The sequence below is a fragment of the Paenibacillus sp. BK720 genome (assembly GCF_011761545.1).
Lineage (GTDB): Bacteria > Bacillota > Bacilli > Paenibacillales > Paenibacillaceae > Pristimantibacillus.
On sequence record NZ_JAASRQ010000002.1, the window covers coordinates 922,285 to 979,399 of the forward strand.

The following is a 57,115-nucleotide window of genomic DNA, read 5'->3' on the forward strand; positions in this document are numbered from 1 at the left end:
AGTCGTTCCCGGGCCGGGTGTTTCCCGCGTACGGCTATCATCCCGAACAGCCGGTTCCTTCGGAACGCGAACAAGATGAACTGTTTGCCTGGATAAGATCCAGACATGGGAACGAAGAAGCGTTCGCCATTGGCGAAGTTGGTTTGCCTTATTATTCCCGAACCTCCGCGGAAGCGGAAGGGCAGCCTTTTGACGAGGCGCCTTATCTCGATATACTGGACCGGTTTGCCGCGCTTGCAGCGGAATTGGGCCGTCCCATTATTTTGCATGCGGTATATGAAGATGGAGCCAAGGCTTGCCGGATCATGGAGCGGCATCGGGTAAAGAAGGTCCATTTCCATTGGTTTAAGGGAGATGAGGCGACGATCGGCCGCATGATCTCCCTGGGCTATATGATTTCGGTGACGCCGGACGTGGCCTACGAGCAAGAGATCAGGCGGCTGGTGGAGCAATATCCTTTGGAGCAAATGATGGTGGAAACCGACGGGCCGTGGCCATTTGAAGGGCCTTACGAAGGCCGTGCGACCGTGCCTCAGATGGTTCATGATGTTTGCGCGCATATCGCCGCGATCAAGCAGCTTCCGGAGCGGGATACGCGGGAGCGGCTGCTATTGAATACGCGCGAATTTTACAACTTGTAAGCAGAGGAACTCCGTTAGTCCCGAAGATGGGCGTAACGGAGTTTTTTTGTTGTCGCATGACAGGCACCGTTACGAACCGGATCGGAACCCCATACATTAGGGAGGAGCTTGTATGATTTCTGGACAGGAAAGGAGGAAATTAGGATGGCGACTCTTACAAGATCGCAATTTATTGCGGCGCTTGTCCCGACCGTGCTTCAGGTCAGACGCGAAGGATCAACGATGTTTCCTTCCGTGCGGCTTGCGCAGTGTATGCTGGAAACTGGCGGAGTGATTCATCCTTGGTACAACCTCGGAGGGATTAAAGTAGGCTCGGGCACTCCCAATGCTTATTGGCATGGCGAAGCGGTAGTGAAGGGAACATGGGAAGTGGTTGACGGAACATTGATCAGCATGAACTCCTCATTCCGCGCTTATACCAGCGTGTATCATTTCATGAAGGATCAGGATCTGCTGTTTGCAACGCCGCGCTATGTCCGGGTCCGAGCCGCCGTAACGCCGGAGCAGCAGGCTTCCATGCTGTATGTAAGCGGTTATGCGACCGATCCCGCTTATCCCGGTAAGCTGGTAGCGCTTATTAACCAATATTCCTTGAAGCAGTACGATACGGCTTTCGCCTCCGCGCCTTCGACGACGATGTTCCGTTCCGCGCAGACGGTTCCCATTCTGGCAGACGGTCTTGTTATCGCGGTCGGATACTTAGACGGAGGAACAACCTGGGTTGCAGCCCGGGTGCTTGGAGAATCGCTGGGAGCAGCCATTGGCTGGACGGGAGGTAAGGTAACGGTTAATGGCCAACCGCTTGATTCCCGGCTCGATATTTCCACCGGCTATGTAACGGTAAGAGACCTCGCGGCGTCATTAAACCGGAAGGCTGTTTGGGACCAGGCAACCCAGACGGTCACTTTGAAAGCGGCAGTTCTCCCTTAAGAGACTGCCGCTTTTCCCTGCTATTAGGGGCGGATCGTGACCCGGGTTCCAACCGGTACTAGAGCGGATAAAGCAAGCACGTCCTCGTTGTACATCCGGATGCAGCCATGCGAGACCATTCTTCCGATCGAGGAAGGGTCGTTCGTACCGTGGATGCCGTAATGAGGCTTGGACAATCCCATCCACAAGACGCCAAACGGCCCGCCCGGATTTTCCTGTTTATTGATTATCTTGTATTCTCCCGAAGGAGTCTGCGTAACCATCTTGCCTATGCCAACGGGATAAGAGTTCACGACAACATTTCCATCAAGCAGATGAAGCATCCGGTCCGACAAATCGACGATTATGCGGTAAACGGCCATGTTGCAATCCCCTCGTCATCAATTTTATTGCATATGCCATGATATTCCTGACAAGCCGCGAGGTTACGAATACGGGAAAATGAAAAAGCGTTCCCTAAGGAACGCTGAATGCCGCATTGAAATGATAAGCTAGGATAACGCCGTTTTCTCGTCGCTCTTGCGAAGGATAAACGTATAGTAGCCTATATAATAAGCGACAAGCAGGAAGAATGTTGCCGCGGTAAGCGGATCATTCGTATACTGCTGCATCTGGGCCGTTTCGTTGTTTAACGCCGGATTCATGGCCGTAACGCCTCCTGTGCCGAACATCTCGATGATTCGGAAGGCGATTCTTCCGATGAACAGCAGGACGACCAGGGTCTCGATGCCGACATGCGTCCGGTAATACAACGTATCCTCGCGCTGTTCGAAACGGCTGTGCTTGATGGCGTAATAAGCGATTACAGCGCCGCAGGCGACACCGAGGGCATCGGAGATGTAGATGGCGGGATGCGGGAAGCCGGAGGCCAGCAGCAAAATGCCAATGACGCCGAAGATGCCTATGCGCATTCTCAGCCTTCTCGGCTTGAAAGGCTGAAAGCCTACCGAACGCTTCAAGCGCCGATACACGACAAATAGAATAATGAGCAGGGGAATGATATAGCTGCCGATCTGATTCATAGGGACATAAACCTCCCGTCTATTAAAAGTGGTACTGTAACTATATACCAAATGGACTGGAATTAGCAGTGGGGAAATAGCTTGTTTACAAAAAAATCGGACGCTCATTTCTGAGCGTCCTTTCATGGGAGATGTGAAGAACGCCTAATTTTTGGTTATAGCGTTTCACGAGATTCCTTGTTTTATGCGGGATTTGACGAAAAGCGTTATAGCCTGTTTTGGTGATTTTATAGGCGGGTTTTCAAAAACGGTACCCAATCGGTACCCAACGCCGTACCCAATTTTTCAATTCGCTTCTTTGCGCTTGAAGGGTACCACGATGTCATCAAATGCGGCCGCTGCTGCCTTGTCTACGGATTCGAATATGTGCCCGTATATTTCCATCATCTTTGTATTTGAATGGCCCACGCGCCGTGCTATGGCTTCAGAGTGAACCTTCTTGAATATCAGCCAGGAAACAGACGTATGACGCAAGTCATGCAGCCGGATCGGCTTCAAGCCATGCCGCCTGTGAAACTCTATCCAGCGCTTTGTCAGCCGTTGCGGGTCATCGGGCTTGCCGTCAAGCTTGCAGAACAAAAATTCATGTTCACCGCCTTGCCAGCGGTCTTCAACCTGAAGGCGCAGCTTTCGCCATTCCTTTCGGTATTCTTGCAGCTCATGAACCAGGTTAGGGGATAGGGCAATTTTTCTGACTGACTTCTTATTCTTTGGCCCTTTGATGACCGGCACGCCGTCCTTAAACTTCGGGATGGTCTGTTTCACTTCTAACGTTCCGTTTTCCAGGTCAATATGTTTCCATTCCAGGCCGGCCAGTTCCCCCCGTCTTAAGCCGGTAATGACGGCAATCATGATCAGGACGCGCAAATGCTGTGGTTCGCCTTCCAGCCCTTCAAATAACCGCGCAATCTCTTTTTCGTCATATACCTCCATTTCCTTCTTGTCGTCTTCCCTGGGCTTGCTGACGCCCTCCATAGGGTTGTCCTTGATAACCTTCCATTCACGCGCTTTGCTGAAGATGCTTTTCAAAACCCGATAGTTATAAACGAGCGTTGCGGAGCCAAGCGGCTGCTTCTTGCCGTCATTACGTGCAGCAGGGCTTCGCAGATATTCGAAATAGTCCTGAACGTGAAGCGTCTTAATTTGTTCCATGTGCATATGGCCGAAATACGGAACAATACGGCGCTCCGTATGATAAACATAATTGTCCTGGGTCTTTTCTTCGAGATCCACTCTAACGAACTTGTTAATCCATTGTTCAACGAAGGCGGCAAACGTCATCCGTTCGGGCTTCATGTAGCTGCCGGCTTCAATCTCAAACTGAAACTTCTTTAGTTCGTCTTGTAGATGCTTTTTAAGCCGCCCAGGCGCCCGCAGAATCGTTTCATCTTCAATCCTGACCGTTTTCTTCTCCTGGATGCGCTTGCCTTGTGCATCGTATCCCAGCTCGACAGTAAGCCGCCAGGAGTTGGCGCCGCGCTTCTGTATGCTGCCCATAGGATTTATTCACCGTCCTTCACGCGCTTTTCCCATTCGCCACCTTTGACGAACTTCAAGATTCGAAGAATAGCTTCTTCTGAAGGCCCGTCCACTTCCACGCCATCCCGAACCCATGCTATTTTGACAATCTGCAATTCCGGTTGCTTCTTCCTCATTGGCTGCCACCGCGCGGAGGATTGAATTTCCCGATGTCCTTCGGATCGCTGTAACTAGAGAATAAAACGTCAAGAAAGGCCTTAATTACCGCGCGTTCCTTTTCTGTAACCGTATGCGTTCCCCATACAACTTTGTCGGAATGAAGAACGGCGCCCAAATCAGCGAATGCCGTATCGGGGTCTGCTTCGGGGTCTGAAATCCAATCCCAATAACCAGCTTCCTGCATTAAAAGCGAATACTCAACGCCAAGAGCTGCACCAAGTTTCTTCAGCAATTCAGGGGAAGGCATCTTTTTCTTCCTGCCGTTTTCAATTTGCGAGAGATACGGGTTTGAATAACCGGTAAGTTCGCCAAGTTCATCAAGCGTTAGATTCTTCTGAATGCGTTTGGATTTTAAGTATTGGCCTAGTTCATAAACGTTCATTAAGGTGAAACGCTCCCTTCTCGCGCTATATGTAGATATTCTACACTTTCTTGATAACAGCAAGCAAGAAATAAAATAGTACTTGCAATTAGCAAGAACAGCTGATATTCTTACTAACAGCAAGCAACATTATTTGCTAATAGCAAGGGAGGTGGGAACATGACAATTAAGGTAAAAGACCTTAGCAGCCTTAATAAATTGATCATTATGAAAGGCTACAGCAAAACGGATTTCAGCAAGGAAATTGGAATGTCGCAGCCGGTGACAATTCAAATAACAAAAGGGCAGCGCAATCCTTCGCCTAAAACAGCAAAGCGCATTAGTGAAGTCCTGGAATGCGGATGGGAAGAAATTTTTGAAATTGTGGAGGGCTAGAACGTGAGATTCTTCGGAGGAAAACGGATCGGTCGCAAACTGTTCGTTCGGACGGCTGGCGGCAACTATATCGAACTTTCATTACTCGTATAAGGGGATAGGACAGATGAAAACACAAGCAGCACCGGCGTCATTGTTGGCAAGCGTAGAAGCATTACTTGAACAGGCGCTTCAGCTTCTTGAAATCCAACGCGCAGCACAACAAGCACCGCAGCCGGACAACGGCCCACAATCGAATGAATTGATGGATGTTAAGCAAACGATGGCTTACACCGGTTTGACGGATTGGAGCATTAGGAACGCCGTTCGGCAGAAGAAAATACCTCATGTGCGGGTTGCTTCACGAATCTTCTTCAGGAAGCGGGAGCTTGACGCCTGGATAGCGCGGGAAATGAACGGCGGCGGGTGAATGGCTTCAGAGGGCATAAAAAAAAGCGCGTATCGGGCGCGCCTGGTGCCGGATACTAAATCAATTGCGGCATATTTGATATGAAATTCAAGACGTTGCTTCATCCACGCTGAATTGTTCGATGGCTTGAACCATCGGAGGTTAGATAAATTGTACACGATTAACATATTTCAAGTAAACACATTATTTCAGGCGGCAGGCGGGTGACGGTATGGCAGGACAAGCAAAAAAGAATACCGGATTCGGCCAGGTGCCGCATGAAGCAATGCAGAGATTCATGGAACTTAATTTAAACGGCACTCAAGGCCGAATTGTGATGATGGTTTGGAAATATACCTTTGGATTCGCAGACAAGACGTCCAGCAGCGGGCGCCGTGAATGGGCTGAACTATCTCATTCATTTATTGCAAATGGATTGGGATTAGAAGGTGACAGCGCGAGGAAATTGATTAGTAAGGAAATTAAGAATTTGATTGGAAAGGGTGCTTTGAGGGTCTTAGATGGTTCGAATAGATCGAGTAAGAAATATTCTTTCGTCTACCAATCAGTAGACGAAAGTGTTCAAGATGATGAATCGAAAGAAGAAGATTGTCTACCAATCAGTTCCCCTTTCATCTACCAATCAGTAGACGACTCGTCTACCAATCAGTACCCCAAGAAAGAAAGAGAAGAAATAAAGAGAGAAATAATAAAAGATATAAACCCTAGGAGTCTGTTTGAAGAATTCTATTCAATCTATCCTAATCAAAAAAATAAAACAGCGGCATTAAACGCCTGGAACAAGTTATTTAAGGAACCGGACTTTGATCCTAAAGATGTTATTCGCAGAACAAGAAACTACGCTGAAACATGTGAATTGATCGGAACGGATGAAGAATACCTTATTCACCCTCATAACTTCCTACGAGATAAGAGATACGAGGATTACGATACCGTAGACCCTGAAGGATTAAGAATAGGCGGCGGCAACGAAATGGCCGTATTGGGGAAATTCCACGATGAAGGCGCAGCAAAGGAAGCGGCAGCCGCGGCAGAAGCCAAGCCATACACCGTCAACGGCAAAGGGAAGCCGGTATTGCCAATTGCCCAACCTGAAGACCCGCCGGAACCTACGGAAGAGAGGAAAGCGGAGATACGCCGGAATTTAAAGCTTGACGGCAAAGAACCGGCATAAGACATAAAACTTAAAAGAAAGGGGCCGACAATGAGTAAACCTCAAAACAGCATATCAGCTTCAGCAGCCTGGCATTCATTGAGCCAGGACGCAAAGAACCTGCTTGTTGGGCTTTATACGCGATCTACAAGCGGCCTGGTTGAATTCCCGCAAAGATTGTCAGGCATGAACACATGGCGCTTTAACAAGGCGCGTAAGCAGCTATATGAGCATGGATTCATTGAGCTACACGCCCAGCCAAGCGGCGGGCCGAACGTATACCGGTTTATAGACAAGTGGCAGAGCTACGGAATGGACGGGCCTATTCTGCCGAATTGCAACGAATATCCATTTTTTGTTGAACATCCAGGCAATTATGAGATTCAATAGCGTTCTGGCGCTCAGCGCCACGCTGAGACGTTTAATTTATAAAATTGAATAATACCAAGGGGGAAGAGTTGAATGAGCTTAAAACACGCTTTAAATGCGTATTTCGACAAGTACCGACTTTTCAAAACGCTTATTGATATAGGTGACGATGAGAACCAGGCGCGGCGGGAGCTTGTGGAGAAGATAGATAGCATTGTGGGCATGTTGCCGATAGCTGAACAAAACATAATCCGTGAAAGATACTTGCATCCTGAAGCTGACTATCGGCACGACTACGAGGTTTACACAAGCCTAGACATCAGCAGGGGGCTGTATGTGACGCGCAGGGACAAGGCATTTACCTTCATAGCCGTTCATCTTGCAATTGGAGGTGAAGCGGTATAAAAGCGGCAACAGAGCACGAGAAGATCCAAATTGAAATACGTATCACGGCCACGCCTGAACAGCTGGCAAAGATCATGCAGCAGCTCAATCAGGCTGGCATGATGAACCAGGAAACGAGCCTGACCGATTACGTAAGTGCATCCATCGGATAAACCACAAAGGGAGCGATAACCATGACGACAGAACAACGGCATGACAATTCAGACCATCATTTCGTAACTACGGTAATTGAGTTCACAAGAGCAATGGGGCGCTTCGCCGGTACAACTTTTGACCTTCTGAACGAGATTGACGAGACGTTAGATATACGAGAGCGGCCGTTGAACCTGATGGAAGGTGTGACTCTACTAAGACGATATAAGGGGCAATTACATGCGGCAGGCATTGTTTTAGAGGTTGACGACGAAAGGATCACGCTGACTGAATATCTGAATCAGAAGCAATTAAAGGCTGAGCCGGTCATTGTTTACCGGTTCGCCAATGGCAAGTTTAAGCCTGAACTGCTTCAGGGCTATGAATCAGACGGTGAAGATTGGCTTCAGCTATTCCTACTTAGTCAAGGCTATCTGAGCAATGCAGCAATCACATACAAGCAGGGCTATGGGGATGTAATGCTAAGCATATACGAGGGCATTGATGGGCCGTCTGATTACTTTGTTGTACTTAATCCAGGCCAGCCAATGGAGCGCTATGACCTGGTAGATAGAGAGGACATCACTGAGTATCTAGTCAAGATCAAGAACAAAGAGTTGTTCTCGTTCGGGATTAAGAAGCAATAAATATATATTTTTTATAATTTAAAACTATAAGTGATAAGTATTTTATAGTTTTGGATTATAAATCGGGCGAAAAGTGGTATAATCAAATTCACGAGGACACCCCCCCAATGGCAACCAAAGGAAGGCTTTTCCTAATACCGTGCGTCCTATTCAAAAAATACACAGGCTATTTTCTATAGGGGGGGGGTCCCCCAAACCGACAAAGCGGATGCTGAAGCGGCGGTTTTTTTAATATCAAACACCAAACGGCAATGGCGCTGCTGACTGGACAGCTGGCAACGAATCAAGGTGCAGGATTGCCCCGAATTGCCTTATATACGGATAAATAGCGCTAATTATACGAGTATCGGAGGATATAACCGAATGGAACACGATTACAGAAGCTTCACCGGATTTGAAGCCAGGGCTGCAGCTGAAGGCAGCCAAGAGCTTTGGGCTGACGGCTATGCGGCCAAGTTTAACAGCCCGACAGTGCTTTATGAGCGCGGCGGCGTTGAATACAAGGAAGTCATTGCACCAGGCGCATTCGATGGCGCTGATATGTCGGACGTGATTTTCAATTACGACCACAAAGGCAAAGTGATGGCACGGACGCGGAATAAGACGCTGATGCTTTCCATTGATTCTACGGGCCTGAAGGTTAACGCACGGCTTGACGGTACGGACGAGGGGCGCAAGCTGCACCAGGAGATTCGCGGCGGGTATGTTGACAAGATGTCCTTCCGCTTCAAGGTAGCGCCTGGCGGCGATAAATACGATGCAGGCAGCCGGACAAGAACCATCACGAAAATTCAAAAGGTGTATGACGTATCTGCCGTTGATATTCCGGCCTACGATGACACCAACATTTCAGCCCGCAGCTACTTTGAAGCAGCAGCTGAGCAGGAAGAAAGAACGGCGTTCCTGGGCAAGCTTGCACCACAGGCCGATGACTTCCCAAGCGTGGCAGATGTAAAGGCAGAAGCGCGGGCGATGATCGAAAAGGGCGGCAAGGTTGATTATGCTGTATTTACTCAGCGAATCGAGGAAGAACGCGCCTGGAACCAAAAACGAATTGAACAAAGAGCAGCCGTGCTGAACGGCTTCCCAAATAGCGAATATAGAACACTCATACAACCGGAGGTAATCGAAATGACAAACTTTGAGACAATGAAACCATATGAAGTGCGCAACACTGAAGAATACCGCAGCGCATTCTTCAAATCGCTACAAGGCCAAGAGCTGAACGAACAAGAGCAACGCGCCTTCACGTTCGGACAAGAGCAACGTTCCTTTACAACGGACGGTAACAGCGCAGGCGCGGTTATCCCGACAACAACATACGGGCAGGTTCTGAAGAAGCTGGAACAAGTATCGGCCCTGTATCCGCATATCAATGCTTCTAATATCCCAGGAAACGTTGTGATTCCGGTTGAAATCGGTGAATCCGGCGCGGTATGGGTTGAAGAACTGGAAGACCTGGACGAAGGCGGCAATCCGCTCGGATCGGTTAAGCTTGGCGGCTACACCCTGGCGAAACTCATTCCGATTTCCATTGCAGCACAAAGCATGAGCGCACCGGCGTTCGAAAGCTACCTGGTTGATATCATCGTTTCTAAATTGGGCGTAGGTATCGAGAAGGCGATTGTTGCCGGTACAGGCGTAGGGCAGGCAACAGGCATCATGACCGGTGTCACATGGAGCGCAAACAACAGCTTCACGTATACAACGGCAATCAAGTATGATGACCTTCTGAAGCCGCTGGCCGGCCTGGGTTCGGAATACCGTATGAACGCGGCATGGGTAATGAACAGCGTCACCCTATACCAGCAAATCGCTAAAGTAACCGGCGAGGATGGTCGTTTGATCTTCGTGCCTGACGCGGTGAATGGCTTTGCAGGTTACATCATGGGTAAGCCGGTGATTGTATCGGAATACATGCCGGATGGACAAATGCTATTCGGTGACCTGAAGTATTACTTCATGAACTTCTCGCAGCCTATCTTGTTCGAAAAATCCCGTGAGAGTGGCTTCAGACGCGCTGCAGTTGATTATCGCGGCGTGGCCGTGGTTGACGGCAAACCGGCACAGTCGGAAGCATTCACTAAGCTGACAGCGGCAACGAACTAAGCAATCATACCATGGGCGGCCTTCGGGCCGTCTTTTTCATTTACCAGGACGACAGAATAAGCTATGTGAGGTATAATTAGATTCAAGACGTTCATGAAATTGCCTGCCGGCTGTTCACCGGTGGGCTATTTTTGTGCCCTGGAACAGAGATACCGACAAAAATGGCGATATTTCAAAGGGCAGCAGCAGACAAAGGGGGTCATTAGTAATGACCCCCTTTATGCTATCCATACCACGGATACCCTTCAGGCAATCCCTCTGTTTAACAGACCCCTTCTATGATTTGGTTTCAACCCAACCCATCAGGCAGCTTACCCCTATTAATGCTATTTATTAAATAGATACCATCACGCAGCCGACAACGAGAGCAACAGGCCAGGGCGCCGCAACAGGCGGTAATACGGTCATCCCCCTGGTTTGGGGGATGATGATAGAAACAACAGAGCAACAAACTCATAGTTGAGTTGGTCATAATCCAAAGATGGATTTTGAGATGAACGGCATGTATTCTCCACCAGTTGGAGAAAGTCAGAACTCAGGTTTGAGTTTTGATAAATCCTGAGAACGCAATTGTGCGTTTTCAGAAATCCAACCAGCGCAATTTTGCGCCGGTTGACGCCACAAATCCGTGGAGCCGGACAAGGCCGGACAGCCGGCGCCAGGTGAGCACGAAACCGTGCTGACGCCGCAAAATTGCGGACACCTAAAAATTCAGGAGCCGATAACAGACATATAATGTAGGAATCAGAATTAATGATTCTTTGACGGTTTAGGGGATTTGGTACCCAATTGGTACCCAATATATGATTTTACGAATGAAGAGAAGCGGGAAAATCCCGCCAATACGCAAAAAAATCGGGGCCCTATTGCTAAGGCCCCTTTCATGGGAGAGGAGAAACCGGACGAAGAGCTTATGGGGAAACGTAAGTCTTCTCCGCGGTTGTCTACGGCATCTTCCGACGCCGATGATTTTATCTTGTCCGGTTTGTGGGCGATTATACATTTTACGCCAAAAAAAATATTTCGGATCTTCTTCATCTATTTCAGGTGCCTTTATAATCCAAGGGAAAGTGTGGTACTATAGGCATCGACAGTAGACGAAGGGAGCAATAAGCAGTGAGAGTCATTGCGGGAGCGGCAAAAGGCCGCACGCTGAAGGCGGTTCCAGGAATGAATACTCGCCCGACGACCGATAAGGTGAAGGAAGCGATATTCAGCATGATTGGGCCGTTTTTCGACGGTGGACTGGCACTCGATTTATTCGCGGGCACCGGCGGACTCGGTATAGAAGCTTGGAGCAGAGGCATCGAGCGGACGATCTTTATCGACCGGGAAAAGATAAGCATTGATATCATTAAATTAAATACCGAAGCGGCAGGGATGGGCCGGCATGCGGAAATTTACCGCAACGACGCGGAGCGCGCGCTGAAGCTGCTGGAGAAGCGGGGAATCGCGTTCTCGATCGTCTTCCTCGACCCGCCTTACCGCTTGACCCATATGGACGAGCTGATGGCCGATCTGGCTCAGCGGTCGCTGCTTGCCGACGGGGCGACCATTGTGGTTGAGCATGATGCCGGGCATGAGTATCCGGACGAAATGGAACATTTTATTTTACTGAGAAAACAAAAATATGGCGATACGGCGGTAACAATCTACCGCTATTCGCCCGGCAGCACAGATGGAGGAACAAGCGATGCAGATGAATGAGAACGGAAGAGTAGCGGTTTATCCAGGGAGCTTCGACCCTCCGACACTGGGCCATCTCGATATTATCCGCCGTTCGGCCAAGCAATTCGACCACGTCATTGTGGCGGTGCTGAACAATACAAGCAAAAGTCCGATGTTTACGCTTGACGAGCGGAAGGAGATGCTTCGCGAAATAACGGCCGATATTCCGAACGTGTCGATCGACAGCTTCCGCGACCTGCTCGTACGGTTCATGAAATCGCGCCGGGCCAGCGTTATTGTCCGCGGCATCCGATCGGTGACGGACTTCGAATACGAGCTGACGCTTGCCTCGACGAATCAATTGCTCGATGAAGAGATCGAGACGATCTTTATGATGACGAACCCGAAATATTCGTATCTCAGCTCCAGCATAGTGAAGGAAATCGCGATGTTTGGCGGACCGGTTCATGAGCTTGTTCCGGCTCCCGTCGAGACTCGCCTCGATGAAAAATATAAAGCGAGGCAGTCGAGCGGACAATAAACGCTCCTACAGGTTGGGGGTACGGGGTGCGGCTGCCCGCATCAACAGCAGCGCAATAGCAAGAACGGCGACGGCCGTCAGCGCATACGGCCACAGCGACGGGAGGCCAAGTGCGGTGACGGCCTCGTATGCGTTGGAAGGGCGCTGCCAGTCGGCGCCGTTCTGCAGCATGGCTGCCGTTGCGCCGGTTAAACGGCTTGGCAGCAGCGCAAGAACAGCCTGCGCCGGCTTCCACAGCAGCAAGGCTAACGCAGCGGCATGCAGCGCATGCAGTAATCTCACGCCGATCAGCGGCAGCAGCTTCAAATCCGTGCCGGTAATGGCATAGCCTGACTGCAGCAGCGCGCTTAAGCCGCTCCAGGCAAGGATGGCCGCAACAGCGGCGGCGCTTATCGCTGTAGTGATGCCGGGACCCTGCCATACGGCAGCTCCGTAGGCGCCGATATGGCTCTCGAGCAAGGCCGGCAGCAGCAATTCGGCAATACCGCTTGGCAGCGCGAATTGGATGAGCGGTAACGCCAGCCGGGCTGCTACGGCCACGAAAATCATGAACCCGCCAACGACAAGCAGCTTTTGAACGCCTGAAGAGACCGCATCGCCAAGCACCTTGCCAAAGCTGCGGCCGTCACGGTCGCGGCTTGTGGTGATCGCATTTGCCACATTCTCCATCAATCCTCTGGATGCAACCGCTGCATGAGGGGGGATCGGCTGATGCGAAGGGGACCTCCGCCGGCTGAACAACGAGATCCATCCCGCCGTACAAAGCGCGGATAGCCAGACCATTAGGGCGATAAATAAGCCAAGCTCAGGCCGATGCAGGAAGCCGGCACCTATGACGACCAGCATAAAAAGCGGGTTGGGCATATGGGACAAGGCCAGCAGTCTTTGTCCTTCGCGTCTGCTGACCAGCTGATCCCGGCGGAGAGCAGCCGTTGCTTCGGCGCCTGCCTGATGCCCCGACAGCCACCCAAAAAGCAATGGCAGCGCAGCTTCGCCGGGCAGCTTGAACAAGCCTCGCATCAGTGGACGGAGAAGCGCGCCAATTCCGTGAATTAGCCCAAAGGCGGCTATGAGCTCAAACAAGACGAGGAAGGGCAGCAGACCGGGGAATACGATATTCCACCAGATGGTCAACCCCTGAAGGGAAGCTTGGAACGCTTCATCCGGCTGGCGTATGATAGCGGCAACCATCAGGATCGAGATTGCTGCGTACAGAATCGTTCGTGCCATATCTAGTCAACTCCATTGAAAATAGGATTATCGATTAAGCAAGAGGCCGGACGAACCGGGGTCTGTTCCATTGTACGCTCGACTCGGGCGGGATAGACCAAGCCCTTGCGAAGGGAGGGAGTTCAATGAGCAAGCTTAGGCTGAGCGGCAGGGCCAGGCAGGCGGCGGGGATTTTTTTGATAGCCGTAATGCTGTGGGTCATTGTGTATGCTCCGACACCGCTTGTTGTCTATGAGCCGGGTCTTGCGTTCGAGACTGCGCCGTTCGTGCAGGATGGCAGCGGCAGCTCAGGAATCCGGCAGACCACTTCGGAAGCGGGCAATCGGGGCGCTTTTTTGGTCACAACCGTTAAATTGACGGACGCGAAGTATTGGCAGGCTATCCAATCGGTCTGGAACAAGGACTTCCAAGTAGTTAGCAGAGACTCGGTCATGAAGGGGTTGTCGCAGAAGGATTATCTGGCTCGGATGTCCAAGGACATGCTTGCTTCGCAGAGCAGCGCGGTTGAGGCTGCCTATCGCTATGCGGGCATACCGTACAAATTATCGCCTGCGGGGCTTCAGCCGGACGATGACAGCAAGAAAATCATGATCGCAGCAAACGATGTCGGAGGACCGTCTGCCGGTCTGATGTTTGCGCTGCAGTCTCTTAATCTCCTATTGAATGAGGATTTTACCCGGGGGTTAAGAATTGCGGGAACGGGAACGATCGACAAAGACGGGAAGGTCGGGTCAATCGGCGCAATCTCGTTAAAAGTGGTTACGGCGGAGCAGGCGGGGGCAGAGCTGTTCCTTGCTCCAACAGATAACTATAAAGAGGCTGCGGCGAAAGCGAAGGAGCTTCGCAGCGAGATGAAGGTGGTTCCCGTCACCTCGCTGGGCTCGGCGATTGCGGCCATACAGGATGAAGCCGGTTTTACCCGATAATAACCGGTCTGTCCGTAAAATCGCGGTACAACGCTGCCGCCGATTCATGCCCGGGCTGGGCCAGCATATAGACCGCCGAAGCTTGGGTATCAAGCTCGAGGTATCTGGACTCGATTGGAGCTCTGGCGGCGCTTAGCAGAACGGGGAGCTTAGCTTCCTTCTTCATGCGGCGCAGAAGCTGCCGTCCTTTGCTTGTGAATCCAAGCACCCGGATATATTGAACGCCGGAAGCCAGTTTCTCGGGAGTGAAATCTTCTTTTTTATGGTGGAGCAGAATAGAAAGCAGGGAGCGCTGCAGCTTGGTTCTCGTGTAACGCTTTGTCTTCAGAGCATCCAGCAGCGGCTCAAATCCCGTATGGTCCAGGTTCGGCAGAGCTTGAAGAAGCCGGTATTCGAGCCCTTCCGTCATTTCCCGGTATCCGGCGAGCTGTTCCGGCGTACGGGTGACAACGGCATGCAGCAGCTGATGGACGAAGTTGGCCCAGCTGACGGGGCTTCTCCCGGAGGACCATTCCCTCTGCATCACTTCAAAAGTTCCGGCAGGCACCAGCGGCCTGCTTGCTTCAAGCTCACCGCCTTCGATCAGCAGCTTGCGGATCGCGGTGGCGCTGGCAATAGCGCTGTCGGTAACCGTCGTTTGACCGTATTCGGATTTCTCCCGCCGAATCGTGTAGGGCAGCATCCGCCCGCCGATCCGTTCCAGCGCGATTAAATAATGAAGACCAAGCGTATGGTTCGGCTGGGCGAAAGGGAAGACAGCCGCATCCGCCTTGCCGACCGATTCAAGGTAGGAGGCGATCGCAGAGCTATAAGCGCTTGGATAGCTGCTTCCGTTCTCCATTGCTTCCCGAAGCAGTTGCTGAAAGGCTGGCGGCTCGTGGGCAACAAGCTTGGCCGCTTCGTGCAGCGCCTGAAGCTCTCCGCTCTCCGTACCGAAGCAGAAGGCGTCTACGACACCGGTCGCCTCCAGGGTGGCGACCGCTCCGTAAGCGAACCATTCCGCCGCTTGCGTAGCGTAGGCGACCGGCAGCTCCAGGACGAGATCGCAGCCGCCGCGAAGCGCGGCTTCCGTCCTGGCCCATTTATCCATGACGGCCGGCTCTCCGCGCTGCAGGAAATTTCCGCTCATGACGGCGACAACGGCATCGGCTTCTGCTATTTTGACCGATTCGCGCAAATGATATTGATGACCGTTGTGAAATGGGTTATACTCAACAATTAGTCCTACCGTTCGCAAGCTGACATCTCCTTGTCTCAGATGGATATATGTCCCATCATAGCACAAGGCCATCGTTATATTCACGAAATAACGGGGCAAAAGATGAAAAACAGTGTGAAAATGTTGACAAAACCGCTCGAAGATAGATATAATAATTTTTGTTTGTTTGGGGTGATCACATGCAGTTTCATGTACAAGAAACGATGTCCAAAGGCATTAAGGCAAAGATTGATGAGAATCTCGATGTGTCCGCTTTATTCAAAGACAGATCGGATGTCATTAGTACCGGTCCGCTCCATGTGTCGCTTCAGGTAACAGGCAATGAAGGCTCGATTGCGGTCGAAGGCGAATTGACCATTGATTGGGAGCTCGCTTGCTCGCGTTGTCTTGACCCGGTGAAGCTTCATACGGTAATCCCCGTGTCCGACCAGTTCAAGCCGGCATCCGACAAGGATGAGGAAGAATCGGAAGAGGATGAGGATGACGACGTTATTGCCGTAACGGGGGACAGGCTGGATTTGAAGCCTTATGTGGAAGAAGTGCTTCAGCTGTTCATGCCGTTCGCGCCGTTATGCAGTAAGGATTGCAAAGGACTGTGCCAAAATTGCGGACAGAACTTAAATGAACAAAAATGCGGCTGCTCTACCGAGAGAATTGACCCTCGCATGGCAGTGCTCAAGGATTTATTCAAAGACGAACAATAAAACGTGATTCATTGATTCTGTGAAGGAGGTGGGAAACATGGCAGTACCTCAAAGAAGAACATCCAAAACTCGCCGCGACAAACGTCGCACGCATTTCAAACTGGCGGTACCAGGTATGGTAAAATGCGAGCAATGTGGAGAGCTGAAACTTGGCCACCACGTATGCAAAGTGTGCGGATATTACAAAACGAAAGAGATTATTTCCCAATAATCTCGGGGTTTCCCACAATAGCACTTCATTACGATGAGGTGCTATTTTTTTGTGTCCGTTGCTTACATACTCTTTTTTTTATATACTTATTTAGTACCAGGTTATAATATCAGCCATTATTCGAGTAAAATCAGACAAGGGTCACAATACTGTTAAGGTGGTGCCGAAGATCGAACGAATGCCTAAGCGACAGCGGCATCAGCTGCTCGCGCAATTAATTGACGAAAATCCGTTTATGACGGACCGGGAGCTGACGAGACATTTGAAAGTCAGCATTCAGACCATAAGGCTTGACCGGATGGAACTGGGCATTCCCGAACTGCGCGAGCGGATGAAGCTGATGGCTGAGCGTTCTTACGATTCCGTTCAGTCCTTGCCGCTGCACGAAGTGATTGGTGACATCGTAGACCTGCAGCTGGACAAAAGCGGGATCTCGATATTCGAAATTCGAGAAGAGCATGTTTTCTCTCGTACGGGGATTGCCCGGGGCCATCACGTATTTGCCCAGGCGAACTCGCTGGCTGTAGCTGTAATTGAAGAAAAAATCGCTCTGACGGTTACGGCGGACATCCGCTTTATCCGGCCTGTTAAGCTGGGCGAAAAGTGCATTGCAAAAGCTTATGTACGTTCGATATCCGGCGAGCGCCACAAGTCGAAGGTGGAGCTCTTTACCTATGTCGGGGATGAGATGGTGTTCCAGGGGAACTTCGTCATTTACCGGTCGGCTGGTGAAGGAGAGAGCGAGGCATAGGCTTTTATGTTAGCGCTTTGCCTGTCTTATAGGGCAGAGCTTCTGGGAGGTAGTAAACATGCGGATCGCCATAGATGCGATGGGAGGCGACCATGCGCCCGGGCTTATCGTTCAGGGCGTGCTGGAAGCTGCGGCGGAGTGGCCGGATACGGAGTTGGTTCTTGTTGGCGATACGGCGGCAGTCGAGCCGCTCCTCAAAGGACAAAAGCCGGCCAACGTGACGTTATGCCATACGGATGAGGTGATCGGTCCGGATGAAGAACCGGTCAAAGCGGTTCGCCGAAAAAAAGGCTCGTCCATGGTCGTTGCGGGACAGCTGGTTCGGGAAAAACGTGCCGACGCCATGATTTCCGCGGGCAACACCGGAGCTTTGATGACCACCGGTTTGCTTGTTGTTGGCAGACTGGACGGTATCGAGCGCCCCGCGCTTGCTCCAATGCTGCCGACAATGGACGATATAGGGGTTCTTGCGCTTGACCTTGGCGCCAATATGGATGCCAAGCCCGAGCATTTGCTCCAATACGCAATCATGGGCAGTATTTACCGTGCAAAGGTGCATGGGTTTGACAACCCGCGCGTTGGCCTCCTGAATGTCGGTACCGAAGAGCGCAAAGGCAACGAGCTGACCAAAGCGGCCTATGATCTGCTTGAGCAGGCGCCGATCCATTTTATAGGCAACGTTGAAGCGCGCGACTTGCTTAATCGCAGCTGCGACATCCTCATTTGCGATGGTTTCGCGGGGAATATTATGCTTAAAGCGATGGAGGGGACGGCGGGATCGCTGATGACCTTCTTGAAAGAGGCTTTTGGCGAGACGATGATGACGAAGCTTGCCGCAGCGATAATGATGCCAAGACTTCGCGCATTGCGGAAAAAGATGGATTACAAAGAACATGGGAGCGCTCCGCTGCTTGGCTTGAACGGACTGGTGATGAAATGTCACGGTTCGTCGGATGCTACGGCTGTGAAAAACGCGATCCGGCAGGCCCGGACGGCTATTAAAGCCCAGCTTACGGAATCCATCGCGGCGGAAATAGGCGGGAGGTCATGATGAATCTACATCCTGTTGGCATTATTGGTACGGGCAAATACGTTCCCGACCGGATTTTATCCAATAAAGAACTTGAACAAATGGTGGAAACCAACGACGAGTGGATCGTAACGCGCACGGGTATCCGCGAACGCCGTTTGGCGGCAGCGGAGCAGGCGACTTCCGATCTGGCTTATCAAGCCTCTCTGAAAGCAATCGAAGCGGCGGGCATCACCATTGAAGACCTTGATCTGATTATCGTATCGACCATTACGCCGGACACGTTCTTCCCTTCGACGGCATGCCTCCTGCAAGAAAAGCTCGGAGCAAAAAAAGCCGCTGCATTTGATTTGTCGGCCGCTTGCTCCGGATTTATCTACGGGCTCGCAACCGCTTCGAACATGATTGCTACGGGCATGTATAAGCATGTCCTGGTTGTAGGGGCCGAGACATTGTCACGCATTACGGATTATACCGACCGCAATACATGCATCTTGTTTGGCGACGGCGCTGGCGCCGTTGTGCTTGGACAGGTAGAGGAAGGACGCGGCTTCAAGTCGTTCGAGCTTGGCGCGGACGGGGGCGGCGGCGAACTTCTTAAAGTGAGCGGCGGCGGTTCGCGTATGCCTTCAACGGCAGAAAGCGTCGCGTCGAAGCAGCACTACATTCATATGGCCGGCAATGAAGTGTTCAAATTTGCCGTGCGGATCATGGGCAACGCGGCGGAGGAAGCTCTCCGCAAAGCAGGCATGAGCAAAGAGGATATTAATCTGCTCGTTCCTCACCAAGCGAATGTCCGTATCATTCAATCGGCACTTAACCGTCTGGATCTGTCGGAACAGAAATGCATGATCAATCTGGACAAGTACGGCAATATGTCAGCCGCATCGATTCCTGTTGCGCTGGCCGAAGCCGTAGAGCAAGGAAAAGTAAACGATGGAGACTGCCTCGTGTTTGTTGGCTTCGGAGGAGGCCTGACCTGGGGCGCTTCCGTATTGATCTGGTAACGGAGGGAATTCATTTGAGCAAAACAGCATTTGTATTTCCCGGCCAAGGCGCACAAGCCGTCGGCATGGGCAAAGACGCTTATGAAGCATTCGAAAGCTCCCGCTCTGTATTCGAGCAAGCGGACGAAGCGCTGGGCTTCAAGCTGAGCGATATAATTTTTAACGGTCCGGACGATGCGCTGAAGCAAACGGCGAATACCCAGCCAGCGCTTCTGACCGTAAGCGTTGCGCTGCTGAAGGCGCTCGAGGGCCGGGGACTCAAGGCCGATTACGCGGCTGGCCATAGCCTTGGCGAGTACAGCGCGCTGGTTGCGGCGGGCGTACTTGGCTTTGAGGATGCGGTCCGCACGGTTCGTGCGCGCGGCGAATTCATGGAGCAGGCTGTTCCGGGCGGACAAGGCGCAATGGCCGCCGTGCTTGGAGCGGAACGCGGCGTTCTGGCCGAATTATGTTCGAAGATCACGGAAGAAGGAAATACGGTTGAGCTGGCGAATGTTAACTGTCCGGGTCAAATCGTGGTTTCCGGTTCGGCAGCCGGCGTTCAAGCGGTTGTTGAGCGGGGCAAAGAAGAAGCCGGCGCGAAGCGAGTCATTCCGCTGGAAGTAAGCGGTCCGTTCCATTCCTCGCTGATGAAGCCTGCGGCTGAGAAGCTATCCGGCGTATTGTCGGAAGTAGCGATGAACGATGCGGCTATTCCGGTAGTGGCGAACGTAACCGCTGCTCCGGTGACGGAAGCGGCAGCGATCCGCAATCTTCTGGTCGAGCAGGTTTATTCACCTGTTCTATGGGAAGACAGCATTCGTTATCTCGCCGAACAAGGCGTAGACACGTTTGTTGAGATCGGCTCGGGAACCGTGCTTGCCGGCCTGATCAAGAAAATCGACAAAAATCTGCGCGTCATCTCTGTGAACAGCATTGCTGCTTTGGAAACACTGTAGTATCGTGCTCATGCAAAACTTGGAGGAGGCATACCATGTTTGCTAGTCTTGAAGGCAAAAAAGCGCTTGTAACGGGCGCATCCCGCGGTATCGGCCGCGCCATCGCCGTCGCGCTTGCGGAAGCTGGCGCCGATGTAGCGATCAACTACTCCGGAAGCGAGGCTTCCGCGGCGGAGACGGCCAAAGCGGTTGAAGCGTTTGGCCGCCGCGCTATTATTCTGAAGGCGAACGTTGGCAAATCCGTTGAATTCGAAGCCATGGTCAAGGAAGTTGTTGATCAATTCGGTTCAATCGACATTTTAGTGAATAACGCAGGCATTACAAGAGATAATTTAATTATGCGTATGAAAGAAGAGGAATTTGACCAAGTTATTGAGACGAACTTGAAGGGCGTCTTTAACGGAATCAAAGCGGTTACGCGGCCTATGATGAAGCAGCGTTCCGGACGCATTATTAATATCTCTTCAGTAGTTGGCGTGCTCGGAAATCCGGGTCAAGCGAACTATGTGGCGGCGAAAGCCGGCGTAATCGGCCTTACGAAGTCCAGCGCGCGCGAGCTTGCCTCCCGCGGCATTACCGTAAACTGCATTGCTCCCGGCTTTATTCAAACGGATATGACGGACAAGCTGTCCTCCGAGATGAAGGAATCGCTTTCGTCGCAAATCCCTCTTGCGCGCCTTGGCGCGTCTGAGGATATTGCGGCAGCGGTACGCTTCCTCGCATCCGATGCTGCTTCTTATATGACCGGCCAAACCGTCCATATTGACGGCGGCATGTACATGTAAGATAGCATCACGCCGCAATGACCGGAAATGCAACGGTTACGTATGGCGTTTTGTCTTAAATTCTCGTATAATACCCTAGGAGGAGGTGAATCGGATGTCCGAAGTAGTAGAACGTGTAAAGCGTATCGTCGTCGACAGACTTGGCGTAGACGAAGCGGAAGTCACGCTGGAAGCTTCCTTCAAAGATGACCTCGGCGCTGACTCTCTTGATGTCGTTGAGTTGGTCATGGAACTGGAAGACGAGTTTGATATGGAGATCTCTGATGAAGATGCAGAGACCATCACCACGGTGGGAGAAGTAGTCAATTACATACAATCTCATACGTAAGGAAACAAGGGTCCCGTTGTAATAAACGGGACTTCTCTCCATCTGAAGCACGGAATCATCATGATATTATGAATGAGCTTGTACGCTTTTTACTATAGAAGATGTGATGCACGCATCTAAATTGCAGTCCACTTTGAGGTGAATCTTACAATGAAACAAAGAGTTGTCGTTACCGGCATGGGGGTTATTACCTCGCTCGGTGCAGACCTGGAACAGTTTTGGGGTAATTTGATGGAAGGGAAATCGGGCGTATCGCGCATCGAAGCGTTTGACGTATCCGAATATCCGACTCAAATCGCCGCTGAAGTAAAAAACTTCAATCCGGAAGATTACAATCTTGATAAAAAAGAAGCGCGCCGCATGGACCGTTTCGTTCAATTCGCATCCGTAGCCAGCTTAAGCGCGGTCAAAGACGCGGGTCTTGAGATCGGTTCCAATGTCGATCCCGAGCGCGTTGGCGTCATCGTGGGCTCCGGCATCGGCGGTCTCGGGACCTGGGAGGACCAGCATAACATCCTGCTCGAGAAAGGTCCAAAGCGCGTAAGCCCGTTCTTCATTCCGATGATGATCGCGAACATGGCTTCCGGACAAGTCTCGATGCTGACCGGCGCGAAAGGTCCGAACAGCACGGCGGTTACGGCTTGCGCAACGGGCACGCACTCGATCGGCGATTCGTTCAAGATGATTCAACGCGGCGATGCCGACGTCATGATCTGCGGCGGCGCGGAAGCGACAATCCGTCCAACGGGTCTTGCCGGCTTCTGCTCGATGCGCGCGATGTCCGTTCGAAACGACGAGCCGGAGAAAGCAAGTCGTCCGTTTGATATCGGCCGCGACGGTTTCGTCATGGGCGAAGGCGCAGGCGTTCTGATCCTGGAATCGCTGGAGCATGCGCAAAAGCGCGGCGCTCGCATCTACGCGGAAGTCATTGGCTACGGCATGAGCGGTGACGCTCACCATATGACGGAGCCGGACCCGGACGGAGCGGCACGCTGCATGACGAAAGCGCTGCGCGACGCGGGAATCGAACCAGAGGCGATTGATTATATCAACGCTCACGGTACTTCGACGCCGGTGGGCGACCGTTCCGAAACCAGCGCGATCAAAAAAGCGTTTGGCGAGCATGCTTATAAGCTGGCCGTAAGCTCCACCAAATCGATGACAGGCCACTTGCTTGGCGCTGCCGGCGGCGTGGAGGCCGTTATTTTGGGCCTTACGCTCAAGAACGGCGTTATTGCTCCTACCATTAACCTGGAGAATCAAGATCCCGAGCTTGACCTGGATTACGTGCCGAATACGCCGCGTAAGGCGGATGTCAGAACGGCATTGTCCAATTCGTTCGGCTTCGGCGGTCATAACGCGACGATCGTGATGAAAGTCTATGAAGCGTGATTCCATTAACGAGCTGCAGACCCGTCTGCAGCTTCGCTTCAAACAGCTCAAGCTGCTGAAGCAGGCTTTTACGCATACTTCCTATGTCAATGAGCATAAACACGGGACGATCGAGCATAATGAACGCCTGGAATTTCTGGGCGATGCCGTATTGCAGCTCCTCGTATCGGAATATTTGTTTGCGGCTTATCCGAACCGTCCGGAAGGAGAGCTGACCCGTATGCGCGCATCCGTCGTTTGCGAGCCGTCATTGGCTCAATTCGCGGAGCGGCTGGAGCTTGGCGCCCATATTCAGCTTGGAAGAGGCGAAGAGCAGCTTGGAGGCAGACAGCGTCCCGCGCTGCTTGCCGATTTGTTTGAAGCTTTTGTCGGAGCCATCTTCCTTGATGCCGGCATAGAACGGACAAGAGCTTTTCTTGAGACGCATATGTTCCCGTACATTGAATCCAATGACTACGGCCTGCTGGTGAAGGACTTCAAGTCCAAGCTGCAAGAGCGCGCCCAGCACAAGGGGCTTGGCGCCGTAGAATACCGGATTATGGAAGAGCGTGGGCCTGCCCATGACCGTGAATTTGTCGTCGAGGTTTGCATCGGCGACATTCCTTACGGCAACGGCAGCGGAAGAACGAAGAAGGAAGCGGAGCAGCGTGCTGCGGCAGTTGCTTGGCAATCGCTAACGGAATAATGGAATAAGCCTGTTGCGGACTCAAGTCAGGGATCTGCGGCAGGCTTTTTTCTTTTTCATTTCTTCGGTACCTAGTCTGATTTTACAGCGGGTAAAAGGTTAACGAGCCGCGTTAAGTTGTGTTACAATAGGCGATGAGGTGAAAGCCAGGTTATGTTCCTGAAACGGATAGAATTATCGGGATTTAAATCGTTTGCCGACAAGACGGAAATGGAATTCGTCACCGGCATTACGGCTGTCGTTGGACCTAACGGCAGCGGTAAAAGCAATATATCGGACGGCATCCGCTGGGTGCTGGGCGAGCAGAGCGCCAAGAGCCTTCGCGGCGGCAAGATGGAGGATATTATCTTTGCCGGAAGCGACGCGCGCAAGGCCGTTAACTATGGAGAAGTATCGCTTACGCTTGATAACGGCGATGGGGCGCTGCCGCTTGAATACAATGAAGTGACGGTTACCCGCCGCGTCCACCGGAGCGGCGATAGCGAATATATGATTAACAAGCAGTCTTGCCGGTTAAAGGATATTACCGAGCTGTTTATGGATACGGGTATCGGCAAGGAGGCCTATTCCATTATCGGACAAGGCCGTATTGAGGAAATATTAAGTACCCGTTCGGAAGACCGCAGGGGTATTTTTGAAGAAGCGTCAGGCATTGTCAAATATAAATCGCGTAAACGCGAAGCCCAGCGCAAGCTGGAGGATACGGAGAATAATCTGCTCCGGATCCATGACCTTGTGACAGAACTGGAGGACCAGGTCGAGCCGCTCCGCGTTCAATCGGAGAAAGCCATCCACTTCAAGCAGCTTAAAGAGCAGTTGAAGACGCAGGAGATCTCGATGTACGTACATAACATTGAAAACGTGTACGGCTCTTGGTCGGAATCCAATGCCAAGCTGGAGCGTTTGAAGCGTGAACAGCTGGAGCTGTCTACCGTTGTCAGCAAGCATGATGCCCATCTGGAGAAGGACCGTCAGGCGCTCCGCGAGCTGGAGGAAGCGCTCGACCGTCTTCACGAGGACATGCTTCACTACAGCGAAGAGTACGAGAAATGCGAAGGCTACGGCGAGGTTCTGAAGGAACGGAAGAAGAACCTGGAGCAAAACAAAAAGCAGCTTGAAGAAACGATTTCCGCACAAGACGAGAGAATCGCGGCGCTGACCAGCGAAGAAGCGGAATTCCGCAATCGCGCCGCGGTATTGGAGCTGCAGCTGGCGGAGCTCAAGCATAAGCTGGCCGTTGAGGAAGATCATTTGATTGGCGTAACCGGCGGTACGGCGGCGGATGCCGAAGAAATGCTGAAGGGCGAGTTGCTTGAGGTTCTCAGCACAATGGCTCAGCTGCGCAACGAAATCCGTTACGCTGCCCAGCAGCAGGAAGCGGTTCAGCGCCGCATGGAGCGCCTCAGCGACGAGGAAGCAAAGTGGGCGGAGCAGCAGCGTAAGCTCAATGCCCGCAGAGCAGAGCTCGAGAAGCAGCTTGAAGCTACGCTTGACGCCATCGGCAAGGCGCGCACCAAGTATATCGACCAAGCGGAGAAGGCCAAGGAGCTAGGTCAAATCGCGGAGGACGCTACGGCCGCGCTGCGCAAATGGGAGCAGAAACTCGATGCGCAAGTCTCGCGGCGCGATACGATGAAGGAAATGCAGGACGCATTGGACGGCTTTATGCATGGCGTCAGGGAAGTGCTTAAAGCTTCCCGCAGATCTTCCGGATCCGGAGGAATCAGCGGCGTGCACGGCGCCGTAGCCGAGCTTGTCCGAGTGCCCGAGAGAATAGAGACCGCTGTGGAAACCGCGTTAGGCGGAGCCCTGCAGCATATCGTTATGGAAGACGAGAAATCGGCTCGAAGCGCAATTTCCTTCCTGAAGCAACGCCAGCTTGGCCGTGCGACGTTCCTGCCGCTTGACGTTATCCGGGGCCGTCATGTTCCCGAGCACGAAAAGCGGATGGCCGAGTCGGTTGACGGCTTTGTCGGGGTTGCGGCGGATTTGGTATCCTGCGAACCGCGTTACGAAGCGATTATTCAAAATTTGCTCGGTAACGTGCTATTAGCCGAAACGCTAGAGCAAGCCAACCGTATTGCATCCAAATGCCAATACCGATACCGCGTCGTCACGCTGGAAGGCGATGTCGTGAATGCCGGCGGTTCGATGACGGGCGGCAGCCTCCAGAAGAAGGGGGCAAGCTTGCTTGGCCGTCAGCGCCAGATTGAAGCATTGGATAAAGAGATCGCCGAGGGCGAGAAAACAATCGCCCAGCTGCGCGACAAGTTAAGCGATATCCGCAAGGAGCAGTCCATCCTCTCGCAAAACATGGAGGAGCTTCGATCGCAGGCCGAGCAGTTCCGGATTGACGAGCAGCAGGTCCGCGCCGAGCTGCAGCAGCTGAACAATGAAGCCAAGAACCTTAGCGAACAAGAGCAGCTGTTCACCGCAGACCGCACGAATCATACAGCGGAGCAGCAGTCGATGCAGAATATGGCGGCTGAAGCCGAGGTTCGGCTTGAGCAATTGACTGCGGACGAAGCACGTCTGCAGGAAGCGATCAGGCTGGCTGAAGAGCGCCGCAAGGCAAGCGAGACGGCGAAGGAGGAGCTGCAGGTCCAGTTGACGGATTTGAAAATTTCCGTCGCGAAGACCGATCAGGAGAAGCAATCCTTCGAGGATCAGGCGGCTCGCGTCCGCGCCGATATTCAGCGCGCCAAGCAGGAACTCGCCAACTACCGCAATCTGTATAGCCAGCAGGCTGCGGAAGCGGAGCGTCACAGCGAGGAGACGGTCGCCCAAATCGAGCAGCTGAACCATCTGCGCCTGAAGAAGCAGGAATGCGCGGAACAGACGGACCTGAAGCGTTCGGCCCGTGCCGACCGGGTGAAGGAGCTGGAGCAGGGCGAGAGCGATACGAAGGAACAGCGCGGACAGCTTCGTCAGGTGGAAGAGCAGATGCGCCAGACCGAGATCGCGGCTAACCGCCTCGATGTCGAGTTGGACAACCTGCTCCGCAAGCTGAGCGAGGAATACGAGCTTAGCTTTGAACTAGCGAAGGAGCAGTATCCGGTGCCCGAGGATATCGTAGGCACGCAAAACGCCGTCCGCGATATCAAGCGCCAGATTACGGCGCTTGGCGACGTCAACCTGGGCGCCATCGAAGAGTATGAACGCGTAAGGGAGCGTTTCGAATTCCTTACCGAGCAGAAGGACGATCTTGTTGAAGCCAAAACCACCTTGTATCAGGTTATCCGCGAGATGGACGAAGAGATGTCCAAGCGCTTCCGGTCAACCTTCGAGCAGATCCGCAGGCATTTCGTGGTCGTATTCGCGAAGTTGTTTGGCGGAGGCCGGGCCGACCTGGTATTGGTTGATCCGGAGAGGGTCCTGGATACGGGGATTGATATCGTGGCTCAGCCTCCGGGCAAAAAGCTGCAAAACCTGCAGCTGCTATCCGGCGGTGAGCGGGCGCTTACGGCTATCGCCTTATTGTTTGCCATCTTGCAGGTGAAGCCGGTGCCGTTCTGCGTGCTGGACGAAGTAGAAGCGGCTCTCGACGAAGCGAACGTTGCCCGTTTCGCCCAATATTTGCGCGAGTTCTCCGGACTTACCCAATTTATTGTCGTAACGCACCGCAAAGGCACGATGGAGGAAGCCGATGTCCTGTACGGCGTAACGATGGAGGAAGGCGGCGTATCGAAGCTGGTATCCGTGCGCCTGGAAGAAGACGCGGAAGAGCAGGAATCCGCATAAATAGCGGCCTAATAGGATGGAGGACTTGAACCCGAATGAGTTTTTTCAAAAAGCTGAAGGAAAGCATCGCTTCGAAAACCGAAGCGGTAACGACGATATTCAAGGAAGGTCTGACCAAGACGCGCGTTGCCCTTGTCGAGAAGGTAGAAGAGCTGATAACGCGCCGCAAAAAAATCGATGAGGAGTTCTACGAGGAGCTCGAGGAAATTCTCATCGGTGCCGATGTCGGCGTCAATACGGTTATGACCTTGATTGACGAGCTTCGCGCCGAAGTGAAGAAGCGGAAAATCGAGCAGGCAGCCGAGCTGCAGCCAATCCTGTCGGAAAAGCTGATCGGTCTGCTGAAGGGGGAGCAGAACCCCGGTCTTCAAATGGCGAAAAGCGGCATTACCGTTATCTTGTTCGTTGGCGTTAACGGCGTCGGCAAGACAACAACGATCGGCAAGCTCGCCCATAAATTCAAAAGCGAAGGCAAAAGCGTGCTTCTGGCGGCGGGCGACACATTCCGCGCGGCGGCTATTGAGCAGCTCGAAGTATGGGGGCAGCGCGTTGGCGTTGACGTGATCAAGCAGCAATCCGGTTCCGATCCGGCCGCGGTTATGTTTGACGCGGTTCAAGCGGCAAAGCAGCGCGGCGTTGATATCCTTCTCTGCGATACGGCCGGCCGTCTCCAAAACAAGACTAACCTGATGGAGGAGCTGAACAAGATTTTCCGCGTTATCCAGCGCGAAATTCCGGATGCTCCGCATGAAGTGCTGCTGGTGCTAGATGCGACAACGGGCCAGAACGCCCTCAGCCAAGCGAAGCTCTTCGGCGAAAAGAGCGGGGTTACCGGGCTTGTTCTGACCAAGCTCGACGGTACGGCAAAAGGCGGCATTGTTATCGCCATCCGCAATGAACTAAACCTGCCGGTGAAGCTTGTTGGTCTTGGCGAGAAGATGACGGACCTTCAGGAATTCGACTCCGAGCAGTTCGTTCATGCCTTGTTTGCTGGGCTGATCCAGCGTGAAGAAGAACAGTCCGAAACAAATTAAATAAGTGACAAGGACAAAAGCTTGACAGTGCCAACGGCGATCGTGTAAGATAAGAGACGTTGTGACACTGTCAAGGCTTTTTGCTTGACGGATGATGTGGAAAGGGGCTTAGAGCGGATGACCATACATGAACCCGATGCCCTAGCCAAGACAACACGCATCAACTTATTATTTGATTTCTATGAGCCGCTGCTCACGGAGAAACAGCGGACCTTCTTAAAATATTATTTTCACGACGATTACTCGCTTGGCGAGATCGCAGCCGAATCCGGCATCAGCCGGCAGGCCGTTTACGAGCATGTGAAGCGGGCGGAGCAGGTGCTTGAGGGCTATGAAGCCAAGCTTCATCTGCTGGCTAAGCATGAAACCATGCAGCAGCTTGCCTCAGGGCTGGAACGGAAGGTTGCCGAGCTGCCAATCGATCCTACTTATAAGCAAAATCTTCTAAAAGACATAGAGCAATTGACGAAGACCGAAATTATGATGTGACGGAGGTGACGAATCATGGCGGCATTTGAGAGCTTAACGAACCGATTGCAAAATGTGTTCAGCAAGCTGAGAGGCAAAGGCAAAGTAACGGAAGAGGACTTGAACGAGGCGATGCGCGAGGTACGTCTTGCGCTGCTCGAAGCTGACGTTAACTTTAAGGTCGTCAAAGATTTTATCGCCAAAGTGAAAGAGAAGGCGCTTGGCCTGGATGTTTCCAAGAGCTTTACGCCAGGCATGGTCGTCATCGACATCGTTAACAAAGAGTTAACGGAATTGATGGGCGGCACGCAAAGCAAGCTTGCAAAAGCGAACAAGCCTCCTACCGTTATTATGATGGTTGGTTTGCAGGGTGCGGGTAAGACGACGACTACAGCCAAGCTGGCCAAATTGCTTCAAAAAGGCAATAGCAAGCCGCTGCTCGTAGCGTGCGACATTTACCGTCCCGCGGCGATCAAGCAGCTGCAAGTGCTTGGCGAGCAGATTAACGCCCCGGTATTCTCGCTTGGCGACCAGACTTCACCGGTTGAGATTGCAAAAGCGGGCCTGGCGCATGCGAAAGAAAACCACAACGATTACGTCATCTTCGATACCGCGGGCAGGCTGCATATCGATGAAGCGCTGATGGAAGAGCTGAAGCAAATTCATCAGAACGTGAAGCCCGATGAAGTCTTGCTCGTCGTTGACGCGATGACCGGTCAAGACGCGGTAAACGTTGCGCAGAGCTTCCATGACCAGCTAGAGCTAACGGGTGTCGTTCTGACGAAGCTTGACGGCGATACGCGCGGCGGAGCGGCTTTGTCCGTCAAAGCGGTAACCGGCAAGCCGATCAAGTTCGCTGCAATGGGCGAGAAGATCGATGCGCTTGAGCCGTTCCATCCGGACCGGATGGCTTCCCGGATTCTCGGGATGGGAGATATGCTGTCCCTGATCGAGAAAGCGCAAGCGAACATTGATGCCGATAAAGCGGCCGAGATGGAACGCAAGATGCGGACCGCCGAATTTACGTTCGACGACTTCCTCGAGCAAATGGCTCAAATTCGCAATCTCGGACCATTGGATCAATTGATGGATATGCTGCCCGGCATGAACAAGATGAAGGGCAACATGAAGGATCTGAAGGTGGACGAGAAGCAGATCAACCGCGTTGAAGCGATTGTCCGCTCAATGACGAAGGCGGAGAAACAAAAGCCTGAGCTACTGAACCACAGCCGCCGCAAACGCGTAGCAGCGGGCAGCGGCACGTCGATTACGGAAGTCAATCGGCTTATCAAGCAATTCGAAGACATGCGCAAGATGATGAAGCAGTTCTCGTCCATGATGGGACCTAAAGGTCCAAAAGGCGGAATGAAAGGTCTGAAGGGCATGCTTGGCAAAGGCGGAAAAGGGTTTAAGTTCCCGTTCTAACCGATATAAAGGGCAGTTGATTAACCGAAGGAGGTGAATTTCCATGGCAGTACGTATTCGTCTGAAACGTATGGGTGCTCACAAGGCTCCATTCTACCGCGTTGTCGTTTCTAACTCCCGTTCCCCACGTGACGGTCGCTTTATCGAAGAAATCGGTACTTACAACCCGGTTGCTCAACCGGCTCAAGTGTCGATCGACGAAGAGAAAGCTTTGAAATGGCTGCAAACAGGTGCTCAAGCATCTGATACCGTTCGCGACTTGCTTTCCAAAGCAGGTGTCCTGAAAAAGTTCCATGAGCTTAAGCAACAGAAATAACTGTTGAACAGCGGAGGGCCTTGAAATGAAAGAATTGATTCTTGTCATCGCAAAGGCGTTAGTGGATCATCCAGAGGACGTGCGCGTGAATGAGCGAGAGGATGACCGAGGTACGGTGTACGAGCTGTCGGTTCACGCCGATGATATCGGCAAGGTAATCGGCAAGCAGGGACGGATTGCGAAAGCAATTCGCGCCGTCGTTACGTCAGCGGCCATCAAATCCCAGAAGCGCGTTATCGTAGACATCATATCGTAAAAACATACGATGCAGGGTTAGGATAATTATCCTAGCCCTTTTTCGTACAAATAGAGACGGGTGGTTACATACGATGAGCAAAAAATATTATAATGTCGGCAAGCTTGTGAATACGCATGGCCTGCGCGGCGAAGTTAAAGTATTGCCCCAGACGGATTTCGCCGAAACCCGGTTTGCGAGCGGAAGCAAGCTGTCCCTGCAGCACCCTGACAGCGGACAAAAGCTCGAAGTGGAGGTAACCGGCGCCAGGGAGCATAAAGGGATGTTTATCCTGAAGCTGAAGGGCTTTAACGACATTAACGAGGCTGAGAAATACAAGGGCTGGACGCTGAAAATCGCCGAGGAAGAATTGGACAAGCTGGAAGATGGCGAATACTATTACCATGAAATCATGGGCTGCCGGGTATTAACGGAAGACGGCGAAGAGCTTGGCACAATCTCGGATATTCTCCGCCCCGGCGCGAATGATGTATGGGTCGTGGATATGCCAAAGAAAAAGCAGCTGCTCCTGCCGGTTATTGACGATGTCCTGCTGAAGGTCGACGTGGCAAACAAAACGGTAACCGTACGGTTGCTGGAAGGGCTGATCTCATGATGCGTATCGATGTGCTGACGCTGTTCCCGGAGATGTTCGACGGCGTATTTGGCGCGAGCATCCTGGGCAAAGCTAAAGAAAAAGGAATTGTATCGCTTGAAGCGATTAATTTCCGCGAGTACTCCAATAACAAGCATAACACGGTTGACGATTATCCGTACGGAGGGGGAGGCGGAATGGTCCTCAAACCCGAACCCGTATTTGCCGCTGTAGAGGATTTGATGGCCAAGAAGGAGAGCGGAGCTCGTCCCCGGGTTATTTTGATGTGCCCGCAAGGCGAATCCTTCACGCAAAAGAAAGCCGAAGAGCTGGCAAAGGAAGAGCATCTTGTGCTGATCTGCGGTCATTACGAGGGCTACGACGAACGTATTCGGGAGCACTTGGTAACCGATGAGCTGTCGATTGGCGACTATGTGCTGACAGGCGGAGAAATCCCGGCGATGGCCGTTATCGACAGCGTCGTAAGGCTGCTTCCCGGCGTGCTAGGCAACGAGACTTCCGCAGTCACGGATTCCTATAGCACGGGTCTGCTGGAATATCCGCATTACACGCGACCGCCCGTATTTAGGGATTGGGGAGTCCCCGATGTGCTTGTTTCCGGCAATCATGCCAAGATTGACGCCTGGAGACGCGAGCAGTCGCTGCTCCGGACGCTTGAGCGCCGTCCGGATCTGCTGGATAAGGCAGAGCTGACGGATAAGGAACGCAAGTGGCTGAACCTTCAGCAGAAAAATCAATCGACATAAAAAAGAACCGTCGCACAGCCTATAAGGCCGAGCAGGCGGTTTTTTTGCCCTATTTAGATGCAGCTTGTACCAGATGGTTCGCTGCAATGCTCCGGATGTTGCTCGAAATGGCATGGAAAGCCGATTTCAGGATCCCTTTTTTTCGCCTTATTTTCAGGCGCGGAATGAACCGGCTTGCAAACGCATTTGACCGTTTTAACGGGTTTGCAGCATTTGACAGGCTTGCAGCATTTGACAGGTTTGCAGCATTTAACGGATTTACAGCCGTAACCGCTTTTCTTTTTGGAGCTGCTTTTCTTCTTGCAGAAGCCGTATCCGGTTTTTTTGGCGTAAGAACGGCAGCCGTAACCCAAAGTTTTTACTTCTTGTTCTCTATTACTCATCGTCCGTAACCTCCCCCTTAACGAATTCTTTTTCCTTTGAAACGAGTGGAGCCTCCCTTTAAAATGAAGCCGCCGGAGACATGGGATGAAGCGGATAACTTGACTTTGTCTCCCTTGCGGAGTCTTTTGACGGCAGCCGCCGTAATAATCTCGCGGTCCGAATGAATGACTTTGCTGCCGGCAAAAACAACGATATCGTTGACGGTAAGAAGAAGCTGTACCTCGTCCGGCTCCTGCGAGCCTCTGCGGTAAAGGATGCTGCCGAATAGAGAGTAGACGCCGTCATGCTTTGGCATAAACGTGGAAGTGACGGGGTTATATTCGTTTGCCGCATCAAAGATAACTTTGCCATACTTTACCGTAACGCCAAACTCCGGTCTGCCGATGGATTGATTTTTTGCAGAGACGGCTTTGAAAGCGGACTTAAACGACCGTGGACGGCATGTCCCTTTTTTTACTTTGCGGATCGACATCAAGACATGACCTCCTTTCCTGAGAAATCATTGCTGTCACAGCAATACTTCAAGGTATGCATATTGAAATGTGATAGAAACGGCAGATGTAGCGAATCTATTAAATAGGCGCGCGTAAAAAGAACTCCCTGTCCGAAGAGGTCGTAACAATTCCGCGGCCTGCGCTCAAGGTCTGAACGAAGGGCAATTGCGAATTATGCGGCAGAAACGGCATATAACTCGGAAGTCCATGAAATAGGCTATATATAATGGATTAAACGTGTATATTGCTTATCTTTTGGATATACTGAAGAAATAATAGAATTTTTGCGGGCAATACGGAATATTAGGTTGAAAAATGTTCTACGCTGTGATAAAATTTCAAATGTTGTTCGTATTAATCGGGCGGTCCGCTAATAGTGATGACGCTGCTCATAGGAGCAGAAAGAGCTATTAAGAACGTCTATGGTGGAAGGAGTGAAACTACAATGAATCTTTTACAAACGATTGCTCAGGAACAGCTTCGTCAAGACCTTCCTAGCTTCCGTCCTGGTGACACGCTGAAAGTACACGTTAAAGTTATCGAGGGCTCGCGCGAGCGTATTCAGTTGTTCGAAGGCGTTGTAATCAAACGTCGCGGCGGCGGAATCAGCGAAACTTTCACAGTTCGCAAAATTTCGTACGGTGTCGGTGTGGAAAGAACTTTCCCGCTGCATTCGCCAAAACTCGAGAAAATTGAAGTTGCTCGTCGCGGTAAAGTGCGTCGCGCGAAACTGTACTATCTTCGCGAACTGCGCGGTAAAGCTGCAAGAATTAAAGAAATTCGTTAAGATCAAACGACAAGAGGGGCTTGCTCAAACAAGCTCCTTTTCGTTATTTTGACATGACTTGCTATGTACGAATAGGGACACTATAGAATGGAAAGAAGGCGTACTGGTGAATTCACAACAACATAATGAAGATTCGAATCAGCAATCAGAAGCAATCGATGGATCTGTACTGAATACATCAGGACCCGCTGACGCTAAAAAAGGCGGACGAGCTTACAAGGAAATTGTAGATTGGATTAAAGCGCTCGCAATCGCGGTCATTCTCGTGTTTATTATCCGTACGTTTCTGTTCTCGCCATTTATCGTTGAAGGACCTTCCATGGAGCCTAACTTCTATACGGGTGAGCGCCTGATTGTCAACAAGCTGATTTTCAAAATCCGCGAGCCGCATCACGGAGAAGTCGTGGTGTTCCATGTGCCTGATCAAGGACGCGATTTCATTAAACGGGTTATCGGCGTACCGGGCGACACGATCAAGGTTGTGGGCGACGACGTGTTCGTTAACGATCAGAAGGTTGATGAGCCTTATATTAAAGAAGCTATCGAAGCGGCACATGCGAACGGTGAGCTGTACAATACCGGACCGGACTTCCCGAACGCGAACGTTTCGGAATCCGTTGTTCCGGACGGCAAGATTTTTGCAATGGGCGACCATCGCGGAAACAGCCAGGACAGCCGCGACATCGGCTTTGTATCCGAAAAAGAAGTTATCGGCCGTGCAGACGCCATGTTCTGGCCATTAAATAAAATTAGCATCATTAAGCACTACAAAGTGCACTGGTAATGTTGCAATGAGGTGAGGAAATGACCATTCAATGGTTTCCCGGTCATATGACCCGGGCAAAACGGCAAATTCAAGAGAAGCTTAAACTAATCGATATTGCCATTGAGCTATTGGATGCGCGTATTCCGCTTTCCAGCCGCAACCCGATGGTTGATGAGATACTCGGCGGCAAGCCGCGGCTGATTGTTTTGAACAAGTCGGATTTAGCCGATCCGAGGGTGACGGAGCAATGGATCGACTATTTCAAATACGAAGGTCATGAAACGGTAGCCGTTGATTCGTCGACAGGCACGCGCGTCGGTGATATTCCGGTGAAGGCGAAGGAAATTTTGCAGGAGAAAATCGACCGTCAGGTGGCGAAAGGGATGAATCCCCGTGCCGTTCGGGGGCTGATCGTCGGTATCCCGAATGTCGGCAAATCAACGCTGATCAACCGCCTGGCTGGCCGCAACATCGCGATCACGGGAGATAAACCGGGTGTTACGAAGGGTCAGCAATGGATCAAAACAACCTTCGACATGGATCTTCTCGATACGCCGGGCATTCTGTGGCCGAAGTTCGAGGATGAACTGGTTGGCTACCGTCTTGCGATGACGGGCGCGATCAGAGAGCAGATCCTGAACGTGGAGGATATCGCGTTTTTCGCGGTTCGCGAGCTTGCCGAGCGTTATTGGCCGGCGCTTCAGGAGCGTTTCAAGCTGGACAAAGCCCCAACCGATCCATCGGAGTCGGATGAAATAGTACGGATTATGGAAGACATCGGCCGCCGCAGAGGCTGCCTCGTAAGCGGGGGGCAAGTGGATCTGGAGAAAGCATCCGGCATTATTTTGCGGGAGCTCCGTTCCGGCAATCTTGGCCGCATAACGCTGGAAGCACCGTTCCCTGCGGCCGCAGGCAGACCGGGGGAGCATTAATCGTGCTGGAATACGAACAGAGATTATGGGATGAAGGGTATTCGGCCATTGCCGGCGTGGATGAGGTAGGCAGAGGCTGCCTGTTTGGAGACGTTGTGGCCGCAGCCGTTATTTTACCGCCTCATCTTGTTCTTGAAGGCGTTAACGACTCCAAGAAGCTGTCGGAGAAAAAGCGGAACGAGCTCTACGACATCATCGTTGACAAAAGCATGGCGTGGGCTGCGGCCCGCGTGGATGCCGAGACCATTGACCGAATCAACATCAAGCAGGCTGCAAGGCTTGCCATGAAGATCGCGCTGGAATCGCTGAAGACGGAACCGGATTATTTGCTAGTGGACGCGGAAAAGGTAGACCTGCCGAAGCCTCAGCTAGCGATAATAAAAGGGGATGCCACCAGTCAGTCGATTGCCGCCGCCTCGATTATCGCGAAGGTGACAAGAGACCGGCTGTGCGAGAAAGAATGGGAGCGGCTTTATCCGGAGTATGGAATTGCGATACATAAAGGCTATGCAACCAAGCTGCACCGGGAACGGCTGCTCGAATACGGTGCAAGTCCGCTTCACCGCAAATCTTTCTTGGGTAAAATATTCGTGGAGCAACAACAGCTATTTTAAAATAATTTTCTTAATATGGTGCTGGAAAGACAGCGTACTGCTCGCAATGGAGCGATACGCTGTCTTTTTTTTCGGGGAACGGCGGAGAGCTTAGAATCATTTAGATCAGGAGCATGCAGAAAGTCGCTGCGTTGTTCTTCAGAAGAAGCGCTCATCTACCGATAAATAGGGTAACTAAAATGCGCGTTGTGTCGTTTCAGCTTATGCCACAGATGAAGAAGGTGACCGAATGAATATTGGACAGTTGGTAAGAGGATTATTGGGAGAGTCGTCCGGCAGCGGGGATACCCGCAAGCTGGAACTGAAGCCGGGTCAGGTTGTCCGGGGTTTGGTTCTGCAGCTGTTGGAAAATAACGAAGCAACGGTTCAGATAAACGGCGTGCAGGTTCGCGCGGTTCTCGAACTTCCGCTTGAGCCGGGCAAATTTGCGATGCTGCAGGTACAGCCGCAATCCGCCGGCGGCCTGCTTGTGCTGAAGCAGGTGGAGAATCAGGCGGGTCTGGAGGATGCTCTGAAGGATTGGCTGAAGCAAAGCGGCCTGCCCGATCAGGAGTGGGCGAGCAACATCTTGAAGGATCTTAGAAAAGACGGCGTGACGATGAGCCATGACACGTTTGCGGCGCTGAAGGCGGCAGCCGAGGCAATGCCGCAGGGTGCGAATGCCGAGGAATGGATGCAAGCGGCGGCGGCGGGGTTGAAGCGCGGGCTGCCGATGTCCGGCGGCACGGTCGGAGCGCTGCAGCAGGTTATGTTCGGGCGTCCGCCGCACGAACTGCTGGATACGCTTCAGCAGCAGCTTGCTGCCATCGCCGGCGAAGCATTTGGCGATGATGCGGGCGCAGCCGCGCCGCGTGCCGCCAGCGGGCCGCAGGCGCTGCCGCAGCTGGCCGCGCGGCTGGCGGCGCTGCTCGCCGAAGGCGCGGCGCTGCAGAGCGCCGCGCCTTCGGCGGAGCCGCCCGCGGCAGCCGCGCCGCGTGCGCCGGCAGCCGCCGACGCGGGCGCGGCTGCGCAGCGCGCCGAAGGCACAGGCGCGGGCGGCCAAGCCGCGCCTGCTGCGGCAGCGCAAGCGTCCGCGGCGGAGCCCGCGGAGCAGGGCGCGGAGCCGCAAGGCGCGGGCGGCCAAGCCGCGCCTGCTGCGGCAGCGCAAGCGTCCGCGGCGGAGCCCGCGGAGCAGGGCGCGGAGCCGCAAGGCGCCCGCCCGGGCGCGGCTGCGGGCGGCAGCACGTCATCATCCGGCAACTGGCTCGGCCAGATGATGAAATGGATGGGCGTCGACTATGAGAATCAATTGTCGAAGCAATTACCGGTTCCGCCTGCTCAAGGGTCTGTTCAGCCTCAAGAACAGGATACGCCTATGGCAGGCAATGGCCATGTTAACGACAGCGTAACTGCAGATGAACCAATTGTTACGCGCAGCGCCAATGGCGTGGCAGATTCGCTTACTCGCCGACAGGCAGCCGAAGGGCGTCTGGAAACGCGCCAAAGCCCGAATACGCAGCAGGAGCAGGCGGCAGGGCAGCAGCCCGAACAGGCGGACGCTGCTGCCCCTCGCGACAAAGACCATAAAGTTGTCCAAAACGATCGGTTCCGCGAGCCGCAAGTTACCGTTCAGCATCTGTCAACGGACCTGGTGAAAGCGGAGGATAACAAGCCTGCAGCGCAGGAATCGTTAAAAAGCACGTTGCTTGCCATTGCCGCTTCCAGCGACGCACCGCCAGCCCTGCGCGAAACCGCGCAGCAGCTCGTCCAGCAGATAACGGGACAGCAGCTGCTGTTGTCTCCGGAGCGCAACGGTGCTGTTTTCTCTCATCTTACCATGTTTGTGCCCCTTAACGGTCCGGATGGAAATCAGACCGCTTCCGTTCATATTCAGACGAGAAGAGGGCGTCAGGGCCAGCTGGACGCGGAAAATTGCCGTCTATTATTCGATCTGTCGATGAAGACGCTAGGTCCTACCTTGGTTGACGTTAACGTCATGGACAAAATCGTCAGCCTGACGTTATGGAACGACCATCCGGCAATAGCTGCGCTCGTAGACTCCGCCCGCACGGAAATTACGGCAAGTCTTAATCAGGCAGGCTATCAATTGCTGTCCCTTCGCGCAACTCCAACAAGAGCGGATAGCGATGAGGGGGAAGGGGTTAAACGGATCATGCCGGATCCGGCTCAATTCGTAAACACGCGTTATAAAGGAGTCGACATAAGGGCATGAGTCCGGAACAGAAGAACGGCAAGGAGAAGAGGACGGTTAAAAAGGCCGTAGCGTTGAAATACGAGCCTGGGGTGCACAAAGCGCCGGTGGTAACCGCCAAAGGGAGAGGTTATTTGGCGGAGCAAATATTGGAGCAGGCGGCAGAGCATCATGTGCCGGTGCAGCAGGACTCTTCGCTTGTGGAAGTATTGTCCAAGCTGGATGTCGACCAATCGATTCCGCCCGAGCTCTATACGCTGGTCGCCGAGGTCTTGAGCTTTGTATATCGTTCCGACCAGAGAGCGAGGGATTTGGATGAGTGAGGACCGAAGAAGGCAAACCGGATTGGCCGGCGAAACGGCTGCATGCCGATATCTTGAGAACGAAGGCTACACCGTCATCGAGCGGAATTGGCGCTGCCGTTCCGGAGAGATTGATATTATCGCTTCCATCGATGATACGCTCATATTTGTCGAAGTAAGGACGAGAAGAGCGGGAGGACGATTCGGGACAGCGGCCGAATCCGTAGACCGCCGAAAGCAGCAGCAGGTGGCGCTAGTCGCACAGGTTTATTTGCGGATGCGACAATTAAACTATCCGCCTATGCGGTTTGATGTAATCGCGGTATCCATGAATCGCGATGATTCCATCAGCGAAATTAAACATATAAAAGCGGCTTTCTAACCTATCCGGTGGAAAGCCGCTTTCGTCTTTTTTATAGATCCAATCTACGGTATTGAATCGCTTCCGCCACATGCACATCTTCCACGTATTCGCTTCCTTCGACATCCGCAATGGTCCTTGCCAGCCGCAATATACGGTCATAGGCGCGCATGCTGATATTCAGCACCGTTAGCGCTTGGTCAAGCAGCTCGAAAGCTTCATTCTTCATTAGAATCGAGCGCCTGAGCGCTTTGCCGGAGAGCCGTGCCGGCGTTTTGGTTAGCCCCAGCTCCTCATCCCGCCGTTCTTTTCTGGCTCTCGCCTCAAGCACAAGCTGTCTCATTCGGGCGGTGGTCATGTCGGCAGGACTTGCCGGATCGCCCGCCGGCTCTAACGGTCTAGGAACTTCGAGCTGGATATCGATCCGGTCAAGAAGAGGGCCGGACATCTTGCTTTTATATTTGGCAATCGCCGAGTCGCTGCAGGTGCAGCGTTTCTCGGCCGTTTCATGGCCAGCGTATCCGCACGGGCACGGGTTAAAGGACACGGCCAGCATAAGCCTGGCCGGGAAATGAAATACGGCTCGGGATCTCGCGATGGTGACGATTCCGTCCTCCAGCGGCTGGCGCAATACCTCAAGCACGGCTCTGGAGAATTCCGGCAGCTCGTCGAGATAAAGCACGCCATGATGGGCGAGTGTCACCTCGCCGGGCTTCGGCACCGAACCGCCGCCTATGAGCCCTCCGGCCGAAATCGTGTGATGCGGTGAGCGGAAGGGAGCGATCCTTATCAGACCTTTCGCGTCGGTTGACAGCTTGCCAGCCGCGCTGTAAATCTTGGTCACTTCCAGCGCTTCTTCTTCGGTGAGAGGAGGAAGGATGCCGGGGAGACGACGGATCATCATCGTTTTGCCGGTTCCGGGCGGTCCCGCGAACAAGATATTGTGTTTGCCGGCCGCGGCGATAAGCAATGCGCGCTTGGCTTGCTGCTGCCCGTACACGTCGCTGTAGTCTCCAAAGTCGACAGCATGCTCTGCCGCGGCTGCAGCAGAGGCAAGCGCCCTGCTTGCAGCAGCGTCAAACCGGATTGCGGACCAGGCTTCGGCATCTTTATTTTGCGTTAAGAGCTCCTTCAGATGGGTTACCGCATAAAGCTCCATCTCCGTTATCCATGCGGCTTCTTTGGCATTGGCCAGCGGCAGCAGCACCTTCCGGATGCCGGAACGCTTAGCCTGCTCGATCATAGCCAAAACGCCGGGCACAGGACGGATATCACCATTCAGGGACAATTCTCCAATGAGCATCGATTGCTCGAAGGGTTTTGCTTCCAGTTGGCCGCTGGCGGTTAGAATACCCGCTGCGATCGCAAGGTCAAAGGCAGTGCCCTCCTTGCGCAAATCCGCCGGAGCCAGATTTACCGTTATGCGGTCAAGCGGAAAAGTGAAGCCGCTGTTTTTAATCGCTGCGCGGACCCGTTCAACGGATTCTCTGACGGCAGGGTCGGGCAGCCCGACAACGCTGATCTGCGGCAAACCGCTGGCAATATCGACTTCCACGGAAATGGCTTTTCCTTCGACTCCTAGAACGCTGCTGCTATGCATTAAACTGAACATAAAAAAGAGCACCTCCAAAAATAGGATGAAGGTGCTTCCTCACGTCCGAATCTCGTCGTATAAAATTATCGTAAAATCATCATAGTGCAAAAAAGACAAGTCTGTCAATATTGGAAAAACAAGTATGAATTCTTCAAAAAAATAGGGCATACTACTCTAGTCCGTCGGTGATTTAATCTCATTTTGAGATCAAATCCATATCAAAAAACCAAAACCCGAAGGGTCGAAATATGGCATAAATAATGCTACAATGATTAAGGTTTGTGTACATATGACTGAAGTTGAGTCTGTGAAATGGAGGATTTCTAACAATGAATATCCATGAGTATCAAGGCAAAGAGGTCCTGAAACAGTACGGTGTTGCTGTTCCAGAAGGAAAGGTAGCTTTCTCCGTTGACGAAGCGGTAGAAGCGGCGCAAGCACTGGGTACTCCAGTGGTCGTTGTAAAAGCGCAAATTCACGCTGGCGGCCGCGGTAAAGCGGGCGGCGTTAAAGTAGCGAAAAACATCGATGAAGTTCGCGCATATGCCAGCGAGATTCTTGGCAAAGTGCTCGTTACTCATCAAACTGGCCCGGAAGGTAAAGAAGTTAAACGTCTTCTTATCGAGCAAGGCTGCGACATCAAGAAAGAATACTATGTAGGCGTTGTTATTGACCGCGGCACCGGCCGCGTAACAATGATGGCTTCCGAAGAGGGCGGCACGGAGATTGAAGAAGTAGCAGCTCACTCGCCTGAGAAAATCATCAAGGAAGTCATTGACCCTGCAATCGGTCTGCAAGTGTTCCAAGCACGCAAACTTGCTTATGCAATCAACATTCCTAGCGAGCTTGTTAACAAAGCGGTTAAATTTATGATCGCTCTGTACAATGCGTTCGTTGACAAAGATTGCTCCATCGCCGAGATCAACCCGCTTGTTGTTACTGGCGACGGCAACGTTATGGCACTTGACGCTAAGCTGAACTTCGATTCCAATGCGCTCTACCGTCACAAAGATATCGTGGCGCTTCGCGACCTGGAAGAAGAAGACGCAAAAGAGATCGAAGCATCGAAATACGACCTGAGCTACATTGCCCTCGAAGGCAACATCGGCTGTATGGTTAACGGCGCCGGACTTGCAATGGCGACGATGGACATCATCAAATACTACGGCGGCGACCCTGCCAACTTCCTTGACGTAGGGGGCGGCGCTACGAAAGAGAAAGTTACGGAAGCGTTCAAGATCATCCTGTCCGACGAGAACGTGAAAGGTATTTTCGTTAATATCTTCGGCGGCATTATGCGTTGCGACGTTATCGCCGAAGGCGTTATTGCTGCTGCGAAAGAGCTTGGCCTGGACCGTCCGTTGGTTGTTAGACTGGAAGGCACTAACGTTGAGCTTGGCAAAAAAATGTTAAACGAATCGGGATTAAACATTGTTGCGGCTGACTCCATGGCAGACGGCGCGCAAAAAATCGTTAATCTCGTCAAATAGTACGAATTCATTAACGGGGATGTGAAATTCGATGAGCATTTTGGTCAATAAAGACACAAAAGTAATCACGCAAGGGATTACAGGCGCAACTGGTTTGTTCCATGCGAAAGGCGCATTGGACTACGGCACGCAAATGGTTGGCGGCGTAACACCGGGCAAAGGCGGCACTAACGTCGATATTACGCTGGAGAACGGTAACGTTGTTTCTCTTCCGGTATTCAATACGGTTGAGCAAGCGGTAGCGGCTACCGGCGCAACAGCATCGGTAATCTATGTACCGCCTGCATTCGCGGCTGACTCGATCATGGAAGCGGTAGACGCTGGTCTTGATCTGGTCATCTGTATTACGGAAGGCATTCCGGTTCTGGACATGGTTAAAGTAAAACGCTACATGGAAGGCAGCAAAACGACTCTGATCGGTCCTAACTGCCCGGGCGTTATTACTCCAGGCGAATGCAAAATCGGCATTATGCCGGGCTACATTCATACAAAAGGCCATGTAGGCGTCGTTTCCCGCTCGGGAACTCTCACTTACGAAGCGGTTCATCAGCTTTCGACTCGCGGCATCGGTCAATCTTCCGCGGTTGGTATCGGCGGCGACCCTGTTAAAGGCTCCGAGTTTATCGATATCCTGAGCCGTTTTAACGAAGATCCGGATACTTACGCCGTTATCATGATTGGCGAAATCGGCGGTACGGCAGAGGAAGAAGCTGCCGAATGGATCAAAGCCAACATGAAGAAACCTGTTGTAGGCTTCATTGGCGGCGCTACGGCCCCTCCAGGCAAACGCATGGGTCATGCCGGTGCTATTATTTCCGGCGGCAAAGGCACGGCCGCAGAAAAAATCGCTACTTTGGAAGCTTGCGGAATCAAAGTGGCTCCAACGCCTTCCGACATGGGCTCCACGCTTGTATCGGTGCTTAAAGAAAAAGGCCTGCTTGAGAAATGCACAACCGGTGTAGCTCAAGCCTAATTTAACAATAACATATTAATGAAGCATTAAAGGTAAGCAACCTTTCAAAGCCCGTTTTGGGCTTGAAAGGTTGCTTTTTTTTTCATAAAATTCCGGGTCGACTTGCATTCTTTTGCCATGTAACGCACAATAGGAAGGAATGCAAGCCGATCCTCCCAAGGGAGATGCGGTTAGAATGACGCTAAATGTTGATAAATGTAAGCAAATGATTATCATGCTCCACGAATGTTCGGGCATTGGTTGGCATACCGTTCAGAAAGCGGTTGACCACAAAGCTTGGGAGAGCGTGGATGGCGAAAGCGTTGCAGATTGGATGGCAATCGGATTTGGACGCCCGCAAGCAATGGCTGCGGCCAGACGTTGGAACGAGCCCTATGATTGGCCCGGGGCGCCTTATCTCAAGGCGCAGGAGCTTGGTGCGGCGGTGATCACACCTTACGATGAGGAGTATCCGGAAGAACTTCGACGGATCCCGCAGCCGCCTTGGGTACTGTACGCTCTCGGGAGGGTTGAGCTCATGAAGCGACCCTCGATTGCGATCGTAGGAACCAGAAACCCCAGCGCCTATGGCCGGCATACCGCATTAGCGCTGTCTGAGGAGCTTTCTGGGCGAGGATTGACCATAGTGAGCGGTCTCGCCAGGGGGATTGACGGCAAGGCGCATGAAGCCGCTTTGCGGAGCTTTGGAAGCACGATTGCCGTACTGGCTAGTCCGGTTGATCATTGTTATCCGCCCGAGAACCGTTCGCTCTACCAGCAGATTATCCGGGAAGGATTGATTCTGTCGGAGTCTCCGGTGGGCTCGCCGCTTCATCCTGGCATGTTTCCGCTTCGCAACCGCATTATAGCGGGGTTGTCGCTGGGGACGATCGTGGTGGAAGCGGCGAAGGGCAGCGGATCGCTAATTACGGCAGATCAGGCGCTCGAAATGGGGCGGGATGTGTTTGCCGTACCCGGTCCGATCTCATCGCCGAAGAGCGAGGGTCCAAACAGTCTGATCCGCGAAGGCGCGAAGCTGGTCAGCAGCGCCGATCATATTCTCGAGGAATACGGATGGCTGGAGGAGAAGCTTGCAGCATTGGCAAAGCCCAAGCCGACGGTTGCCGTTGCGGCTAGCATGAATGCCGAGGAGCAGAAAGTTATCGATCTGCTGCGCGATCGTCCGCTTACAATTAACGAATTGCACCAGCTTACGATGATCCCTTTTGGACATTTAAGCGCACTTCTGATAAATTTATGTATAAAACGGAAAATCGAGCAACAGCCAGGGGCAGTTTATATAGCGTTGTAACACGTAGTGAGAGAGGGGGCGCCTAATGTGGCAGATTCATTAGTAATCGTAGAATCACCGGCCAAAGCAAAAACGATCGGCAAATATTTGGGCAGCAAATATATCGTTAAAGCATCGATGGGCCATATTCGCGATTTGCCAAAAAGTCAGACTGGCGTCGAAGTGGAAAACGGCTTCCAGCCGAAATATATTACGATCCGCGGCAAGGGCAGCGTATTAAAAGAGTTGAAGGATGCGAGCAAAAAGGTCAAACATGTCTTTCTTGCAGCCGACCCCGATCGCGAAGGAGAAGCGATCGCATGGCATCTGGCTCATTATCTGGAGCTGGACGAGTCGGATACCTGCCGCGTCGTATTTAATGAAATAACGAAGCAAGCCGTTAAGGATGCTTTCAAAACGCCGCGCAAGATCAATATGGATCTTGTTAACGCTCAGCAGGCAAGACGTATTCTTGACCGTCTCGTCGGTTACAAGATTAGTCCGTTGCTCTGGAAGAAGGTTAAGAAGGGATTGTCCGCCGGACGCGTACAATCCGTTTGCGTGAAGCTGATTATCGACCGGGAGAACGAGATTGATGCTTTCATTCCGGAAGAGTACTGGTCCATTACGGCAAAGCTTACCCAGCAGGGTGTGCCGTTTGAAGCAAAATACCATTCGATAAAAGGCGAGAAGCGTGAGCTCCATAACGAAGATGAGATGAAGGCGGTTCTTGCGGCCCTGTCCGGCAATCAGTTCAAGGTAGCTGAAGTGAAGGAGAAAGAACGTCTCCGCAATCCGGCGCCACCGTTTATTACAAGCTCCCTGCAGCAGGAAGCAGCGCGCAAGCTCGGATTCCGTGCCTCCAAGACGATGTCCGTTGCCCAGCAGCTGTATGAGGGCGTCGAGCTAGGCAAGGAAGGGACCGTTGGTCTTATAACCTATATGAGAACGGATTCGACAAGAATCTCTCCGGTTGCCCAGGAAGAAGCGAAGGAGTATATTGAAGGAAAATACGGCCCGTCGTTCTATCCGGAGCAGCCGCGCGTCTACACGAAGAAGAACAGCAACGCGCAGGACGCCCACGAAGCGATCCGGCCGACATCGACGCTCCGTGATCCGGAATCGATGAAGCCGTTCCTCTCCCGCGATCAATTCCGCTTGTATAAGCTGGTTTGGGAACGTTTCGTTTCCAGCCAGATGGCTTCCGCCGTGCTTGATACAATGACGGTAGACCTCGCTTCCGGCGATGCCACATTCCGTGCGAGCGGATCGAAAATCAAGTTTGCAGGCTTTATGAAGGTTTATGTAGAGGGCAATGACGATGGCACGGAGGAAGAGCATAAATTCCTTCCGCCATTTGCGATCGGCGATGTCGTGTCCTCGGATTCCATTGAACCGAAGCAGCATTTCACGCAGCCGCCGCCGCGTTATTCCGAGGCAAGGCTGGTCAAGACGCTGGAGGAGCTTGGCATAGGACGTCCAAGTACGTACGCGCCAACGCTGGAAACGATCCAGAAACGCGGTTACGTAGCGATCGAAGAGAAAAAGTTTATTCCTACCGAGCTGGGAGAATTAGTTAATCAGATGATGGAGGAATTTTTCCCCGAAATTCTGGATTCCGAATTTACGGCGAAGATGGAAACGGATCTCGACCATGTTGAGGATGGGGTGGAGGACTGGGTTAAAGTCCTTTCTAACTTCTACGAATCTTTCGAGAAGCGCCTTGAGGTCGCCGAAGAAGAAATGAAAGAAGTCGAGATTCAAGACGAGGTATCTGATGAAATCTGCGAGAAATGCGGCCGCCATATGGTGTACAAGATGGGGCGCTTCGGCAAGTTCCTTGCCTGCTCCGGATTCCCGGACTGCCGCAATACGAAGCCAATCGTCAAGGATATCGGCGTAACCTGTCCGAAATGCCGCGAGGGCAAAATCATCGAGAGACGCAGCAAAAAAGGACGGATCTTCTACGGCTGCGATACTTATCCGACCTGCGACTACGTGTCCTGGGATAAGCCGACGAACAAGCCTTGCCCGAATTGCGATTCGATGCTTGTCGAGAAACGAAACCGCAGCGGCGCGAAGCTGCAATGCCCGAATTGCGATTATTCGGAAGAGATCACGGAAGACGAGCAAGAGCAAGCCTAAACTAAAGAAACAGACGCGGCGACACGACAGTCCTCCCTGACGCAGGGAGGACAGCTGTGTTTTCACTGCCGTGTTAGCATATATTGGAGGTCTTTACATTGTCAGTTCAACAACCAGTCATCGTAATCGGAGCAGGTCTAGCGGGAAGCGAGGCAGCATGGCAGATCGTATCCCAAGGAGTGCCTGTCATTTTATACGAAATGCGTCCCGAGACCAAAACGCCTGCCCATCATACCAAAAACTTTGCGGAGCTCGTATGCAGCAACAGCCTGCGCGCTAATGGACTCTCCAATGCCGTAGGCGTGCTGAAGGAAGAAATGCGCCGCCTGAACTCTCTGATTCTCGGCAGCGCGGATCGTCACGCCGTACCTGCGGGCGGGGCGCTTGCGGTTGACCGTGACGGCTTCTCGGGTGAAGTAACTCGTCTGCTTCACGAGCATCCGCTTGTAGAGATACGCACGGAAGAAGTAACGGACATCCCGGAGGAAAGCATTGTTGTCATCGCAACGGGTCCTTTGACTGCGCCTGCGCTTTCTGAGAAGATCCGCAGCTTGCTTGGCGAAGAATACTTCTACTTTTATGATGCGGCGGCTCCGATCATCGAGAAGGACTCCATTGACATGAGCAAGGTATATCTGGCGTCCCGTTACGACAAGGGGGAAGCGGCTTACCTGAATTGCCCGATGACCGAAGAGGAGTTCGAGATCTTCCATGAGGCCCTGACGACGGCGGAGACGGCTGCGTTAAAAGATTTCGAGAAGGAAGTTTATTTCGAAGGCTGCATGCCAATCGAAGTGATGGCCAGCCGCGGCAAGCAGACCGTGCTCTTCGGACCAATGAAACCGGTTGGCCTTGTCAACCCGCATACCGGCAAACTTCCGCATGCCGTTATCCAGCTTCGTCAGGATAATGCGGCAGGTACTCTCTACAATATGGTAGGATTCCAGACGCATTTGAAATGGGGCGAGCAGAAGCGGGTATTCTCCCTGATCCCGGGTCTCGAGAATGCGGAATTCGTGCGGTATGGCGTGATGCATCGCAATACCTTCATTAACTCGCCTCGGGTAATGGAGCCGACTTATCAGCTCAAGAACCGCAGTACCTTATTCTTCGCGGGTCAAATGACTGGCGTTGAAGGCTATGTGGAATCCGCTGCTTCCGGCCTGATTGCCGGTTTCAACGCGGCGAGACTTTCCCGCGGACTGGAGCCTCTGGTGCTGCCGGAGGATACGACGCTCGGTAGCATGGCCCATTACATTACAACGGCGGATTTCAAGCATTTCCAGCCTATGAACGCGAACTTTGGCTTGTTCCCGCCGCTCGAGAACCGGATCCGCAACAAGAAGGAAAAGAACGAAGCGATTGCGAACCGCGCGCTGGACAGCCTGGAACGATTCAAGAAGGAACATTTCGATCATCTGAACGTATAAACAGTCGAGTCGGATGCTGCTTCCTACAAGGGCAGTGCAGCCGCATACACTTGAACTTTAATATCTGCAAGCTATAGGAGGGCGAAGAGATGGAGATGGAATTTCACGCCACCACGATTTGCGCGGTGCGTCACGAAGGTAAAGGAGCAATTGCCGGAGATGGTCAGGTGACCTTCGGGAACAGCGTCGTGATGAAAAATAAAGCGAAAAAAGTTCGCCGTTTATACCGCGGGCAAGTTATTGCCGGCTTTGCCGGATCGGTTGCAGACGCGATTACGTTATTCGAGAAGTTTGAGGCGAAGCTGGAGGAGCATCACGGAAACCTTCAGCGTGCGGCTGTTGAGCTGGCGAAGGATTGGCGCTCCGATCGCGTTCTCCGCAAACTTGAAGCGCTGATGCTGGTTATGGATCAGACCGGCCTTCTTCTGATTTCAGGCAACGGGGAAATTATAGAACCGGATGACGGCATCCTGGCCATTGGCTCGGGCGGCAACTATGCTCTCTCCGCGGCAAGGGCACTGCAGAAGCATGCTTCCCATATGGAAGCGAAGGATATCGCAAGAGCAGCGCTGGAGACGGCTGCCGACATATGCGTTTATACGAATCATAATATTATCGTGGAAGAAATTGGTTGAAGCGGAGGAGATATCATATGGTGAATCAAGGTTTTACCCCTCGTCAAATCGTAGCCGAGCTCGATAAATACATTGTGGGCCAAAAACCCGCAAAACGATCTGTCGCCATTGCTCTCCGCAACCGCTACCGCAGAAGCATGCTCGACGAGTCGCTTCGCGATGAGATTGTTCCGAAAAACATCTTGATGATTGGTCCTACCGGCGTGGGCAAAACGGAGATCGCGCGCAGGCTGGCCAAATTGGTCAAAGCGCCTTTCATTAAGGTGGAAGCGACCAAATTTACCGAGGTCGGGTATGTTGGCCGCGATGTGGAATCGATGGTAAGAGACTTGGTGGAGACAGCCATCCGGATGGTGAAGGCAGAGAAGACCGAGGCTGTCCAGGATAAAGCGGAGAGGCTCGCAAACGAGCGTCTCGTTTCTTTGCTGGTACCATCCAAGGTAAAAGAAAAGTCATCCAAAAATCCGTTCGAAATGCTGTTCGGCAATCAGCAAAACAACAAGGAAACGGTTGAAGAGCCGGAGCAGGATGCCGTGATTATCTCCAAACGCTCGCAGGCCCGCGATGACCTGGCAGCAGGCAAGCTCGAAAACGAAACCGTAGAGGTTGAGATTGAGGATAATACCCCTACGATGCTGGATATGCTTGGCGGTCAGGGACCGGATGGCCTAGGCGGAATGAACATGCAGGAGATGCTGGGGCAGTTCATGCCGAAGAAGACCAAGAAACGTAAACTGCCAGTTAAGGAAGCCCGTAAAGTGCTCATTCAGGAAGAAGCCAACAAGCTGATTAATATGGATGATGTCATTGCGGAGTCGGTAACCCGCGCGGAGCAGACCGGTATCATTTTCATCGACGAGATTGATAAAATCGCCAGCCCGTCCAGAGGCAGTGGTCCAGACGTTTCCCGCGAGGGCGTACAGCGCGATATTCTTCCAATCGTGGAGGGATCCACGGTCGTGACGAAATACGGTCCGGTAAAAACCGATTATGTACTGTTTATCGCAGCTGGCGCATTCCATGTAGCGAAGCCGTCGGATCTGATTCCCGAGCTTCAGGGACGTTTCCCGATCCGCGTGGAATTAACGTCGCTTAGCCTGGAGGATTTCGTCAGCATTCTGACGGAGCCGAAAAATGCTTTAACGAAGCAATACGCGGCCCTTCTTCAAACAGAAGGCATAACGATTGAATTTTCTGACGATGCAATCAAAGAGATTGCGTCGATTGCAGCCGATTTAAACCGCAATACCGAAAATATCGGTGCCCGCCGGCTTCATACCATATTGGAGAAGCTGCTTGAGGATCTCTCCTTCGAAGCACCGGATATTACGCTTGACCATATGATCATCACTCCCGAGTACGTGCGTGAAAAAGTGGGAGGCATTGCGAAAAATCGCGATTTGAGTCAATATATATTGTAGTTGAAATGCAGTTGGGATGAGCTTTGGGAGGCTTTGGAATGACTTTACTTACAAAAACAAGAACGTTGAACCGGCTGCTGCAGCGTGCAGCCGGCAAAGCGCTCAACTTCAGAGAAATGGCTGAGGTATTGTGCAGCACCATACAGACGAATGTGTTCGTGGTCAGCCGGAAAGGTAAGGTTCTGGGCTGCGCAGCCGTGAATCCTTATGACCATGACACGCTTCGTTCGATGTCTGTTGAAGAACTGCGCTTTCCGCAAGTGAGTAACAGCCTATTTCTGGACATGCAGGAACCGGTAACAAACGTTGCTCCGGATGCAGGAGTCTACGAGACTTTTCCGGCGCTTGGCGAACAAGAAATTATGACTGTAGTACCGATTACCGGGGGAGGAGACCGCCTCGGTACGCTTGTTCTGACACGCACGAACGGTTCCTTCGACGATGACGATCTGGTGCTGGCCGAATACGGTTCGACAATTGTCGGCATGGAAATCCTGCGTGAACGCGCAGAAGAGGTTGAACAGGAGGCACGCAGCCGTGCCGTCGTATCGGTTGCGATCGGCTCATTGTCCTTCAGCGAGCTTGAAGCGGTGGAGCATATTTTCGAGCAGCTGGAAGGAAAGGAAGGACTGCTTGTTGCATCCAAAATTGCGGATCGGGTAGGTATTACGAGGTCCGTTATCGTTAATGCCCTGCGCAAGCTGGAGAGCGCCGGCGTTATTGAAACCAGGTCGCTTGGGATGAAAGGGACCTACATCAAAATTTTAAATACCCAGCTGCTTCAGGAATTGGAAAAAATTAAGCAATAATTTCCTGGGACTACCATCCTACCGGAAATTCATCGAAAAGCCCTATCTTGGTTTTAAAGATAGGGCTTTTTTCTTATTGTAATATTTTGGACAATTGTTGAATATTATCATGTCGGCAAAACTCGACAGTTTCGTCTCATTTTTTTCATAATTTAATGTCGAACAAAGAAGGAATGGTTCGCAATCTGTTGAATACTTTACAAAGATCTTCTAACTGAAAGTGGTGACACAGGAACGTGAATCTATTGAATGGCACATCATTTGGGCGATTGGAAGGCGCGCTCAAGGCTTCAGAATTGCGACAAGGCGTCATAGCCAACAACATCGCAAATGTCGACACTCCAAACTTCAAACGTTCGGAGGTTTTGTTTGAAGAGCTTCTCAGCCAAGAGATGGGAGGACAAGCCGGGCTTCAGGGCAAGCGGACAAACGAGCGTCATATTCCGATAGGCAGGACCAGCGGAATAGTCCCATCCGCTCAGATACAGACCGACAACTTGTCCGAAATGAATAACAATCAGAACAACGTCGATATCGATCGCGAGATGTCGTTGCTGGCCAAAAATCAACTCAGCTACAATTTTTATATTCAGCAAATCAATCACGACGTGAAGATGATGAAGACTGCCATTGAAGGGAGATAACAGGAAGTGAGAATTTCTAGCAGCTTTGACGCCAGTGCTTCCGCACTAACCGCACAGCGTTTGCGAATGGACGTTATTTCCTCAAACATCGCGAATGCTGAAACAACCCGCGCAGGTTATGTAAATGGCCAATTCGTACCGTATAAAAGGAAAATGGTCGTACTTGAACCGATGACGCAAAACTCCTCTTTCTCCGATCTGCTGAACAAGCAGCTTAATGGGACTTCCGGAGCACAAGGTGTAAAGGCAACTAGAATTATCGAGGATCAGTCGCCTACCAAGCTTGTTTATAATCCAACTCACCCGGACGCGGACGCGGACGGATATGTCCATATGCCTAACGTTGACGTGGCGAAAGAAATGGTCGACATGATTTCAGCCTCTCGTTCCTACGAGGCTAACGTAACTGCTCTGAATGCGTCTAAAGCCATGTTTACGAAGGCGCTGGAGATTGGAAAGTAAAGTAAAATAACGATGACGGAGGGACGGGCATGATTCAACCGTTGCAACTTAATCCCGCACAAGCCGTTAACAAGCTGCTTGAAACTGCGAAGCCGCAGCAGCAGGCAACACCTGCTGAGTCGATGAATTCTTTCGGGCAATACTTGGAGAACGCACTGAATAGCGTGGATGCACAGGAAAAAGAAGTACATAAACTAAACGATAAATACTTAATAGGCGAGGTTGACGTTTCACAGGTTCTCATCGCAACTCAGAAAGCAGAGCTTAGCTTACAGCTGACGACACAAATTCGCAATAAAGTGATTGATGCGTATCAAGAAATTATGCGAATGTCAGTGTAATAGGGCTTTCGAACCAGACAGATGCTGAGTGAGGTGACGACGTGAACGAAAGAATCGCCCAATACCGCCAAAGACTCACGCAATTTTGGGGGCAGATGGGTAAAAAACAAAAAATAGGGCTGGGGGCATCCATTGGTGCATTGTTGTTAACAATCGTGATTTTGACTTACATATTCACAAGAACGGATTACGAAGTAGCATTTCAAAACCTTGACACCACAGATGCAGCAGCAATCATGACTTACCTGGACGGAAACGGTATTCCCTATAAATTAAGCGCGGACGGTCAGAGCATCTCGGTGCCTAGCGCGGTAGCGACAAGAACCCGGGTTGACGTCGGTTCGCAAGGGCTGGTGCAAAACGGCTCAATCGGATTTGAGGCTTTCGAGGGCGGAAGCGCATTCGGGCAAACCGAAAATGAATTTAACGTGAAGTACATTAACGCGCTTAACGGCGAAGTGCAGCAATTGCTTAACCGGATGCAGGGCGTGCAGAGCTCGAAAGTGCTTATCAACCTGCCTAAGGAATCGGTATTTCTGACTCCGGAAGAGAAGGAGCAGGCGTCCGCTTCCATCATGATGAACTTTACGCCGGGTTATCGGCCAAGCCAGCAAGAGGTTGACGGATACTACAATCTGGTGAAAACAGCCGTTCCGAAGCTTGCGATTCAGGATATTACGATATCGAGTCCCCAAGGCGAACTGGTTTCTTCCGAAATCGACGGCAACAAGATTGGCGTGGCAACCGATGCGGCTGAAAGCCACTTCATGATTCAGCGGAAATACGAAGCCGAAGTGAAAAAGAATATTCAGCAGTTCCTGTCCCCGATGCTTGGAGACAATCTGGTAATCAGCGTTGCCAGCAGCTTTAACTTCGACAAGAAGGTCACGCAGGAGAACCTGGTCAGACCGCTCGAGAACAATAACAATAACGGCATTATCGTAAGCGAACAGCAAGATAACAGTACAACAACGAACGGTTCGGCCAATGCAGGCGGAGTAGCCGGTACAGGCGAAACGGATGTGCCCGGTTATACGGCAACCGACAATTCCAACGGTTCCTCCGAACAAAGCTCGCGTGTGACCAATTATGATTACGACCGCATTAACAATCAGATTGAATCCGCTCCGTATCAGCTGAAGGACTTGTCGATCAGCATTGGCGTTGAGCAGAGCAAACTTACGGATCAGTCCCGGCAGGAGTTAACCAATTTCCTAAGCTCGCTTGTTCGTGCGCAGCTGGCCGATTCCGGTCAAGATGTTAATGATGACGCAATGATTGCGAAAAAGGTTACCATTCTCGGCCAGAACTTTGCAGCTACGGATGCGGGAACTTCTTCTAGTGGTCTGTCGATGCAATGGGCGATTGGTCTCGGCGCAGCAGCGCTTGCCCTTATCGGCGGTCTTGCCATTATGCTTGTCCGCAGACGCAGAAAACAGGCTGAAGAAGCTGCGGCAGCCGAAGCGGCGGCGAAGATGGAAACGCCGGCTAAGCCGGAATTCCCTACGATTGATTTTGAAACAGTTAACAATGACAGTCAGGCTAGAAAAAATCTCGAAACACTCGCCAAACGCAAGCCGGAAGAATTCGTCAACTTGCTCCGCACCTGGCTAGTGGATGAATAGAGGTGGCTCCCGTGGCAAAACCGCTTAATGGATTAACCGGTCGACAAAAGGCGGCGATTCTGCTTATTACGCTCGGGCCAGAAGTATCCGCCCAAATCTTTAAACATTTGAGAGAAGAAGAAATCGAACAGCTTACTCTCGAAATCGCCAATGTCCGCAAAGTAGACAGTGCGGAAAGAGAGCAAATTTTGAGCGATTTCCATCAAATCTGCCTGGCACAGGAATATATTTCGCAAGGCGGCATCTCGTATGCGAAAGAGATTCTGGAGAAAGCGCTTGGGGAGCAAAAGGCCGTCGAGGTCATTAACCGTTTGACGGCGACGCTGCAAGTCAGACCGTTTGACTTTGCCCGCAAGGCGGAACCGACGCAAATTCTTAACTTTATCCAAAACGAGAACTCGCAGACGATCGCGCTCGTTCTCTCGTATTTGCAATCCGAGCAATCCTCGCATATTTTATCGTCCTTGCCTCAAGAGAAGCAGGCAGACGTTGCGCGCAGAATCGCCTTGATGGACAGTACTTCGCCTGAGGTTATCAGCCAGGTAGAACGCGTTCTCGAGCAAAAGCTCTCTGCTACGGTAACACAGGACTACACGAATGCGGGCGGCATCGATTCGATCGTTCAAATTCTGAACGGCGTGGACCGCGGTACGGAACGGACCATTCTGGATGCTCTCGAGATCGAAGATCCGGAATTGGCGGAAGAAATCAAGAAACGCATGTTCGTCTTCGAGGATATCGTCAATATCGACAACCGTTCGATTCAGCGCATCATTCGCGACGTGGAGAACGCCGATCTTCAGCTCGCCCTCAAGGTGGCAAGCGAGGAAGTGCGCGAAGCGATCTTCCGCAACATGTCGAAACGGATGGCCGATACGTTCAAGGAAGAAATGGAATTTATGGGGCCTGTCCGGCTGCGTGACGTCGAAGAAGCTCAGACCCGTATCGTCGCTACGATTCGCAGGCTAGAAGAAGCCGGCGAGATTATCATTGCCCGCGGCGGAGGAGATGATATCATTGTCTAATTTGATAAAGTCTTCAAGCGTAATCGCGCTTGATCAGCTGAAACAGCTTTATTGGCTTAACAAACATGCTGCTGAGCAAGTAGCGGTGACCGAAGAGATTATTGAAGAGGCAGGGCCGGATGAAGAGACCATCTCCATTCGCGACCAGATCATCTCGGATGCACAAATTTTTGCCGAAGAACGTATTCGTGAAGCCGGCGAGCAATGCGAGCAAATGCTGGCAAAGGCGGAAGCCGAAATCGATGCCTGGTGGCTCGAGAAACGGCTGGAGGACGAAAGGCATTCCGAAGCCTCCCGTCAAGCAGGCTTTGAGCAAGGCTATGCCGAAGGCCGGGCGCATGCCGAGCAGGCATTGCAGCAAGAATGGGAGAGCCGTCTGGAAGAGGCCAATGCCGTTCTTAAATCCGCTTACGAAATGCGCGAGCAGATTATTCAAGAGGCTGAGCCTTTCCTTGTAGAGCTTAGCGTCTCTATTTCGGAAAAAGTAATCGGCAAGCAGCTGTCGGAAGCGCCCGATATGGCGCTTGAGCTTATCCGCAAAGCATTGTCCAGACGAAGGGAACAAGGCGTTATCGCCCTTTGCGTTGCTCCGGGGCAGTTAGCTTTTGTCCAGGCCGCAAGGGAAGAACTAAATCTTGTTATCGATTCGCAGGCAGAGCTTCAGATTATTCCCGACGCAACGGTGAAAGATTTCGGCTGTGTCATCCGGTCCGCTTACGGCAGCATAGACGCACGGATTGATACGCAATTGTCCGAGATCAAGCGCGAGCTTGTACAGCTTGCCAACCAAAGCCATGAAGAACGGAGCATGCCGGATGAACGGTATTAAACTGGACAGCTCCAAATATATCGACCAGCTTCGTCATCTTGACCCCATCCGGGTGAACGGCAAGGTCACCCAGGTTATCGGACTTACCGTAGAATCGGAAGGGCCAGACGCAAGCATCGGAGACGTATGCCTGATCTACCCGGCAAAGGGCGTCAAACCGATTAAAGCGGAAGTCGTAGGTTTCCGTGATAACAAAGTTATTCTAATGCCCTTGGGCGAGCTGCATGCGATAAGCCCGGGCTGCGATGTTGTGGGGACCGGAAAGCCCTTATCGGTTCAGGTTGGTTCCGAACTGCTAGGCAAGGTGCTCGACGGTTTGGGTCAGCCGCTTGACGGATCGTTTCTGCCAAGCCGCATGCAGCATTATTCGACCCATAATGAACCCAGCAATCCGCTTGCGCGTCCCCGCGTTAAGGAGACGCTGAGCATTGGAGTCCGAGCGATAGACGGCCTTCTTACCGTTGGCAGGGGGCAGCGCGTAGGTATATTCGCAGGCTCTGGCGTAGGCAAAAGCACGCTGCTTGGCATGATCGCCCGAAATACTTCAGCAGACGTAAACGTCATTGCTTTAATTGGCGAACGCGGACGCGAGGTGCTCGAATTTATCGAGAAGGATCTGGGTCCCGAAGGACTTGCCCGCTCGGTTGTTATTGTTGCGACCTCGGATCAGCCTGCGTTAATCCGGATTAAGGGAGCGCTTATCGCTACTTCGATTGCGGAATATTTCCGCGACCGCGGGTTAAACGTCATGCTGATGATGGATTCGGTAACGCGTTACGCGATGGCGCAGCGCGAAGTTGGTCTAGCCATTGGCGAGCCGCCTGCTACAAGGGGCTACACGCCTTCCGTATTCGCGACGCTTCCCAAGCTGCTGGAACGGGCGGGAACGGGGCCTAACGGCTCGATTACCGCGTTTTATACCGTTCTCGTTGACGGCGATGACATGAACGAACCGATAGCCGACGCGGTGCGAGGCATATTGGACGGTCATATCGTGCTAAACAGGCAGCTAGCGAATAAAGGCCATTTTCCGGCGATTGACGTTCTCGCTTCCGTCAGCCGCGTCATGAAGGAAATCGTGACCGAAGAGCATCAGGAAGCGGCAAATCAGTTAAAGATGTTACTCTCTGTTTATAGAGATTCGGAGGACCTCATCAATATCGGGGCGTACCAAAGGGGCACAAACGAAAAAATTGATACGGCTATCGAAAATATCGATGCCATCTATCAATTTACAAGACAAAAGACAACTGAAAAGGTCACCTTGGCCGATTCGAAGGAAAGATTATTACAGGAATTCCACGGGAGATGACGACGGGTAAA

The 57,115-nt window shown here is 52.1% G+C and carries 63 protein-coding genes (2 of these 63 running past the window's edge); 54 read left to right on the forward strand and 9 right to left on the reverse strand.

What is annotated here, in order from left to right; genetic code table 11:
* Positions 1-641, forward strand: the 3' portion of a protein-coding gene (locus FHT67_RS10785; protein WP_167198028.1) for a TatD family hydrolase. Its footprint begins 160 nt before the window's first position; 641 of the gene's 801 nt are visible here — the last part of the coding sequence; the start codon falls outside the window, past its left edge; its stop codon occupies positions 639-641.
* Between the two features lie 144 nt (positions 642-785).
* Positions 786-1,571 (forward strand): glucosaminidase domain-containing protein, encoded by a 786-nt coding sequence (locus FHT67_RS10790; RefSeq protein WP_167198031.1) that lies wholly within the window; start codon positions 786-788, stop codon positions 1,569-1,571.
* Between the two features lie 23 nt (positions 1,572-1,594).
* Here the strand turns inward: FHT67_RS10790 and FHT67_RS10795 are convergent, their stop codons facing one another.
* From FHT67_RS10795 to FHT67_RS10815, 5 genes are all read right to left on the reverse strand, one after another.
* Positions 1,595-1,933, reverse strand: coding sequence for a L,D-transpeptidase (locus FHT67_RS10795; RefSeq protein WP_132305725.1), 339 nt, complete (start codon positions 1,931-1,933; stop codon positions 1,595-1,597).
* Between the two features lie 129 nt (positions 1,934-2,062).
* Positions 2,063-2,593, reverse strand: coding sequence for a CcdC protein domain-containing protein (locus FHT67_RS10800; RefSeq protein ID WP_167198034.1), 531 nt, complete (start codon positions 2,591-2,593; stop codon positions 2,063-2,065).
* A 285-nt stretch (positions 2,594-2,878) separates the two neighbouring features.
* Complete coding sequence (locus FHT67_RS10805; protein ID WP_167198037.1) at positions 2,879-4,090, reverse strand: site-specific integrase; 1,212 nt, start codon at positions 4,088-4,090, stop codon at positions 2,879-2,881.
* 5 nt (positions 4,091-4,095) lie between these two features.
* The gene (locus FHT67_RS10810; RefSeq protein ID WP_167198039.1) at positions 4,096-4,248 is read right to left on the reverse strand and encodes a hypothetical protein; all 153 of its coding nucleotides are present in this window, start codon (positions 4,246-4,248) and stop codon (positions 4,096-4,098) included.
* Positions 4,245-4,673: a helix-turn-helix domain-containing protein gene (locus FHT67_RS10815; RefSeq protein ID WP_167198042.1), complete on the reverse strand. Its 429-nt coding sequence runs from the start codon at positions 4,671-4,673 to the stop codon at positions 4,245-4,247. Before FHT67_RS10815 ends, FHT67_RS10810 begins: the two co-directional genes overlap by 4 nt.
* A gap of 159 nt (positions 4,674-4,832) precedes the next feature.
* Here FHT67_RS10815 and FHT67_RS10820 point away from each other — a divergent pair, with 159 nt between their 5' ends.
* The 9 genes from FHT67_RS10820 to coaD all read left to right on the forward strand — a co-directional run bounded on the left by FHT67_RS10820 (position 4,833) and on the right by coaD (position 12,481).
* Positions 4,833-5,048 carry a helix-turn-helix transcriptional regulator gene (locus tag FHT67_RS10820; protein WP_167198045.1) on the forward strand — a complete coding sequence of 72 codons (216 nt, stop codon included), beginning with the start codon at positions 4,833-4,835 and terminating at the stop codon, positions 5,046-5,048.
* Between the two features lie 106 nt (positions 5,049-5,154).
* Positions 5,155-5,457 carry a helix-turn-helix domain-containing protein gene (locus tag FHT67_RS10825; RefSeq protein ID WP_167198048.1) on the forward strand — a complete coding sequence of 101 codons (303 nt, stop codon included), beginning with the start codon at positions 5,155-5,157 and terminating at the stop codon, positions 5,455-5,457.
* Positions 5,458-5,668: 211 nt separating this feature from the next.
* On the forward strand, positions 5,669-6,631 hold the full coding sequence (locus tag FHT67_RS10830; protein WP_167198051.1) for a replication protein: 963 nt from the start codon (positions 5,669-5,671) through the stop codon (positions 6,629-6,631).
* A 78-nt stretch (positions 6,632-6,709) separates the two neighbouring features.
* Positions 6,710-7,000 (forward strand): hypothetical protein, encoded by a 291-nt coding sequence (locus FHT67_RS10835; RefSeq protein ID WP_208403218.1) that lies wholly within the window; start codon positions 6,710-6,712, stop codon positions 6,998-7,000.
* 72 nt (positions 7,001-7,072) lie between these two features.
* The gene (locus FHT67_RS10840) at positions 7,073-7,384 is read left to right on the forward strand and encodes an ArpU family phage packaging/lysis transcriptional regulator (RefSeq protein ID WP_167198057.1); all 312 of its coding nucleotides are present in this window, start codon (positions 7,073-7,075) and stop codon (positions 7,382-7,384) included.
* Between the two features lie 173 nt (positions 7,385-7,557).
* Positions 7,558-8,163: a hypothetical protein gene (locus FHT67_RS10845; RefSeq protein ID WP_167198060.1), complete on the forward strand. Its 606-nt coding sequence runs from the start codon at positions 7,558-7,560 to the stop codon at positions 8,161-8,163.
* Between the two features lie 363 nt (positions 8,164-8,526).
* Positions 8,527-10,272 carry a phage major capsid protein gene (locus FHT67_RS10850; protein ID WP_167198063.1) on the forward strand — a complete coding sequence of 582 codons (1,746 nt, stop codon included), beginning with the start codon at positions 8,527-8,529 and terminating at the stop codon, positions 10,270-10,272.
* Between the two features lie 1,116 nt (positions 10,273-11,388).
* Positions 11,389-11,979 carry a 16S rRNA (guanine(966)-N(2))-methyltransferase RsmD gene (gene rsmD / locus FHT67_RS10855; protein ID WP_167198065.1) on the forward strand — a complete coding sequence of 197 codons (591 nt, stop codon included), beginning with the start codon at positions 11,389-11,391 and terminating at the stop codon, positions 11,977-11,979.
* Positions 11,966-12,481, forward strand: a complete 516-nt coding sequence (gene coaD / locus FHT67_RS10860; RefSeq protein WP_132305717.1) for a pantetheine-phosphate adenylyltransferase — start codon at positions 11,966-11,968, stop codon at positions 12,479-12,481. The genes rsmD and coaD overlap by 14 nt, the downstream gene beginning before the upstream one ends.
* 6 nt (positions 12,482-12,487) lie before the next feature.
* Here the strand turns inward: coaD and FHT67_RS10865 are convergent, their stop codons facing one another.
* Positions 12,488-13,711: a nucleoside recognition domain-containing protein gene (locus tag FHT67_RS10865; RefSeq protein WP_167198068.1), complete on the reverse strand. Its 1,224-nt coding sequence runs from the start codon at positions 13,709-13,711 to the stop codon at positions 12,488-12,490.
* Between the two features lie 125 nt (positions 13,712-13,836).
* Between FHT67_RS10865 and FHT67_RS10870 the strand changes: the two genes are divergently transcribed.
* Positions 13,837-14,637: a S16 family serine protease gene (locus tag FHT67_RS10870; RefSeq protein ID WP_167198071.1), complete on the forward strand. Its 801-nt coding sequence runs from the start codon at positions 13,837-13,839 to the stop codon at positions 14,635-14,637.
* Here the strand turns inward: FHT67_RS10870 and FHT67_RS10875 are convergent.
* Positions 14,627-15,874: a nucleotidyltransferase gene (locus FHT67_RS10875; protein WP_167198074.1), complete on the reverse strand. Its 1,248-nt coding sequence runs from the start codon at positions 15,872-15,874 to the stop codon at positions 14,627-14,629. The two genes, FHT67_RS10870 and FHT67_RS10875, sit on opposite strands and share 11 nt — an antisense overlap.
* Before the next feature lie 161 nt (positions 15,875-16,035).
* On the opposite strand from FHT67_RS10875, the gene FHT67_RS10880 reads away from it, so the two are divergent.
* The 19 genes from FHT67_RS10880 to FHT67_RS10970 all read left to right on the forward strand — a co-directional run bounded on the left by FHT67_RS10880 (position 16,036) and on the right by FHT67_RS10970 (position 32,660).
* Positions 16,036-16,560 (forward strand): YceD family protein, encoded by a 525-nt coding sequence (locus tag FHT67_RS10880; RefSeq protein ID WP_132305709.1) that lies wholly within the window; start codon positions 16,036-16,038, stop codon positions 16,558-16,560.
* A 37-nt stretch (positions 16,561-16,597) separates the two neighbouring features.
* On the forward strand, positions 16,598-16,771 hold the full coding sequence (gene rpmF, locus FHT67_RS10885; RefSeq protein ID WP_015845071.1) for a 50S ribosomal protein L32: 174 nt from the start codon (positions 16,598-16,600) through the stop codon (positions 16,769-16,771).
* Positions 16,772-16,949: 178 nt separating this feature from the next.
* Entirely contained in the window at positions 16,950-17,522 is a 573-nt protein-coding gene (gene fapR / locus FHT67_RS10890; RefSeq protein WP_132305707.1) for a transcription factor FapR, read from the forward strand.
* Positions 17,523-17,580: 58 nt separating this feature from the next.
* Positions 17,581-18,573, forward strand: coding sequence for a phosphate acyltransferase PlsX (gene plsX / locus FHT67_RS10895; RefSeq protein ID WP_167198077.1), 993 nt, complete (start codon positions 17,581-17,583; stop codon positions 18,571-18,573).
* Positions 18,573-19,559, forward strand: a complete 987-nt coding sequence (locus tag FHT67_RS10900) for a beta-ketoacyl-ACP synthase III (RefSeq protein WP_132307143.1) — start codon at positions 18,573-18,575, stop codon at positions 19,557-19,559. Before plsX ends, FHT67_RS10900 begins: the two co-directional genes overlap by 1 nt.
* Before the next feature lie 14 nt (positions 19,560-19,573).
* Entirely contained in the window at positions 19,574-20,497 is a 924-nt protein-coding gene (gene fabD, locus FHT67_RS10905; protein ID WP_132305703.1) for an ACP S-malonyltransferase, read from the forward strand.
* A 35-nt stretch (positions 20,498-20,532) separates the two neighbouring features.
* Complete coding sequence (gene fabG, locus FHT67_RS10910) at positions 20,533-21,282, forward strand: 3-oxoacyl-[acyl-carrier-protein] reductase (RefSeq protein WP_167198080.1); 750 nt, start codon at positions 20,533-20,535, stop codon at positions 21,280-21,282.
* A 94-nt stretch (positions 21,283-21,376) separates the two neighbouring features.
* A complete protein-coding gene (acpP, locus tag FHT67_RS10915) occupies positions 21,377-21,610 on the forward strand; it encodes an acyl carrier protein (protein ID WP_091181516.1) in 234 nt (77 codons plus the stop codon).
* Between the two features lie 150 nt (positions 21,611-21,760).
* Positions 21,761-23,002: a beta-ketoacyl-ACP synthase II gene (gene fabF, locus FHT67_RS10920; RefSeq protein ID WP_167198084.1), complete on the forward strand. Its 1,242-nt coding sequence runs from the start codon at positions 21,761-21,763 to the stop codon at positions 23,000-23,002.
* Entirely contained in the window at positions 22,992-23,687 is a 696-nt protein-coding gene (gene rnc, locus FHT67_RS10925) for a ribonuclease III (protein WP_132305697.1), read from the forward strand. Before fabF ends, rnc begins: the two co-directional genes overlap by 11 nt.
* A gap of 153 nt (positions 23,688-23,840) precedes the next feature.
* Positions 23,841-27,428, forward strand: coding sequence for a chromosome segregation protein SMC (smc, locus tag FHT67_RS10930; RefSeq protein WP_167198086.1), 3,588 nt, complete (start codon positions 23,841-23,843; stop codon positions 27,426-27,428).
* 35 nt (positions 27,429-27,463) lie between these two features.
* Positions 27,464-28,462, forward strand: coding sequence for a signal recognition particle-docking protein FtsY (ftsY, locus tag FHT67_RS10935; RefSeq protein WP_167198089.1), 999 nt, complete (start codon positions 27,464-27,466; stop codon positions 28,460-28,462).
* A 117-nt stretch (positions 28,463-28,579) separates the two neighbouring features.
* Positions 28,580-28,951 carry a YlxM family DNA-binding protein gene (gene ylxM / locus FHT67_RS10940; protein WP_208403219.1) on the forward strand — a complete coding sequence of 124 codons (372 nt, stop codon included), beginning with the start codon at positions 28,580-28,582 and terminating at the stop codon, positions 28,949-28,951.
* Between the two features lie 15 nt (positions 28,952-28,966).
* The gene (gene ffh, locus FHT67_RS10945) at positions 28,967-30,355 is read left to right on the forward strand and encodes a signal recognition particle protein (protein WP_127499257.1); all 1,389 of its coding nucleotides are present in this window, start codon (positions 28,967-28,969) and stop codon (positions 30,353-30,355) included.
* Positions 30,356-30,398: 43 nt separating this feature from the next.
* Positions 30,399-30,671, forward strand: a complete 273-nt coding sequence (gene rpsP / locus FHT67_RS10950; RefSeq protein WP_132305691.1) for a 30S ribosomal protein S16 — start codon at positions 30,399-30,401, stop codon at positions 30,669-30,671.
* 25 nt (positions 30,672-30,696) lie between these two features.
* On the forward strand, positions 30,697-30,927 hold the full coding sequence (locus FHT67_RS10955; protein ID WP_127499255.1) for a KH domain-containing protein: 231 nt from the start codon (positions 30,697-30,699) through the stop codon (positions 30,925-30,927).
* A gap of 73 nt (positions 30,928-31,000) precedes the next feature.
* A complete protein-coding gene (gene rimM, locus FHT67_RS10960; protein WP_167198092.1) occupies positions 31,001-31,522 on the forward strand; it encodes a ribosome maturation factor RimM in 522 nt (173 codons plus the stop codon).
* Complete coding sequence (gene trmD, locus FHT67_RS10965) at positions 31,522-32,268, forward strand: tRNA (guanosine(37)-N1)-methyltransferase TrmD (protein WP_132307141.1); 747 nt, start codon at positions 31,522-31,524, stop codon at positions 32,266-32,268. Before rimM ends, trmD begins: the two co-directional genes overlap by 1 nt.
* Positions 32,232-32,660 (forward strand): hypothetical protein, encoded by a 429-nt coding sequence (locus FHT67_RS10970; RefSeq protein ID WP_167198095.1) that lies wholly within the window; start codon positions 32,232-32,234, stop codon positions 32,658-32,660. The genes trmD and FHT67_RS10970 overlap by 37 nt, the downstream gene beginning before the upstream one ends.
* Before the next feature lie 8 nt (positions 32,661-32,668).
* Here FHT67_RS10970 and FHT67_RS10975 read toward each other — a convergent pair whose 3' ends face one another.
* Positions 32,669-33,124, reverse strand: coding sequence for a C1q-like domain-containing protein (locus FHT67_RS10975; protein WP_167198098.1), 456 nt, complete (start codon positions 33,122-33,124; stop codon positions 32,669-32,671).
* A gap of 467 nt (positions 33,125-33,591) precedes the next feature.
* Here FHT67_RS10975 and rplS point away from each other — a divergent pair, with 467 nt between their 5' ends.
* The 7 genes from rplS to FHT67_RS11010 all read left to right on the forward strand — a co-directional run bounded on the left by rplS (position 33,592) and on the right by FHT67_RS11010 (position 39,120).
* Positions 33,592-33,933: a 50S ribosomal protein L19 gene (gene rplS, locus FHT67_RS10980; protein WP_132305683.1), complete on the forward strand. Its 342-nt coding sequence runs from the start codon at positions 33,592-33,594 to the stop codon at positions 33,931-33,933.
* 106 nt (positions 33,934-34,039) lie between these two features.
* The gene (gene lepB, locus FHT67_RS10985; RefSeq protein ID WP_167198101.1) at positions 34,040-34,717 is read left to right on the forward strand and encodes a signal peptidase I; all 678 of its coding nucleotides are present in this window, start codon (positions 34,040-34,042) and stop codon (positions 34,715-34,717) included.
* Between the two features lie 20 nt (positions 34,718-34,737).
* Entirely contained in the window at positions 34,738-35,631 is an 894-nt protein-coding gene (ylqF, locus tag FHT67_RS10990; RefSeq protein ID WP_167198104.1) for a ribosome biogenesis GTPase YlqF, read from the forward strand.
* A gap of 2 nt (positions 35,632-35,633) precedes the next feature.
* Positions 35,634-36,245: a ribonuclease HII gene (locus tag FHT67_RS10995; protein ID WP_132305677.1), complete on the forward strand. Its 612-nt coding sequence runs from the start codon at positions 35,634-35,636 to the stop codon at positions 36,243-36,245.
* A 229-nt stretch (positions 36,246-36,474) separates the two neighbouring features.
* On the forward strand, positions 36,475-38,457 hold the full coding sequence (locus FHT67_RS11000; RefSeq protein ID WP_167198107.1) for a flagellar hook-length control protein FliK: 1,983 nt from the start codon (positions 36,475-36,477) through the stop codon (positions 38,455-38,457).
* Positions 38,454-38,759 (forward strand): EscU/YscU/HrcU family type III secretion system export apparatus switch protein, encoded by a 306-nt coding sequence (locus tag FHT67_RS11005; RefSeq protein WP_132305673.1) that lies wholly within the window; start codon positions 38,454-38,456, stop codon positions 38,757-38,759. The genes FHT67_RS11000 and FHT67_RS11005 overlap by 4 nt, the downstream gene beginning before the upstream one ends.
* Positions 38,752-39,120 (forward strand): YraN family protein, encoded by a 369-nt coding sequence (locus FHT67_RS11010; RefSeq protein WP_132305671.1) that lies wholly within the window; start codon positions 38,752-38,754, stop codon positions 39,118-39,120. The genes FHT67_RS11005 and FHT67_RS11010 overlap by 8 nt, the downstream gene beginning before the upstream one ends.
* Before the next feature lie 31 nt (positions 39,121-39,151).
* Here the strand turns inward: FHT67_RS11010 and FHT67_RS11015 are convergent, their stop codons facing one another.
* Entirely contained in the window at positions 39,152-40,711 is a 1,560-nt protein-coding gene (locus tag FHT67_RS11015) for a YifB family Mg chelatase-like AAA ATPase (RefSeq protein WP_132305669.1), read from the reverse strand.
* A 311-nt stretch (positions 40,712-41,022) separates the two neighbouring features.
* On the opposite strand from FHT67_RS11015, the gene sucC reads away from it, so the two are divergent.
* From sucC to fliJ, 16 genes are all read left to right on the forward strand, one after another.
* The gene (gene sucC, locus FHT67_RS11020) at positions 41,023-42,183 is read left to right on the forward strand and encodes an ADP-forming succinate--CoA ligase subunit beta (RefSeq protein WP_132305667.1); all 1,161 of its coding nucleotides are present in this window, start codon (positions 41,023-41,025) and stop codon (positions 42,181-42,183) included.
* Between the two features lie 31 nt (positions 42,184-42,214).
* On the forward strand, positions 42,215-43,156 hold the full coding sequence (gene sucD, locus FHT67_RS11025; RefSeq protein WP_132305665.1) for a succinate--CoA ligase subunit alpha: 942 nt from the start codon (positions 42,215-42,217) through the stop codon (positions 43,154-43,156).
* 175 nt (positions 43,157-43,331) lie between these two features.
* Positions 43,332-44,447, forward strand: coding sequence for a DNA-processing protein DprA (gene dprA, locus FHT67_RS11030; protein WP_167198110.1), 1,116 nt, complete (start codon positions 43,332-43,334; stop codon positions 44,445-44,447).
* Positions 44,448-44,474: 27 nt separating this feature from the next.
* Entirely contained in the window at positions 44,475-46,571 is a 2,097-nt protein-coding gene (topA, locus tag FHT67_RS11035; RefSeq protein ID WP_132305661.1) for a type I DNA topoisomerase, read from the forward strand.
* A 98-nt stretch (positions 46,572-46,669) separates the two neighbouring features.
* Entirely contained in the window at positions 46,670-48,001 is a 1,332-nt protein-coding gene (gene trmFO / locus FHT67_RS11040; protein WP_167198112.1) for an FADH(2)-oxidizing methylenetetrahydrofolate--tRNA-(uracil(54)-C(5))-methyltransferase TrmFO, read from the forward strand.
* Between the two features lie 89 nt (positions 48,002-48,090).
* Positions 48,091-48,636, forward strand: coding sequence for an ATP-dependent protease subunit HslV (gene hslV / locus FHT67_RS11045; RefSeq protein ID WP_132305657.1), 546 nt, complete (start codon positions 48,091-48,093; stop codon positions 48,634-48,636).
* A gap of 17 nt (positions 48,637-48,653) precedes the next feature.
* Positions 48,654-50,057, forward strand: a complete 1,404-nt coding sequence (gene hslU, locus FHT67_RS11050; protein ID WP_132305655.1) for an ATP-dependent protease ATPase subunit HslU — start codon at positions 48,654-48,656, stop codon at positions 50,055-50,057.
* Between the two features lie 38 nt (positions 50,058-50,095).
* A complete protein-coding gene (gene codY, locus FHT67_RS11055; protein WP_132305653.1) occupies positions 50,096-50,866 on the forward strand; it encodes a GTP-sensing pleiotropic transcriptional regulator CodY in 771 nt (256 codons plus the stop codon).
* 236 nt (positions 50,867-51,102) lie between these two features.
* On the forward strand, positions 51,103-51,510 hold the full coding sequence (gene flgB, locus FHT67_RS11060) for a flagellar basal body rod protein FlgB (protein WP_132305651.1): 408 nt from the start codon (positions 51,103-51,105) through the stop codon (positions 51,508-51,510).
* A 6-nt stretch (positions 51,511-51,516) separates the two neighbouring features.
* The gene (gene flgC / locus FHT67_RS11065; RefSeq protein WP_132305649.1) at positions 51,517-51,972 is read left to right on the forward strand and encodes a flagellar basal body rod protein FlgC; all 456 of its coding nucleotides are present in this window, start codon (positions 51,517-51,519) and stop codon (positions 51,970-51,972) included.
* Between the two features lie 29 nt (positions 51,973-52,001).
* The gene (gene fliE, locus FHT67_RS11070; protein ID WP_132305647.1) at positions 52,002-52,313 is read left to right on the forward strand and encodes a flagellar hook-basal body complex protein FliE; all 312 of its coding nucleotides are present in this window, start codon (positions 52,002-52,004) and stop codon (positions 52,311-52,313) included.
* Between the two features lie 41 nt (positions 52,314-52,354).
* Positions 52,355-53,938: a flagellar basal-body MS-ring/collar protein FliF gene (gene fliF, locus FHT67_RS11075; RefSeq protein ID WP_167198115.1), complete on the forward strand. Its 1,584-nt coding sequence runs from the start codon at positions 52,355-52,357 to the stop codon at positions 53,936-53,938.
* A gap of 11 nt (positions 53,939-53,949) precedes the next feature.
* The gene (fliG, locus tag FHT67_RS11080) at positions 53,950-54,963 is read left to right on the forward strand and encodes a flagellar motor switch protein FliG (protein ID WP_132305643.1); all 1,014 of its coding nucleotides are present in this window, start codon (positions 53,950-53,952) and stop codon (positions 54,961-54,963) included.
* Positions 54,956-55,792 carry a FliH/SctL family protein gene (locus FHT67_RS11085; protein WP_132305641.1) on the forward strand — a complete coding sequence of 279 codons (837 nt, stop codon included), beginning with the start codon at positions 54,956-54,958 and terminating at the stop codon, positions 55,790-55,792. The genes fliG and FHT67_RS11085 overlap by 8 nt, the downstream gene beginning before the upstream one ends.
* A complete protein-coding gene (gene fliI, locus FHT67_RS11090; protein ID WP_132305639.1) occupies positions 55,779-57,104 on the forward strand; it encodes a flagellar protein export ATPase FliI in 1,326 nt (441 codons plus the stop codon). The genes FHT67_RS11085 and fliI overlap by 14 nt, the downstream gene beginning before the upstream one ends.
* 10 nt (positions 57,105-57,114) lie before the next feature.
* Position 57,115, forward strand: a 1-nt sliver of a protein-coding gene (gene fliJ / locus FHT67_RS11095) for a flagellar export protein FliJ (protein WP_167198117.1). It continues 449 nt past the right edge of the window; only 1 of the gene's 450 nt is visible here; its start codon straddles the right edge of the window (only 1 of its three bases is visible, at position 57,115); the stop codon falls past the right edge of the window.

Coding starts and splice junctions, on each gene's coding strand:
- FHT67_RS10790 (WP_167198031.1), top strand. CDS start 786: ATGGCGACTCTTACAAGATCGCAATTTATTGCGGCGCTTGTCCCGACC.
- FHT67_RS10795 (WP_132305725.1), bottom strand. CDS start 1,933: ATGGCCGTTTACCGCATAATCGTCGATTTGTCGGACCGGATGCTTCAT.
- FHT67_RS10800 (WP_167198034.1), bottom strand. CDS start 2,593: ATGAATCAGATCGGCAGCTATATCATTCCCCTGCTCATTATTCTATTT.
- FHT67_RS10805 (WP_167198037.1), bottom strand. CDS start 4,090: ATGGGCAGCATACAGAAGCGCGGCGCCAACTCCTGGCGGCTTACTGTC.
- FHT67_RS10810 (WP_167198039.1), bottom strand. CDS start 4,248: ATGAGGAAGAAGCAACCGGAATTGCAGATTGTCAAAATAGCATGGGTT.
- FHT67_RS10815 (WP_167198042.1), bottom strand. CDS start 4,673: ATGAACGTTTATGAACTAGGCCAATACTTAAAATCCAAACGCATTCAG.
- FHT67_RS10820 (WP_167198045.1), top strand. CDS start 4,833: ATGACAATTAAGGTAAAAGACCTTAGCAGCCTTAATAAATTGATCATT.
- FHT67_RS10825 (WP_167198048.1), top strand. CDS start 5,155: ATGAAAACACAAGCAGCACCGGCGTCATTGTTGGCAAGCGTAGAAGCA.
- FHT67_RS10830 (WP_167198051.1), top strand. CDS start 5,669: ATGGCAGGACAAGCAAAAAAGAATACCGGATTCGGCCAGGTGCCGCAT.
- FHT67_RS10840 (WP_167198057.1), top strand. CDS start 7,073: ATGAGCTTAAAACACGCTTTAAATGCGTATTTCGACAAGTACCGACTT.
- FHT67_RS10845 (WP_167198060.1), top strand. CDS start 7,558: ATGACGACAGAACAACGGCATGACAATTCAGACCATCATTTCGTAACT.
- FHT67_RS10850 (WP_167198063.1), top strand. CDS start 8,527: ATGGAACACGATTACAGAAGCTTCACCGGATTTGAAGCCAGGGCTGCA.
- coaD (WP_132305717.1), top strand. CDS start 11,966: ATGCAGATGAATGAGAACGGAAGAGTAGCGGTTTATCCAGGGAGCTTC.
- FHT67_RS10865 (WP_167198068.1), bottom strand. CDS start 13,711: ATGGCACGAACGATTCTGTACGCAGCAATCTCGATCCTGATGGTTGCC.
- FHT67_RS10870 (WP_167198071.1), top strand. CDS start 13,837: ATGAGCAAGCTTAGGCTGAGCGGCAGGGCCAGGCAGGCGGCGGGGATT.
- FHT67_RS10880 (WP_132305709.1), top strand. CDS start 16,036: ATGCAGTTTCATGTACAAGAAACGATGTCCAAAGGCATTAAGGCAAAG.
- rpmF (WP_015845071.1), top strand. CDS start 16,598: ATGGCAGTACCTCAAAGAAGAACATCCAAAACTCGCCGCGACAAACGT.
- fapR (WP_132305707.1), top strand. CDS start 16,950: ATGCCTAAGCGACAGCGGCATCAGCTGCTCGCGCAATTAATTGACGAA.
- plsX (WP_167198077.1), top strand. CDS start 17,581: ATGCGGATCGCCATAGATGCGATGGGAGGCGACCATGCGCCCGGGCTT.
- FHT67_RS10900 (WP_132307143.1), top strand. CDS start 18,573: ATGAATCTACATCCTGTTGGCATTATTGGTACGGGCAAATACGTTCCC.
- fabG (WP_167198080.1), top strand. CDS start 20,533: ATGTTTGCTAGTCTTGAAGGCAAAAAAGCGCTTGTAACGGGCGCATCC.
- acpP (WP_091181516.1), top strand. CDS start 21,377: ATGTCCGAAGTAGTAGAACGTGTAAAGCGTATCGTCGTCGACAGACTT.
- fabF (WP_167198084.1), top strand. CDS start 21,761: ATGAAACAAAGAGTTGTCGTTACCGGCATGGGGGTTATTACCTCGCTC.
- rnc (WP_132305697.1), top strand. CDS start 22,992: ATGAAGCGTGATTCCATTAACGAGCTGCAGACCCGTCTGCAGCTTCGC.
- smc (WP_167198086.1), top strand. CDS start 23,841: ATGTTCCTGAAACGGATAGAATTATCGGGATTTAAATCGTTTGCCGAC.
- ftsY (WP_167198089.1), top strand. CDS start 27,464: ATGAGTTTTTTCAAAAAGCTGAAGGAAAGCATCGCTTCGAAAACCGAA.
- ylxM (WP_208403219.1), top strand. CDS start 28,580: ATGACCATACATGAACCCGATGCCCTAGCCAAGACAACACGCATCAAC.
- ffh (WP_127499257.1), top strand. CDS start 28,967: ATGGCGGCATTTGAGAGCTTAACGAACCGATTGCAAAATGTGTTCAGC.
- rpsP (WP_132305691.1), top strand. CDS start 30,399: ATGGCAGTACGTATTCGTCTGAAACGTATGGGTGCTCACAAGGCTCCA.
- FHT67_RS10955 (WP_127499255.1), top strand. CDS start 30,697: ATGAAAGAATTGATTCTTGTCATCGCAAAGGCGTTAGTGGATCATCCA.
- rimM (WP_167198092.1), top strand. CDS start 31,001: ATGAGCAAAAAATATTATAATGTCGGCAAGCTTGTGAATACGCATGGC.
- trmD (WP_132307141.1), top strand. CDS start 31,522: ATGCGTATCGATGTGCTGACGCTGTTCCCGGAGATGTTCGACGGCGTA.
- FHT67_RS10975 (WP_167198098.1), bottom strand. CDS start 33,124: ATGTCGATCCGCAAAGTAAAAAAAGGGACATGCCGTCCACGGTCGTTT.
- rplS (WP_132305683.1), top strand. CDS start 33,592: ATGAATCTTTTACAAACGATTGCTCAGGAACAGCTTCGTCAAGACCTT.
- ylqF (WP_167198104.1), top strand. CDS start 34,738: ATGACCATTCAATGGTTTCCCGGTCATATGACCCGGGCAAAACGGCAA.
- FHT67_RS11000 (WP_167198107.1), top strand. CDS start 36,475: ATGAATATTGGACAGTTGGTAAGAGGATTATTGGGAGAGTCGTCCGGC.
- FHT67_RS11005 (WP_132305673.1), top strand. CDS start 38,454: ATGAGTCCGGAACAGAAGAACGGCAAGGAGAAGAGGACGGTTAAAAAG.
- FHT67_RS11010 (WP_132305671.1), top strand. CDS start 38,752: ATGAGTGAGGACCGAAGAAGGCAAACCGGATTGGCCGGCGAAACGGCT.
- FHT67_RS11015 (WP_132305669.1), bottom strand. CDS start 40,711: ATGTTCAGTTTAATGCATAGCAGCAGCGTTCTAGGAGTCGAAGGAAAA.
- sucC (WP_132305667.1), top strand. CDS start 41,023: ATGAATATCCATGAGTATCAAGGCAAAGAGGTCCTGAAACAGTACGGT.
- sucD (WP_132305665.1), top strand. CDS start 42,215: ATGAGCATTTTGGTCAATAAAGACACAAAAGTAATCACGCAAGGGATT.
- dprA (WP_167198110.1), top strand. CDS start 43,332: ATGACGCTAAATGTTGATAAATGTAAGCAAATGATTATCATGCTCCAC.
- hslV (WP_132305657.1), top strand. CDS start 48,091: ATGGAGATGGAATTTCACGCCACCACGATTTGCGCGGTGCGTCACGAA.
- hslU (WP_132305655.1), top strand. CDS start 48,654: ATGGTGAATCAAGGTTTTACCCCTCGTCAAATCGTAGCCGAGCTCGAT.
- codY (WP_132305653.1), top strand. CDS start 50,096: ATGACTTTACTTACAAAAACAAGAACGTTGAACCGGCTGCTGCAGCGT.
- fliE (WP_132305647.1), top strand. CDS start 52,002: ATGATTCAACCGTTGCAACTTAATCCCGCACAAGCCGTTAACAAGCTG.
- fliI (WP_132305639.1), top strand. CDS start 55,779: ATGAACGGTATTAAACTGGACAGCTCCAAATATATCGACCAGCTTCGT.